We start from the raw sequence: 55,047 nt of genomic DNA on the forward strand, positions 1-55,047 counted from the left end.
CGGCGCCTACGACGGCAACCCGGCCAACCGCCGGGACGTCATCGCCCGCTACCAGCAGCCGCGCGGCGACATCCTGGTCGGCGGGCGGCCGGTCACCGGCTCCCGGGACACCGGGGAGCACCTGCGGTACGAGCGGACGTACCGCGACGGCCCGCTGTACGCCCCGGTGACCGGCTTCGCCTCCCAGGAGTACGGGACGACGCTGCTGGAGCACACGGAGGACGCGCTGCTGTCCGGGGCCTCCCCGGTCCTCGCGCCGCTGCCGCTGTGGAACGAGTTCACGCGCTCCCGCAACGCGGGCGGTCACGTGGTGACGACGATCGATCCGGCGGCGCAGCGGGCGGCGTACGAGGGGCTGCGTTCCCGGAAGGGCGCGGTGGCGGCGGTGGAGCCGTCGACCGGGCGGATCCTGGCGCTGGTGTCGGTCCCGTCGTACGACCCCGCGCTGCTGTCCGGGAACGGCGAGGTGGTGCGGGACGCCTGGGCGCGGCTGAACGCCGATCCGGACCAGCCGATGCTGAACCGGGCGGTGCAGCGGACGTATCCGCCGGGTTCGACGTTCAAGGTGGTCACCGCGGCGGCGGCGCTGGACGCGGGCGTGGTCGAGGACCTGGACGCGCCGACCGTCTCCCCCGACCCGTACACCCTGCCGGGGACGAGGACCCGGCTGACCAACGGGTCCGAGGGCTGCGGGAACGCCTCGGTGCGGGAGGCGTTCGTCCGGTCCTGCAACACGGTGTTCGCCAAGCTGGGGGTGACCACGGGAGTGGAGCGGATGAGGGCGACGGCCGAGGGCTTCGGCTTCAACGACTCCGACGTGCGCGTTCCGTTCCGGGTGGCGCGCAGCACCTTCGACACCACGGTGGACCGGGCGCAGCTCGCGCTGTCGTCGATCGGGCAGTACAACACCCGGGCGACACCGTTGCAGATGGCGATGGTCGCGGCGGCCGTCGCGGGCGGCGGGCAGGTGCGGGAGCCCTACCTGGTGGAGCGCACCACGCGGGCGGGCGGCGGCACGGTGTCGACGGCCGGTTCCCGTCCGGTGCGGCAGGCCATGCATCCGGTGACGGCGGTGCGGCTGCGGGAGCTGATGCGGGGGGTGGTGGAGGACGGCACCGGCACGAAGGCGGCGATCCCCGGCGCGACCGTCGGCGGCAAGACCGGCACCGCCCAGCACGGGCTGGGCAACTCCGGGACGCCGTACGCCTGGTTCATCTCCTGGGCGCAGGGCGGTGCGGACATGGAGGCGAAGGTGGCGGTCGCGGTGGTGGTCGAGGAAGCGGCGGCGAACCGGCGGGAGATCAGCGGCGGCGGGACGGCGGCGCCGATCGCGCGGGCGGTGATGGAGGCGGTGCTGAACTCGCGGGCGTGAGCGCCCACTTGGTGAGACGGGGGTGCCGGAACGACGCGTTCCCGACCTAACGTCCGGTACATGACCGAGACCGCGTACGAACTCGCCCAGGTGAACATCGCCCGCCTCAAGGCCCCGCTGGACTCCCCGCGGCTGAAGGACTTCGTCGACGGTCTCGACCCGGTGAACGCGGACGCGGAGGCCGCGGACGGCTTCGTCTGGCGTCTGAAGGGCGAGGGGAATGACGCGACGGACATCGCCGCCTTCGGTGACTCCTGGCTGATCCTCAACCTGTCCGTGTGGCGGGACACCGACGCGCTGACGGCGTTCATGTACCAGGGCCGCCACCGGGAGATGCTGGCGCGGCGGCGGGAGTGGTTCGAGCGCGTCGAGGAGGCGATGGTCGCGCTGTGGTGGGTCCCGGCGGGCCACCGTCCGACGGTCGCGGAGGCGGAATCCCGCCTCCTCCACCTCCGTGCCAACGGCCCGACCCCGTACGCGTTCACCCTGCGGACGTCGTTCCCGCCGGGGTCGTCGGCACCGGTGACGGGCGAGGTGCCGGAGGGGCTGGGCTGCTCGGTCTAGGGGCGGCGGCGGTCGACGGCCGTCAGGTCGATGTCGACGGGGAAGGGGACGGTGAGCTTGAGCCGGTCGCGGAAGATGCCGACCGGCCCGTAGGCCTGAGTCGCGGGGTCGCGTTCGTAGACGTGGACCACGGGAAGCCACTCGTTCGCCTCCACGCGCCAGTAGTGCGGAATCCCCGCCTTCGCGTACTTCCGGGGTTTCACCTCACGGTCCCGTTCCTCCGAGTCCTCGGAGACGACCTCGACGGCCAGGAAGACGTCCTGGGGCAGGAGCCTTGTCCCTTTCGGCCCTTCGTCGGCACCGGCACGGGCCACCAGGACGTCGGGCTCCGGACGGTTCCGCCTGTCGAGGGTCACCGTGAACGAGGAGTAGACGGCGCATTCCTCCGGCGCCTGCTCGTCGAGGGCGCGATCCAGCAGGCTGACCGTGCGTGCGTGGAATCGGGTCTGCGGACTCGCGAGGACGAGGATCCCGTCGAGCAGTTCCGTACGCCGGGGCAGGTTGGGGAGCTCGTCCAGGTCGTCCGCCACCCAGCCGCCCTCCGGCGGACGAGGCCACTCGTAAGCGTCGTCCGGCCCGAAGTCACGTGTGGCTCTCATGGTCGCTCCTGTGCACGGAAGTCCGCTCGGTGGCCAGCAGCGTATCCAGCGGGACAGGACGGACAGGATTCATCGACGACAAGTCCCGCCCGAGGGATTGACGACCTTGCTGACAGGCAGTCTCATAAGGGGGTGACCCGCCGGTAACCCCAGACGCCCCGAGGTGGAACCGTCATGACGACCCTGCCCGAAGCCGACGCGCTCGATGGTCTGCGGGACGCGCTCGGGACGCTCAAGGACCGCGAACAGGTGGCCCTGAGACTGCTCGAGTCCTCCGCCAAGCACTCCTTCGACCCGGACAGGGAGCTCGACTGGGAGGCCCCCTTCGAGGAGGGCAAGTGGTTCTGGCCGCCGGAGCTGGTGTCGCTGTACGGCACCCCGATGTGGAAGCGGATGAGCGAGGAGCAGCGCCTCCTGCTCTCCCGGCACGAGGCGGCGGCGCTGGCCTCGCTCGGCATCTGGTTCGAGCTGATCCTGATGCAGCTGCTGGTCCGGCACGTCTACGACAAGTCCGCCACCAGCGCGCACGTGCGCTACGCGCTCACCGAGATCGAGGACGAGTGCCGGCACTCCAAGATGTTCGCCCGGCTGATCACCCGCGTCGGCACCCCCTGGTACCCGGTGAGCCGCGTCCACCAGAACCTCGGCCGGCTCTTCAAGACAATCTCCACCACCCCCGGCTCCTTCACCGCGACCCTGCTCGGCGAGGAGGTCCTGGACTGGATGCAGCGGCTGACCTTCCCGGACGAGCGGGTCCAGCCGCTGGTCCGGGGCGTCACGCGCATCCACGTCGTCGAGGAGGCGCGGCACGTGCGGTACGCCCGTGAGGAGCTGCGGCGCCAGATGGTGACCGCGCCGAGGTGGTCGCGGGAGTTCACCCGGGTCACCTCCGGGGAGTTCGCCCGGGTGTTCTCCGTGGCCTTCGTGAACCCCGAGGTGTACACGAACGTCGGTCTGGACCGGCGCGCGGCCGTCGCCCAGGTCAGGGCGAGCGGTCACCGGCGGGAGGTGATGCGGCAGGGGGCGAGGAAACTGACGGACTTCCTGGACGACATCGGCGTACTGCGCGGAGCCGGACGGAAGCTGTGGCGGTCGTCGGGGCTGCTCGCGTAACCGGCCGGGTGCCCGCACCCCGCCCGGTTCGCGGCCACATGACAGAGCCGCACACCGGGCACGGCCGGGGCCGCATCGGCCCACCGCGCGGGGCCGGACGGTGACCGCGGCGGTCGTCGGAACCGCTCGCGCGGGCAGGCGGGCGGATACCCTGCGGGCATGACCCCGCAGGCCCCCACCCCCGCCTACCGGCGGCTCAGCGTCGAGGAACGCCGCGGCCAGTTGCTCGAGGCGGCGCTCTCCCTCTTCGCCCACCGCGCCCCGGAGGACGTCTCCCTGGACGACGTGGCGGAGGCGGCCGGCGTGTCACGCCCCCTGGTGTACCGGTACTTCCCCGGCGGCAAGCAGCAGCTCTACGAGGCCGCCCTCCACTCCGCCGCCGACGAGCTGCGGCACTGCTTCGACGAACCGCGCGAGGGCCCGCTGCTGTCCCGGCTGTCCCGCGCCCTCGACCGCTACCTCGCCTTCGTCGACCGGCACGACACCGGGTTCAGCGCACTGCTCCAGGGCGGGAGCGTCGTGGAGACCTCCCGTACGACCGCCATCGTGGACGGCGTGCGGCGGGCCGCCGCCGAGCACATCCTCAGCCACCTCGGGGTCGCCGAGCCCGGACCGCGGTTGCGGATGACGATCCGGATGTGGATCACCGCCGTGGAGGCGGCCTCGCTGATCTGGCTCGACGAGGACAAACAGCCGCCCGTGGACGAACTGCGGGACTGGCTCGTGGAGCAGTTCGTGGCGGTGCTGGCCGTGACCGCGCGGCGCGACGCGCAGGCCGACGCGCTGGTGCGGGAGCTGGCCGCGGACCTCTGACGGTCCGCGCGGCGCGCGACACTGGGGGCGTGAAGAGCGAAGACACCCCGTTCGAGGGCGGGCCCATGGACGGGCGCGTGCTGCCCGTGCTGCTGGGCATCACCGGGCACCCGCCGAAGACGTACCGCATCCCCGTCCCGGCGCCGGACGGCGGCCCGCCCACCGTGCTGGTCTACCGGCGGGTGCCCCGGGCGCGGAGCGCGCGGACCGGGCTGACCCGGGGGTGGAAGTACCTGTACGACCCCACGGGGCGGGCCGGCGACCGCCCGCGGTGGCCGTGGTCGAAGGCCGCGCCCGGTCCGGGCGCCACGCCGGAGGGCAAGCCGGACGACACCGACGGGTGACCGGGTTGCGCCGAACCGCGCACGCTCGGCGAGCGGGCCGCGGACACCGGTCCGATGCTCGCGGTGCGGAGCGGACGAGCCGCCCCGCGCCGGAGGTGATGGAGTGTCAGGAAGGCTTCTGTGTCTGGTGTGCGCGACGGCGCTGGCGGCCGGGGCCGTTCTCGCACCCGCGCCCGCGACGGCCGTCCCGGAACCGGACGGCGGCACCGGCGGGCGTTCCGTCGCCGAGTTGCTGACGGAACTTCAGACCCTGTACCGGGAGGCCGAGAAGGCCACCGAGACCTACAACGCCACCGAGGAGCGGCTGAAGAGGCAGCGCGCCGAGACCGCGCGACTGGAGCGCGCCCTCGCCCGCACCCGGCTCTCCCTGCGCGACAGCCGGGGCGCCGCCGGACGGCTGGCCCGCCAGCAGTACCAGAGCGTCACCGGCCTCTCCCCCTACCTGCGGCTGCTGCTGGCGCGCGATCCGCAGCGCGCGCTCGACCAGGGGCACGTGATCGGGCGGCTGGCGCGGGAGCGGGCCCGGACGGTGGGCCGGCTGACCGGCGACGAGCAGGAGGCCGGCGCCCTGGCCCGCCGGGCCCGCCGGGCCCTCGACGTCCGGCTCGCCCTCACCGAGCGGCGCGAGAAGGAGCGGGACGAGGTCCTCGCACGGCTCCGCGCGGTCGAGGAACTCCTCGCCTCGCTCACCGCCGAGCAGCTCGCCGCACTGGCCGAGCTGGAGCGGGACGACGTGGCCGAGGCGCAGGAGGAGCTGGTGGCCTCCGGTGCGCTGGGCAGCGGCGGCGCCCTGCCCTCCGCGGCGGGCGAACGGGCCGTGCGGTACGCCGTGGAGCAGCTGGGGAAGCCGTACGAGTGGGGCGCGGAGGGGCCCGTCGCGTACGACTGCTCGGGGCTGACGTCCGAGGCGTGGGGCGCCGCCGGGACGCCGATCCCCCGGACCAGCCAGGAGCAGTGGGCACGGCTGGAGCGGGTGCCGCTGGCGGAGCTGAGGCCGGGGGACCTCGTCGTGTACTTCCCGGAGGCCACGCACGTCGCCCTCTACCTCGGCGACGGCATGGTGGTGCAGGCGCCCCGCCCGGGCGCGCGGGTCAAGGTCTCCCCGATCGCGGCCAACCCGGTGCTGGGCGCCGTACGCCCCGACCCGGACGGGGAGCCCGTACGGCGGTACGTGCCGCCGGAGCTCCCCGCGGGGGCGACGGAGGGGTCCGACGCGGGGTACGACTCACCTCACGCGCCGGACGCGCCGGAGACCTCCATGAGGTAGCCCTCGGTCTTCTTCGGGTCGTAGAAGAAGTTCTCGAAGTCGGCCGGGTCGTCGAAGCCGTTGGCGAAGCGGTCCGCGACCGGCTGGAGCTGTCCGGCGGCGCCGATCAGGTTCAGGACGTGCTCCGGCGGCGGGGCGAGCATGGCGTTCGTCCACTTGGTGACGTGCCGGGCCACCTCCCAGTAGCGGTCGAAGGTGGCCTGCATCCAGGTCTCGTCGAACTCCTTCTCGCCGTGCTCCAGGATCGAGGCGAGGTAGGAGGCGGCGCACTTGGAGGCGGAGTTGGAGCCCTGGCCGGTGATCGGGTCGTTGGCGACGACCACGTCGGCGACGCCGAGGACGAGTCCGCCGGAGGGCAGCCGGCCGATGGGGTTGCGGACGGTGGGTGCGTAGCGGCCGGCGAGGGTGCCGCCGGCGTCGGTCAGTTCGACCTCGGTGGCCCGCGCGTACTCCCAGGGGAGGAACCGCTCCATGAGTTCCAGGGTCAGGGAGAGGTGTTCCGAGGGGTCCTTGACGTCCTTGAAGGCGTCCAGCGGGCCGCCGGGTATGCCCTCCCAGAACAGGATGTCGGCGCGGCCCGAGGTGGTGAGGGTCGGCATGACGAACATCTCGCCGACGCCGGGGACCAGGTTGCAGCGGACCGCCTCCGTGTCCGGGTGCTCCGGGCGCGGGCCGAGGCCGTGGACGTAGGCGACGGCGAGGGCGCGCTGCGGCGTGCTGTAGGGGGAGCGCTCCGGGTCGCGGGCGAACATCTGCACGAGTTCGCCCTTGCCCGCCGAGACGAGCACCAGGTCGTAGGCGCGGGAGAAGTAGTCGAGGTCGCCGACCGCCGCGCCGTGGATGACGAGCTGGCCGCCGCGCTGGGCGAAGGTCTCCATCCAGCCGGCCATCTTCACCCGCTGGTCCACCGACTGCGCGAACCCGTCGAGCCGGCCCAGCCAGTCGATCGCGCGCTGCGAGGGGCCCGGGTCGAAGGAGCCGGGTGCCGCGACCGAGACGCCGAGTCCTTCGATCTTCGGGGCCTGGGACTCCCAGAAGTTCAGCTGGAGATCGCGCTCGTGCTGCAGGGCGGTGTGGAACATGCACTGCGTCGACATCACCCGTCCGGTGCGGATCTCGTCCGCGGTCCGGTTGGACATCAGGGTGACCTCGTACCCGTGCGACTGGAGGCCGAGGGCCAGCTGGAGACCGGACTGGCCGGCTCCGACGACGAGTATCTTCCGCATACGGGGACGCTCCTAGGAGGGCTGCTCGGGGACTGCTCGGGGCGCCAGGGGCTGCTCGGGGGCTACGGGGCTACTCGGGGGTCTCGTCGAGTGCGTGGCCCACGAGGGACAGGAGGGTCTCGATGACCGAGATCCGGCGGCGCGCATCCATGATCATGACAGGTATGTGCGCGGGGATCGTCAACGCCTCCCGCACGTCCTCGGCGTCGAACCGCTCGCTGCCGTCGAAGTGGTTGACCGCGACGACGTACGGCAGTCCGCAGCTCTCGAAGTAGTCCAGCGCCGGCCAGCAGTCCTTCAGGCGGCGGGTGTCGGCCATGACGACGGCGCCGATCGCGCCGCGCACCAGGTCGTCCCACATGAACCAGAACCGCTGCTGGCCGGGGGTGCCGAAGACGTAGAGCACCAGGTCGTCGTCGAGCGTGATGCGGCCGAAGTCCATGGCCACGGTGGTGGTGAGCTTGTCCGGCGTGGCGGTGAGGTCGTCGTGCTCCGCGCTCGCCTCGGTCATCAGCGCCTCGGTCTGCAGGGGCGTGATCTCCGAGACCGTGGTGACCAGCGTGGTCTTGCCGACGCCGAAGCCTCCCGCCACCACTATCTTCGTGGCGACGGGTGCCCGGGTGCGGTCCGTCTGCCAGGGCAGCAGGGGCTCGTCGTCCTCGACGAGCGGGGAGACGCCGTGAGCGGCATCAGAGACGGCGGAGTCCACTCAGCACCCTTTCCAGCAACGCGCGGTCCGGGCGGCCCGTGCCGTGGCCGGTTCCCGTTCCGTAGACACGGATCTTTCCCTGGTCCGCGAGGTCGCTCAGGAGCACGCGGACCACGCCGAGCGGCATCCTCAGCAGCGCGGCGATCTCGGCCACCGTTCGTATGCGGCGGCACAGTTCGACGATGGCCCGCATCTCCGGCATCACGCGGGAGGTGAGGCTGCCTCCCCCACTGCTTAACGCGTGGGAGGTACCCCCAGTCAGTTCCCTGCGCTCCTCGGCGGCCTCGAGCGCGGCGGTGGCGCCGACGAACGTCTCGACGAGCAGGACGTGGCCGAAGCGGGTGCGGCCGCCGGTGAGCGAGTAGGGGCGGACCCGGGCGGGTTTGCGGTCGCCGCCGCGGACCGGGAGTTCCTTCCTGGGCTTGCTCATCGGCGACTCCCGGTGGACTCGCCCTCCAGGGACTGGCGCAGCTCGCTGCGGAGCTCCGGCGTCAGGACGTGGCCGGCGCGGCCGACGAACAGGGCCATGTGGTACGCCACCACGCTCATGTCGCAGTCCGCGGAGCCGTGCACGCCGAGCAGGGAGCCGTCGCTGATGGACATCACGAACAGGCTGCCCTCGTCCATCGCCACCATCGTGTGCCTGACCGGACCGTAGTCCATCAGTTTCGAGGCGCCGACGGTGAGGCTGCCTATGCCGGAGACGACGGTGGCCAGGTCGGCGGCGGAGCCGCGGGGGCCGGTGCGCTTCGCGCCCTGCGTCTCGCGGGCGGCGGTGTTGCGGGAGTCGTCGGAGGAGAGCAGGAGCAGGCCGTCGGAGGAGACCACCGCGACGGAGAGGATGCCGGGCACCTCCTCGACGAGATTGCTCAACAGCCAGTGCAGGTTGCGGGCCTCACTGCTCAGTCCGACAGTACCGGTCGCGGTCAACTGCTTGCCTCCTCGACTGTGCCCCCCGTGGTCTCTTCGGATGTGGCGGCCGGGTCGGACGGCGCCCGGTGGCCACCGGTCCGTTCGGCGAGTTCCGCCTCGACGTCCCGGCGCCCGGCGTCCGCCCCCTGGCGGAAACCGCCGAGCCGGCGGCGCAGGGCCTCGGCGTCCAGGGCCCCGGTACGCGGGCGCGGGGCCGCGGTGGGCGCGGTGACCCTCGGCGTGCGCTTGGGCAGCCCCTTGGCCGTGACCGGCTCCCCGTCCCCGTCCTCGTCCCCGTCGGCGACGCGCGCGTGCTCCTCGGCTTCGGCGTCCGTTCCGGTGTGCTCCCCGGATCCGGCGCCCGGCCGTCGCGGAAGCCCCGCCGGGTTCCCGGCATCGGCCACGGGACCACCCCCGGAAGCGGCGTCCGCCACGGACCGGCCCTCGGCCTTGGCATCCGCTCCGGCGTGCTCCCCGGCTTCGGTGTCCGTTCCGGGTGCGTTCCTGTGGGCCGTGGTCGGGCGGGCGGCGTCCTCCGTGTCCTCGTCGGACGGCCGGCGCGCGGCGTCGGACGGGGTCTCCTCGTCTCCGGCCGCGTGACCGGCGCCCGGACGGACGGCGTCGTCCGCGTCCGCGCCGAACGGCTGCGGAGCGGCGTCCGGGGCATCGGCCGAAGCATCGTTTCCGCCCGCGTGACCCGCCCCCGGGCGGACGTTCCCGCCCTCCGGCTGGGCCGGGATCAGCAGCTCCATCGTGACCTCGGCCGACGCGTCGGCGCCCTCCGCGTCCTCGTGCCCCGCACGGTCGGATACGGCCTCGTCCCCGCCGTCCGGCGCGGAGTCCTCCGCCGCCTCGGCGGAAGCCTCCGTCTCCGCCGGCCCGTCGGCATCCCCGGCAGGGGCGGCCTCCGCGGGGGCCGGTGCGGACTCGTCCGTGTCGTCCGCCGCCGGTTCGCCCGGTGCCTCCCCGTCGGGCGAACCCTGGTGGCGTACCGCCTTCTCCGCCAGGGCGACCAGCGGGTCGTCCGACTCCGTGCGGCCGTGCAGGACGTTGGAGTTGGCCTCGGCGTCGGCGCCCGGGAGGGAGTACGCGGGGGTGCCGCCGGCGACGGAGGCGGGGACCGCGCCGGGGGTGGCGGGCGCCAGCAGGGGGTCGGGGAGGACCACGACCGCGGCGATGCCGCCCTGCTTCCGCTCGCGCAGCTCGACCCGCACCCCGTGCCGGTGGGCGAGCCGGGCCACGACGTACAGGCCGAGGCCGAGCCCCTCCTCGGTCTCCGCGTCGTACGTGGCCTCCGGGTCGAAGTCGGACAGCCGGGAGTTGAGCCGTTCCAGCCGCTCCCCGGTCATGCCGATGCCCTCGTCCTGGACGGAGAGCATGACCTCGCCGTTCTCCAGCAGCCAGCCGGAGACCTCGACGGGCAGGTCGGGCGGGGAGAAGGAGGTGGCGTTCTCCAGGAGCTCGGCCAGCAGGTGGGACAGGTCGTCCGCGGCGAACCCGGCGATGTGCGCGTGCGGCGGCAGCGCGGCGATACGGACCCGCTCGTACCGCTCGATCTCGCTGACCGCGGCCCGTACGACGTCCACCAGCGGAACCGGACCCGCCGTGTGCTGGACGTGCTCGGTGCCGGCGAGGACCAGGAGGTTCTCGCTGTGCCGGCGCATCACCGTGGCGAAGTGGTCGAGCTTGAACAGGGTGGCCAGCCGGTCCGGGTCGTCCTCCCGCTCCTCCAGCCCCTCGATGACGCCGAGCTGGCGCTCGACCAGTCCGAGGGTGCGCAGCGCGAGGTTGACGAACGTACCGCCGATGCCGGCGCGCACCCGCTCCAGGCGGGCGGTGGACTCGGCGAGTTCGGCGCGCAGTTCCTCGCGGGCGTCGGCCATCTTCTGCCGCTGGCCCACGAGGTGCTTGCGGTCGGTCTCCAGCGTGGCGATCCGCTCGGCGAGGGCGGCGGCGCGCGCGTGCAGGGCGTTGACGGAGCGGACGACCTGGGCGAACTCGTCGTTGCGGCCGGTGAAGGCGACCGGCTCCTGGCCGGTGGGGTCCTCCGCCTCGGCGAGGCGGGCGGAGCCCCGGCGCAGCACCGACAGCGGGCGCGTCAGGGTACGGGCCATCGCCGTGGCGATGCCGATCGTGAGCAGCATCAGGGCGCCGAGGACGGCGATCCGGATCTCCAGCGCGGTGACGTCGTCGTCGCGCAGCTGGGCGAGGTCCTTGGTGCGCTTGTCGAAGAGGGCGGACTCCACCCCGCGCATCGTCTCGACCCGCGCGGTGAGCGCGGCCCGCAGCTTCTCGGCATTGGTGGCGAGGTCGTCGTCGGAGAACGTCGGCTCGTCGGCGAGGCGGGCGAGGTACTTCTCGGCGGACTCGACCTCGGGGCCGGTGACCGTGGAGTCGTAGGAGGCGCGGGCGTCCTCGGGCGCGGTCTCGCGGAAGTCGGCGAGGGCCGCGTCGGAGCGCAGCCGGGCCTGGAGCGCGGCGGCGGTCAGCTCGTCGCGCCGCTCGCCGTCGGCGTCCGAGGTGTCGCTGGTGGTGGACGGCAGGCCGGTGATCGGGTCGATCACGGTCCGGGTGGTGCTCGGCACGTTCAGCGCGGCGAGCAGCAGTCCGCGGGTGGCGGCGGCCTGCTGGACGGCGGAGTCCAGCTCGGCGAGCGCGTAGGCGCCCGCGCCGGCGCGGGGCGGGGTCTGCTCCGCGAGCTGTTCGGCGAGCCGGTGCAGTCGCGTGATGGCGGTGGAGTACTCCTGGTGCGCCTCGAGAGGGCTGCTCTTGCCGGTGAGCGCCGCGCGGCGCACGGCGGCGACGGCGTCGAGGCCGTCGTGCAGTTCCCGGGGGAGGTCCGTGTCGGCGCGCAGTTCCTCGACCTGCCGGTCGACGCGGGCGCTGTGCTCCTCGGAGGGCGCCTCGGACTTGGGGCGGCCGGCCGCGATGTAGGGGACGACCTCGTCGCGCTCGTCGGCGAGGGAGTGCGCCAGGGTGAGGGCGTCCTGGGTCTGCTCGGCGAGCGTCACCAGGTCCTGTGCGTCCTTGAGCTGCCCGGAGGCCGTGAGGACGGAGGGTGCCCCGGCCGCGGCGATCGCGGCGGCGACCACGGCCACGGCCACGATGAGCCGGTTGCGTACATGGGTGGGGCGACCCCTGCCGACGGTGGGCTTCCGCTCAGCGTCCCCCGTGGGGGCCGTCTGCTTGCCTGTGCGACGAGGCCGCGACTTCTGCACCGGTGCTCGCATTCCTGACTCGTGTACCCGTGGGTCCGGGTGACGCTCCGTCAACGGGTGCGGGCGTTCACCCCGAGCTCTCGACCGCGCTCGGACAGCGAGGCGCCCCCATCGCTCCCCGACCCTCCCAGTGACGGTGGACAGTGGATGCGCATCACCTGACCCGCCACTCGAAGGAGTGAACCCCGGAGGTGAGTTGAGGGGCAAGTTCCGCCGCCTCTCGCGGCGGTCCCGGGCGGCACGCCGGTTGGACGTCTGCGGCGGGCGGTGGCAATATTCGCCGCCACGCCTTCCCGGAGTACTGCATTCCCTCCCAAATCAGGCGCCTCACCTGCGCGGCTTCGGTGATCCCATGACCGGCGGAGGCCTTTCGCGGCCCTCGTGGAGGGCTCGTGCAGACTGGCTGGATGCGTACGGAGCTGGTGTCGGAGCCCGGTGATCCCGGCCGCCCCAACGAGGACTTCGCGAGCGTCGGACTTCCGGCCTCCGGACAGGGCGGTTCACTCGTGCTGCTGGACGGGGTGACACCGCCGGGGGACGGCGGCGGGTGTCTGCATTCCGTGCCCTGGTTCACCGCGCGGCTGGGCGGGGCGCTGACCGAACTGACCGTTTCCCTCCCGGATGTGCCGCTGGCCGAGCTGCTGTCCCGGGCCCTCGCGCGTACCGCCGCCGGCCACGCGGCAACCTGTGACCTTTCTCACCCCCGTACGCCGCAGGCGACGGTGGTGCTGGCCCGCTGGTCACCGGCCTCGGTGGACTACCTGGTGCTCTCCGACTCGGCCCTGCTCGTCGAGTCCCCCGACGGGGCGGTCACCCCGTTCCTGGACGACCGGCTGGACCGGCTGCCCCGCTCGGCCCTGGCCTCTCACACCCTGGTGGACACCACGCTGCGCAACAAGGAGGGGGGCTTCTTCACGGCGGCGGCGGATCCCTCGGTGGCCTCCCGCGCGGTCACCGGTTCGCTGCCGCGCGGCGAGGTGCGCGCCCTGGCCGCCCTGACGGACGGCGCGGCACGCTGGGTGGAGAGGTTCCACGAGGGCGACTGGGCGGACTGCCTCGCCCTGGTCCGCGAGGAGGGCGCCCGGTCCCTGGTGGAGCGCGTACGGACCCTGGAACGGGCGGAGGCGGACCGGGTGCCGCCGCTCCGCGGCAAGACGCACGACGACGCGACGGTGGTCTACGCCGAGCTGTCACCCCGTCAGCGGTACTCCGGTACTCCGTACGGGGTCAGCTCTCCATGCCCCGGTTGAGCTGGTTCAGCAGCCGGGCGAGTTCCGTGACCTCGGCGGGGTCCCAGTCGGCGAGCCGGCCGGCGTAGCGGGCGCGGCGGGCCGCGCGGACCCTGCGGACCCGTGCGTGGCCCTCCTCCGTGAGGGTGATCAGCCAGGCCCTGCCGTCGGCGGGGTCCGGCTCGCGGGCGACGAGACCGAGCTCCTCCAGCGCGCGCAGCTGGCGCGACATCGTGGCCTTGCCGACGCCGATGTAGGCGGCCAGCTCGGTGGCCCGCTGCCGGCCGCACTCATCCAGACGGACCAGCAGCCCGTACGCGGACGGCTCCAGGTCGGGGTGGACCGCGCGGGCCATCTCTCCCTGGCTGGCCCGGGCGCGCCGCAGCAGCACCGTCAACTCGCGTTCCAGTGCGAGGAATCCGGGCTGGTCCACACCCGGCGCGGGCTCCGGGGAGGCGGCGCGTTCCTCACCGCGGTGTCCTTGTTCGTGCACGTCTGTCCCTGCTTCGGTTTTCCGGTCCTGGACGTCTTCCGCCAAGTGGCGACGCCGCCGCGGCTCCACCAGTATTTCGCAGGCGTAGACCAACGGCGGCCGGGGGCGCCTCCCACGCCCTTCGGGCGGCGGGGGAGGTCACCCCGCCCCCGCCGTGGTCCACGTGCGCGCTTTCCCCACCAGGCGATTCATGGCATGCCCACTACATGGGACGTGGGTCACATTCCGGGTTCGCCCCACACCGACCTTTCGGAGATGCGTCATGCCTGTGCACAGATCCGGCCTCCCCCGCATACGCGCACTCGCGACCGCCGGCGCGGTCCTGCTCGCGCTGGTCTCCCTCCCCCGTACGGCCGCCGCGGCCGAATCCGCTCCCGGCGCCCCTCCGCGCGGCTCCGCCCGCATGGGCGCGGGCGTGCTCGCCCACGACGGCCGCGGCGGACTCCCCTCCGTCCGCGCCGCCCGGACGGAGGGCGTGGACGTCTCCAGTCACCAGGGCGACGTCGCCTGGACGACCCTGTGGAACAGCGGCGTCCGCTGGGCCTACACCAAGGCCACGGAGGGGACGTACTACACCAACCCGTACCACTCCCAGCAGTACGGCGGTTCCTACGACGTCGGCATGGTCCGCGGCTCCTACCACTTCGGCACGCCCGACACGGCGAGCGGCTCCGCCCAGGCCGACTACTTCGTCGACCGCGGCGGCGGCTGGTCCGCGGACGGCCGGACCCTGCCGGGCGTGCTCGACATCGAGTGGAACCCGTACGGCGACGCCTGCTACGGCAAGTCGCCGAGCGCGATGGTGAGCTGGATCCGCGACTTCCTGGACCAGTACCGGTACCGCACCGGCCGCAACGCCGTCCTCTACACGGCCACCAGCTGGTGGAGGCAGTGCACCGGCGACTACGCCGGCTTCGCCGCCACCACCCCGCTGTGGATCGCCCGGTACGCCTCCACCGTGGGCGAGCTGCCCGCCGGCTGGGACACGTACACGATGTGGCAGTACACCTCGACCGGGCCGACCGTCGGGGACCACAACCTCTTCAACGGCACCCCGGACGGGGTACGGGCCTTCGCGCTGGGCTGACCGGCCGGCCCCGGACGCGGACGCGGTGAGGGCCCGGGCCTCCCTCACGGGACCCGGGCCCTCCCTCATCCGGCCGTCTCCGTCACGCGGCGACCGGAACCTCGGGCGCCGCCCCGTTCGTCGCCGGCGACAGCGCCAGTTCCAGGACCTGGCGGACGTCGGTGACGGCGTGGACGTCGAGCTTGTCCAGCACCTCCGCCGGAACGTCGTCCAGGTCGGGCTCGTTGCGCTTGGGGATGATCACGGTGGTGATCCCCGCGCGGTGCGCGGCGAGCAGCTTCTGCTTCACCCCGCCGATCGGCAGCACCCGCCCGGTCAGCGAGACCTCACCGGTCATCGCCACGTCGGTGCGGACCAGCCGGCCGGAGAGCAGCGAGGCCAGGGCGGTGGTCATGGTGACGCCCGCGCTCGGGCCGTCCTTGGGCACCGCGCCCGCCGGGAAGTGGATGTGCACGCCCCGGTCCTTCAGGTCGCCCACCGGGAGCTCCAGCTCGGCGCCGTGGCTGCGCAGGAAGCTCAGCGCGATCTGCGCGGACTCCTTCATCACGTCACCCAGCTGGCCGGTCAGGGTCAGTCCCGCGGCGCCCGTCTCCGGGTCGGCCAGGGAGGCCTCCACGTAGAGGACGTCCCCGCCGGCGCCGGTCACCGCGAGGCCGGTGGCGACACCGGGGACGGCGGTGCGGCGCTCGGCCGGGTCCTGGGCGGACTCGGGCACGTGGTGCGGCCGGCCGATCAGGTCCCGCAGGTCGCCGTCGGTCACGGTGAAGGGCAGCTCCCGCTCGCCCAGTTCGTGCTGGGCGGCGATCTTGCGCAGCAGCCGCGCGACGGACCGTTCCAGGGTGCGCACGCCCGCCTCGCGCGTGTACTCGCCGGCCAGCTTGCGCAGCGCGCCCTCGTCGATCGTCACCTCGTCCCCGTCCAGTCCGGCGCGCTCCAGCTGGCGCGGGAGCAGGTGGTCGCGGGCGATGACGACCTTCTCGTCCTCGGTGTAGCCGTCGAGGCGGACCAGCTCCATGCGGTCGAGCAGGGCCTCCGGGATGGCCTCCAGGACGTTGGCCGTCGCGAGGAACACCACGTCGGACAGGTCGAGCTCGACCTCCAGGTAGTGGTCCCGGAAGGTGTGGTTCTGCGCCGGGTCGAGGACCTCGAGCAGCGCCGCGGCCGGGTCGCCGCGGAAGTCGGAGCCGACCTTGTCGATCTCGTCGAGGAGGACGACCGGGTTCATCGAGCCGGCCTCCTTGATCGCCCGCACGATCCGGCCGGGCAGCGCGCCGACGTACGTACGGCGGTGGCCGCGGATCTCGGCCTCGTCGCGGACGCCGCCGAGGGCGACGCGGACGAACTTGCGGCCCATCGCGTGGGCGACGGACTCGCCGAGGGAGGTCTTGCCGACGCCGGGCGGGCCGACCAGGGCGAGCACGGCACCGCCGCGCCGGCCGCCGACGACGCCGAGCCCCCGGTCGCTGCGCCGCTTGCGCACCGCCAGGTACTCGGTGATCCGCTCCTTCACGTCCTGCAGGCCCGCGTGCTCGGCGTCCAGTACGGCGCGGGCGCCCTGGATGTCGTAGGCGTCCTCGGTGCGCTCGTTCCACGGCATCTCCAGGACCGTGTCGAGCCAGGTGCGGATCCAGGAGCCCTCGGGCGACTGATCGGAGGCACGCTCCAGCTTGTCGACCTCCTTGAGCGCGGCCTCGCGGACCTTCTCGGGGAGATCGGCCGCCTCCACGCGGGCGCGGTAGTCGTCGGATTCCTCGCCCTCCTTCTCGCCGTTGAGCTCGCGCAGCTCCTTGCGGACCGCTTCGAGCTGGCGGCGCAGCAGGAACTCGCGCTGCTGCTTGTCGACGCCCTCCTGGACGTCCTTGGCGATGGTCTCGGCGACGTCCTGCTCGGCGAGGTGGTCGCGCAGCTGCTGGGTGGCGAGCTTGAGCCGGGCCACCGGGTCGGTGGTCTCCAGCAGGGCGACCTTCTGCTCGGTGGTCAGGAACGGCGAGTAGCCGGAGTTGTCGGCGAGCGCGGAGACGTCGTCGATGGCCTGGACCCGGTCGACGACCTGCCAGGCGCCGCGCTTGCGCAGCCAGGCGGTGGCGAGCGCCTTGTACTCCTTCACCAGCTCGGTCACGTGGCCCGGCAGCGGCTCGGGCACGGTCTCGTCGATGCGCGTGCCCTCCACCCACAGCGCCGCGCCCGGCCCGGTGGTCCCGGCGCCGATCCGCACGCGGCCCCGGCCGCGGATCAGGGCGCCCGGATCGCCGTCGGCCAGCCTGCCGACCTGCTCGATCGTGCCCAGTACGCCGGTACCGGCGTAGGTCCCGTCGACGCGTGGCACCAGGAGCACCCGGGGCTTGCCCGGTTCGTCGCGGGCGGCGGCCTGGGCGGCCTCCACCGCGGCGCGCACCTCGGAGTCACTCAGGTCCAGCGGAACCACCATCCCGGGCAGGACGACCTCGTCGTCGAGCGGCAGCACGGGCAGGGCGAGTGGTGTGGACTCAGCAGCCATGATCTCCCCTTCGGCAGTCAAGTTGAGCTATGCCGACTCAATGCTCGTGAGCCGCCGAATGTTCCCGAAGCCGCGTTCGCTCTGAGCGATCACTTCCCGGGGGTGCGGAAGGGCATGACCGCCGCGTGGAGGGAGCTGCCAGGATGAACGCATGTCCACCCCGTACGACATTCCCGAACCCCCCGAAGTCCTGGACCGCCGCGAGGGTCCGTACGGCGAGGTCGTGCTGCGCCGGCACGGCGGCCTGCTGCAGATCATCGCCAACGGCTGCTTCCTGATGGACACCTCCGACGGCCGTTCGGAGCGGCGCCTCGTCGACGCCGCCCTCGCGGCCCTCGACCCGCGCGCGGCGGCCCCGCACGTCCTGATCGGCGGTCTCGGGGTCGGCTTCTCGCTCGCACACGCCGCCGGACAGCCCCGCTGGGGACGGATCGCCGTGGTGGAACGCGAACCGGCGATCATCGAATGGCACCGCGCGAGGCCGCTGTCCGGGCTCTCCGCCGAGGCCCTCGCCGACCCGCGCACGGAGATCGTCGAGACGGACCTCGTCCGTTACCTCGATGAGACATCGGACACGTTCGACGCGCTCTGCCTCGACATCGACAACGGACCCGACTGGACCGTCACCGAGGGCAACGACGGCCTCTACTCGCCGTCCGGACTGGCTTCCTGCGCAAGGGTGTTGAGGCCGCTCGGGGTGCTCGCCGTGTGGTCGGCCAAGCCCTCCCCGGAGTTCGAGGAAACCTTGCGGAATGCCGGGTTCCAACAGGTGCGTACCGAAGAGATCCCCGTTGCCCGGGGCGTTCCGGACGTCGTGCACATCGGCGTCCGCCCTGGATAGCAAAGGCGCGGTGACTCCCCGTACGCTGCTGCCCTGACGCGGATCACCCAAGCGTCAATCGCAGTGATGCGCAGACGACGGATCACCCCACGGATTCCGGAAAAAGCACACCTCAGGGGCGGGCGATGGAGCAGACACAGACCTCCCACAACGGCACGGCCACGACCACCCCCGGCGCCCAGCGCAGGGTCCTGGTGGTGGAGGACGACGCGACGATCGTGGACGCCATCGCGACGCGCCTGCGCGCCGAGGGATTCCTGGTGCAAACGGCGGGCGACGGTCCGTCCGCGGTCGACACGGCGGAGGCCTGGCAGCCCGACCTGCTGATCCTCGACATCATGCTGCCCGGCTTCGACGGCCTGGAGGTCTGCCGGCGCGTGCAGGCCCAGCGGCCGGTGCCGGTGCTGATGCTCACCGCGCGCGACGACGAGACGGACATGCTGGTCGGACTGGGCGTCGGCGCCGACGACTACATGACCAAGCCCTTCTCCATGCGGGAGCTGGCGGCCCGCGTGCACGTGCTGCTGCGCCGCATGGAGCGGGCGGCCCTCGCGGCGACGACCCCGCGCAGCGGCATCCTGCGCCTGGGCGAGCTGGAGATCGACCACGCGCAGCGCAGGGTGCGGGTGCGCAGCGAGGACGTCCACCTGACCCCCACCGAGTTCGACCTCCTGGTGTGCCTGGCGAACACCCCCCGCGCGGTGCTCTCCCGTGAGCAGCTGCTGGCCGAGGTGTGGGACTGGGCGGACGCCTCCGGCACCCGCACGGTCGACAGCCACATCAAGGCGCTGCGCCGGAAGATCGGCGCCGAGCGCATCCGCACCGTGCACGGCGTGGGGTACGCCCTGGAGACGCCGACGCCATGAGCGACGGACCGGCCGGACGCGGAGGCCCCGGGGCGCGGCAGCCCTGGGGCGGTGTACGCCCGTTCTCGATCCAGACCAAGCTGGGTGCGCTGGTCGTCGTCTCGGTCCTGATCACCACGGGCCTTTCGGTGATCGCCGTGCACACCAAGACGGAGCTGCGCTTCATCACGATCTTCTCGATGATCGCGACGCTGCTCCTCACGCAGTTCGTGGCGCACTCGCTCACCGCTCCGCTGGACGACATGAACGCCGTGGCCCGCTCCATCTCGCACGGCGACTACACCCGCCGGGTGCGCGAGAACCGCCGGGACGAGCTCGGCGACCTGGCCCAGACGATCAACGTCATGGCCGACGAGCTGGAGGCCCAGGACCTCCGGCGCAAGGAACTGGTCGCCAACGTCTCGCACGAACTGCGCACGCCCATCGCGGGCCTGCGCGCGGTGCTGGAGAACATCGTCGACGGTGTCACGCAGGCCGATCCCGAGACGATGCGCACGGCCCTGAAGCAGACCGAGCGCCTCGGACGCCTCGTGGAGACGCTCCTCGACCTGTCCCGCCTGGACAACGGCGTGGTCCCGCTGAAGAAGCGGCGGTTCGAGGTGTGGCCGTACCTGTCCGGCGTGCTGAAGGAGGCCAACATGGTCGCCTCCGCCCGCGCGGGCATGGCCTCCGGGTCGGGCGGCCACACCCGTACGGACGTCCATCTGCACCTCGACGTGTCGCCGCCGGAGCTCGTCGCGCACGCCGATCCCGAACGCATCCACCAGGTCGTCGCCAACCTGATCGACAACGCGGTCAAGCACAGCCCGCCGCACGGCCGGGTGACGGTCCGGGCGCGGCGCGGGGACCGGCCGGAGTCGCTGGAGCTGGAGGTGCTGGACGAGGGGCCCGGCATTCCGCGGGCCGAGTGGCACCGCGTCTTCGAGCGGTTCAACCGGGGCAACGTCAACCGGCCGCACGGTCCGGGCAGCGACGGAGGCACCGGTCTCGGCCTGGCGATCGCCCGCTGGGCCGTCGATCTGCACGGCGGCCGGATCCGCGTGGCCGAATCCGAGCGGGGCTGCCGGATGCTCATCACCCTTCCGGGAGCATCCTCCACACCAAGTTGACGTAAAGTTCGAAGCGGAGCCGCACGATCCGTCCGTGTTCGCGCTGACGGACACGTGTGATCAGGCAGAGGCCCGCGCGAACTGCGCGCCGGGGCCCGCCGGGGCGATCCCTGGCATGGGCCGAAGAATCGAAACCAGGGTTGTTTCCCGCCATTTCCAGCGCCGAAACACCCGCCGTGATGTGACTTACGCGACGATGAACGGGCCCGGCCTGACCTTCTCGCTCTCGGGGGCGTAGCCTTTATTTCCGCTGTCCATCATCTTGCGAAGCGGAAGAGGGCGGTTGACGCCGTGTCGCCACAGTCCCCCAGTAACTCGAGCATCTCGACCGACACCGACCAAGCGGGCAAGAACCCCGCTGCGGCCTTCGGTGCCAACGAATGGCTCGTCGACGAGATCTACCAGCAGTACCTCCAGGACCCGAACTCGGTGGACCGAGCCTGGTGGGACTTCTTCGCCGACTACAAGCCGGGCGCGCCTGCGACCTCGGCTCCGGCGGGTACCGCGGCCGCGGGGGCCGCGGGAACCACCACCACCCCGGTCCAGCCGGCCGCTCCGGCCCGGCCCGCCGCGCCCGCTCCCGCGGCCGCGCAGCCCGCCGCCGCACAGCCGGCCGCCGCACAGCCCGCCGCCCCGGCGCAGGCTCCGGCTCCCGCCCCTGCGAAGGCCGCCGCGCCCGCCGCCAAGCCGGCCGCCGCGAAGCCGAAGGCGGAGCCCGCCGGCGAGGCGAAGACCGGCCCCGAGCAGGTGACCCTGCGCGGCCCGTCCGCCGCCGTGGCGAAGAACATGGACGCCTCCCTGGAGCTGCCCACGGCCACGTCCGTGCGCGCGGTCCCGGTGAAGCTGCTGTTCGACAACCGCATCGTCATCAACAACCACCTCAAGCGGGCCCGGGGCGGGAAGATCTCCTTCACGCACCTCATCGGCTACGCGATGGTGCAGGCCATCAAGGCCATGCCGGCGATGAACCACTCGTTCGCCAAGGTGGACGGCAAGCCGACCCTGGTGAAGCCGGAGCACGTCAACCTCGGTCTGGCCATCGACCTGGTGAAGCCCAACGGCGACCGCCAGCTCGTCGTCGCGGCCATCAAGAAGGCCGAGACGCTGAACTTCTTCGAGTTCTGGCAGGCCTACGAGGACATCGTCCGTCGCGCCCGCGACAACAAGCTGACGATGGACGACTTCACCGGCGTCACGGTCTCCCTGACCAACCCCGGCGGCCTCGGCACCGTCCACTCCGTGCCGCGCCTGATGCCCGGCCAGTCGGTGATCATGGGCGTCGGCTCCATGGACTACCCGGCGGAGTTCCAGGGCACCTCCCAGGACACCCTGAACAAGCTCGGCATCTCCAAGGTCATGACGCTCACGTCGACCTACGACCACCGGGTGATCCAGGGCGCCGCCTCCGGCGAGTTCCTGCGCGCGGTCGCCAACCTCCTGCTCGGCGAGAACGGCTTCTACGACGAGATCTTCGAGGCGCTGCGCATCCCCTACGAGCCGGTCCGCTGGCTCAAGGACATCGACGCCTCCCACGACGACGACGTCACCAAGGCCGCCCGCGTCTTCGAGCTGATCCACTCCTACCGGGTCCGCGGCCACGTCATGGCCGACACCGACCCGCTGGAGTACCGCCAGCGCAAGCACCCCGACCTGGACATCGTCGAGCACGGCCTCACCCTGTGGGACCTGGAGCGCGAGTTCGCCGTCGGCGGCTTCGCCGGCAAGTCCCTGATGAAGCTGCGCGACATCCTCGGCGTGCTGCGCGACTCGTACTGCCGCACCACCGGCGTCGAGTTCATGCACATCCAGGACCCCAAGCAGCGCAAGTGGATCCAGGACCGCATCGAGCGCTCGCACACCAAGCCGGAGCGCGAGGAGCAGCTGCGCATCCTGCGCCGGCTGAACGCGGCGGAGGCCTTCGAGACCTTCCTGCAGACGAAGTACGTCGGCCAGAAGCGCTTCTCCCTGGAGGGCGGCGAGTCCGTCATCCCGCTGCTCGACGCGGTGCTGGACTCGGCCGCCGAGTCCCGCCTGGACGAGGTCGTCATCGGCATGGCCCACCGCGGCCGGCTGAACGTGCTGGCGAACATCGTCGGCAAGTCGTACGCGCAGATCTTCCGCGAGTTCGAGGGCAACCTCGACCCGAAGTCGATGCACGGCTCCGGCGACGTGAAGTACCACCTGGGCGCCGAGGGCACCTTCACCGGCCTGGACGGCGAGCAGATCAAGGTCTCGCTGGTCGCCAACCCCTCGCACCTGGAGGCGGTGGACCCGGTCCTGGAGGGCGTCGCCCGCGCCAAGCAGGACATCATCGGCAAGGGCGGCACGGACTTCACCGTCCTGCCGGTGGCGATCCACGGCGACGCGGCCTTCGCGGGCCAGGGCGTGGTGGCCGAGACCCTGAACATGTCGCAGCTGCGCGGCTACCGCACCGGCGGCACGGTCCACGTCGTCATCAACAACCAGGTCGGCTTCACCGCCGCCCCGGAGTCATCGCGTTCCTCCATGTACGCGACGGACGTGGCCCGCATGATCGAGGCCCCGATCTTCCACGTGAACGGCGACGACCCGGAGGCCGTGGTCCGCGTCGCGCGGCTCGCCTTCGAGTTCCGCCAGGCGTTCAACAAGGACGTGGTGATCGACCTCATCTGCTACCGCCGCCGCGGTCACAACGAGTCGGACAACCCGGCCTTCACCCAGCCGCTGATGTACGACCTGATCGACAAGAAGCGCTCGGTGCGCAAGCTGTACACCGAGTCCCTCATCGGTCGCGGCGACATCACCCTGGAAGAGGCCGAGCAGGCGCTGCAGGACTACCAGGGCCAGCTGGAGAAGGTCTTCACGGAGGTCCGCGAGGCCACCTCGCAGCCGGCCTCGGTCGAGTCCGCGGACCCGCAGGCGGAGTTCCCGGTCGCCGTGAACACCGCGGTGACCACGGAGACCGTCAAGCGGATCGCCGAGTCCCAGGTGAACATCCCCGACCACATCACCGTCCACCCGCGTCTGCTGCCGCAGCTGCAGCGCCGGGCGACGATGGTCGAGGACGGCACGATCGACTGGGGCATGGGCGAGACCCTCGCCTTCGGCTCGCTGCTCCTCGAGGGCGTCCCGGTGCGGCTCGCCGGCCAGGACTCCCAGCGCGGCACCTTCGGCCAGCGCCACGCGGTCATCATCGACCGCAGCACGGGCGAGGAGTACACGCCGCTGCAGTACCTCTCCGAGGACCAGGCACGGCTGAACGTCTACAACTCCCTGCTGTCCGAGTACGCGGCGATGGGCTTCGAGTACGGCTACTCGCTGGCCCGCCCCGACGCGCTCGTGCTGTGGGAGGCGCAGTTCGGCGACTTCGTCAACGGCGCGCAGACGGTCGTGGACGAGTTCATCTCCTCGGCCGAGCAGAAGTGGAACCAGACCTCCGGTGTGGTCCTGCTCCTCCCGCACGGCTACGAGGGCCAGGGCCCGGACCACTCCTCGGCCCGCCCGGAGCGGTTCCTGCAGCTCTGCGCCCAGAACAACATGACGGTCGCGATGCCGACCTCGCCGTCGAACTACTTCCACCTCCTGCGGTGGCAGGTGCACAACCCGCACCACAAGCCGCTGGTCGTCTTCACCCCGAAGTCGATGCTGCGCCTGAAGGCCGCGGCCTCGAAGGCGGAGGAGTTCACCACGGGCCAGTTCCGCCCGGTCATCGGCGACGCCTCGGTCGACCCGGCCGCGGTCAAGAAGGTCGTCTTCACCGCCGGCAAGGTCTACTACGACCTGGAGGCCGAGCGGCAGAAGCGCGGCGCGACGGACACGGCGATCATCCGCATCGAGCGCCTGTACCCGCTGCCGGGTGCGGAGCTCCAGGCGGAGATCAAGAAGTACCCGAACGCCGAGAAGTACCTGTGGGCCCAGGAGGAGCCGGCGAACCAGGGTGCCTGGCCGTTCATCGCGCTCAACCTGATCGACCACCTCGACCTGGCGGTCGGCGCCGACCTCCCGCACGCCGAGCGCCTGCGCCGCATCTCGCGGCCGCACGGCTCGTCCCCGGCGGTCGGCTCCGCGAAGCGCCACCAGGCCGAGCAGGAGCAGCTAGTGCGCGAGGTCTTCGAGGCGTAACCGGCGGCAGTACGCGCACGGGTCGCACCCCTCTCACGGGGGGTGCGGCCCGCCCGTTTTCCCGCACCTATCCTTGTCCCCATGTACTTCACGGACCGTGGCATCGAGGAACTGGAGAAGCGGCGCGGGGAGGAGGAGGTCACCTTCGAGTGGCTGGCCGAGCAGCTGCGCACGTTCGTCGACCTCAACCCCGACTTCGAGGTCCCGGTGGAACGCCTGGCCACCTGGCTGGCCCGCCTGGACGACGAGGACGAGGAGTAACCCCCACGCGGCTGCCCACAGGCAGCCGCGTGCCGCGTTCCCACGACCAACCGCGCACCGCACACTCCCCCGGCCAATCGTGCCGCCCCACCACCCCACGGGCAGCCCCACCACCCCACGGGCAGCCGCGCACCACGTTCCCACGGGCAGTCACGCCACCCCGCCGCTCCCGCGAGCAGTCGTGCCGCCCCCGCCGCTCCCGTGAACAACCGCGCCACCCCCGCCGCTCCCGCGGGCAGTCGTGCCTCCCCCAGTACCTTAAAGGCCTGGGAGGTGCCCCCAGGGCGGCACGGGTGGGCGATGGGGGTACCTCCCGCTCGAGCGAAGCCGCGAGTGGGGGAGGCACCCCGCAAGCGCCGGGCTGCGCAACCCCACCCCCGGCCCACACCCACACGGGGAACCCGTACCGCGCCGGGCCGCGCGCCCCACCCCCACCCAGCACCAGCACCGTGCACCAGCACGCCACCAAGCCGACCGTTCACCAGAACGAGTGCCTTGACTTTCCCCTGCCGCGATATATCGTAAATCGCGTAAGACGCGATATGCCGCGTCGCCATCGAGCGCCGAGCGCCATGCGCCGAGCAGGAGGCCCCACCATGCCCGAGTGGACCGTCGCGCAACCCACGAAGCTCACCTTCGACACCCCCGTCACCGACCTGCACGTCCGCATCGTCAACGGCACGGTGAACATCGTCGGCACCGACGACCCCACCGCCCACCTCCAGGTCTCCGAGATCGAGGGCCCGCCCCTGGTGGTCACCCAGCAGGACGGCACCCTCACGGTCGCCTACGACGACCTCCCCTGGAAGGGCTTCCTCAAATGGCTGGACCGCAAGGGCTGGCGCCGCAGCGCCGTGGTCTCCCTCGCCGTCCCGGCCCGCACCCGGATCGAGGTGGGCGTGGTCGGCGCCGGCGCCGTGGTCTCCGGCGTCCAGGGCTCCGTCTCGGTGAAGGGCGTCGCCGGCGACACCACCCTGGTCGCCCTCTCCGGCCCGGTCCGCGCGGAGACCGTGTCCGGGAACGTGGAGGCCCAGTCCGTCACCGGCGACCTCCGCTTCGCCTCCGTCTCCGGCGACCTCACCGTCGTCGAGGGCTCCGGCCCCTCCGTGCGCGCGGACACGGTCGGCGGATCCATGATCCTGGACCTCGACCCCGGTGGCCCCACCGACGTCAAGCTGACCAGCGTCTCGGGCGAGATAGCCATCCGCCTGCCGGACCCCGCGGACGCGGACGTCGAGGCGAACACGGCGAGCGGCGCCATCTCCAACGCCTTCGACGGCCTCCGGGTCCAGGGCATGTGGGGCGCCCACAAACTCACCGGCCGTCTGGGCACCGGCAGCGGCAGGCTGCGCGCCACCACCGTCTCCGGCTCCATCGCCCTGCTGCGCCGCCCGGCCGGGGAGCACGAGCCCGAACCACCGGCCGCCTCGGGAGACAATGCCGGTACGACCGACAAGAAGGTGCTCTGACATGCCCCCCGTCTTCGCCCACGGACGCCTCCGCCTCTACCTGCTGAAGCTGCTGGACGAGGCCCCGCGCCACGGCTACGAGGTGATCCGCCTGCTGGAGGAGCGCTTCCAGGGGCTGTACGCGCCCTCGGCGGGCACGGTCTACCCGCGCCTGGCCAAGCTGGAGGCGGAGGGCCTGGTCACCCACACCACCGAGGGCGGCCGCAAGGTGTACTCCATCACCGACGCCGGCCGCGCGGAACTGGCCGACCGCAGCGGTGAGCTGGCCGATCTGGAGCTGGAGATCCGGGAGTCGGTCGCCGAGCTGGCCGCCGAGATCCGCGCCGACGTCAGCGGCGCGGCGGGCGATCTGCGCCGCGAGATGCGGGCCGCGGCGGGCAAGGCCCGCCAGAGCCGTACGGGCGGGGCGGGCGCCGGGGAGGAAGGCGCCTTCGGCGACTTCGGGGTCTTCGGCGACAAGGACGCCTGGCAGGCGGCCAAGGAGGAGATGCGCCGCGCCAAGCAGGAGTGGAAGGAACAGGCCCGCCGCGCCAAGGACGAGAGCCGCCGCTCCCGGGAGGAGGCCCAGCGTGCCCGCCGCCAGGCCAAGGAGGCCCAGGACAGGGCGCAGGAGGAGGTGCAGCGCATCGTGCGCCAGGTCCAGGAGCAGGTGCAGGGCCACTTCGCGCGGGGCGACTGGCCGACGGGGCTGCGCGAGGGCCTGGGTGAACTGGCCAAGGAGATGAGCGGGTTCGGCAAGGACTTCGCCTTCGGCCGCACCGGCGCGGGAGCCTCCGGCAAGACCTCGGAGCCGTCGTACTCGGAGACGCCCGAGGACTTCCCCGCCGACTACACCCCGGCCTGGGCGCACGAGGACGCCTCGGACTCCACCGGCGACCCGGCCCGTGACCTGGACCGCCTGCTGGACCGCTTCCGGGACGACATCCGCGACGCGGCCCGCGACCACGGGGTCACCCCGGACCAGCTCCGCGACGCCCGCCGCCACCTGTCCACGGCAGCGGCCCACATCGGGGTGATCCTGCGCGCCCCGAAGCGGTAGGCCTCCTGCCCCAGCCGGACACGACCGGCCCCGCACCGGCCCACCCGGCCCACCGGAACACCTCGGAGACCCGGCGAGACCCGACGGTGGCCGCAAGACCGACCCACCCACCCGAGCCCGACCGAAACCCTCCGGCCCCGGACCAGCACCCGGACTCCGGCACACCCCGACCCAACGGAACACCCCGGGCCCGGCAAGACCCAGCCGCGGCCGCAGGACCAGTGCACCCACCCGAGCCCGACCGAAACCCTCCGGCCTCGCCCACCGGGACGATCCCGGCCCAACGGGGATGCCCGGGCCCGACCGGGCCGGGCCGGGACCACGCCGGCGTCAGCCCGCCTTGGCCTCGCCGCCCCCGTGGAGGACCCGGGTCACGGACTCGTACGTCACGCCGTGGTCGGCGAGGACCTCGGCGGGGACGCCGGGGCGGGTGGTGAGGGCGAGCAGAAGGTGCTCGTCGCCGATGCGGCGGTCGCGCAGGGCGGTGGCGGCGCGCAGGGCGCCCGTGAGGACGTCCTTGGCCGCGCGGTCGAAGGGCCGGTGTCCCGACCTGCGGCCCCCGGCCTTCCGGTCGCCGGACATCGCCCCGGCCCCGTGCACCTCCTCCACCCGGGCCACGATCTCCGGCACGTCGATGCCGAGCCCGGCGAGGGCGTCGGTCTCGGCCTGCGTCAGCCCGGCCCGCCGCCGGGCCTCCCCCAGCGCCGCCCGCACCGACTCCCGCCGCTCACCGGCGCCGAGGGCGGCCAGCACGAACGAGGCCCGGCTCCCTTCCCGGTCGAGCAGGGCCAGCAGCAGATGCTCGGCGCCGACCCGCTCGGCCCCCGTCTCCTCCGCGTGCCCGACCGCCCCCTTCACCACGTCACGGGCGTCCTTCGTGAACCGCTCGAACATCAATGCCTCCCGTACTTCTTGTGCACGGCCTGCCTGCTGACCCCGAGTTCGGTGGCGATCTCCTGCCACGACCAGCCCTGGTTGCGCGCGTTGCGCACCTGCACGGTCTCCAGTTGCTCCAGCAGCCGGCGCAGGGCGGCGACGGCCCGCAGGCCGACCCGTGGGTCGCGATCGCCCGCCCGCTCGGCGAGGTCGGTTGCCTCAGTCATGATGTCAACGTACGTTGACATCCCCTTGCCGTCAACCCTGGTTGACATGCCGACGGCCGGCCCGGAGACCCGGACCGGCCGTCGAAGCGAACCCCGCCCCTCAGGGATTGGTGAGCACGATCTTGCCGAACTGCCCGCCGGACTCCATCCGTTCGAAGCCCTCCCGGGCACGGTCCATGGGCAGCACCTCGTCGATGACGGGACGCACCCCCGTGGCGGCGCAGAAGGAGAGCAGGTCCTCCAGCTCGTCCTTGGTGCCCATGGTCGACCCGACGACCTTGAGCTCCAGGAAGAAGATCCGGGTCAGCTCGGCGTGCGAGGGCCGGTCACCACTGGTGGCACCGGAGATGACCAGCGTGCCGCCGGGCCGCAGCGACTTCACCGAGTGGGACCAGGTGGCCGCCCCCACGGTCTCGATCACCGCGTCGACCCGCTGCGGCAGCCGCGCCCCGGTCTCCACGGCCTCCACGGCCCCGAGCTCCAGCGCCCGCTTGCGCTTGGCCTCGTCCCGGCTGGTGGCGAAGACCCGCAGCCCCGCCGCCTTGCCGAGCACGATCGCGGCGGTGGCGACACCGCCCCCGGCGCCCTGCACCAGTACGGAGTCCCCGGGGCGGACCCCGGCGTTGGTGAACAGCATCCGGTACGCGGTCAGCCAGGCGGTCGGCAGACAGGCGGCCTCCTCGAAGGAGAGCTCCTTCGGCTTGGGCAGGACGTTCCAGGTGGGCACGGCGACCCGCTCGGCGAACGTGCCCTGGTAGCGCTCGGTGAGGATGGACCGGGGCTCGCGGGGACCCACCCCGTGGCCGCTCTGTCCGATCACCGAGTGCAGGACGACCTCGTTGCCGTCCTCGTCGACGCCGGCGGCGTCGCAGCCGAGGATCATCGGCAGCTTGTCCTCGGCGAGGCCCACGCCCCGCAGGGACCAGAGGTCATGATGGTTGAGGGAGGCGGCCTTGACCGTGACGGTGCTCCAGCCGGGCCGGGACTCGGGAGCGGGACGCTCTCCCGCCTCCAGGCCCGCGAGCGGCTGGTCGCGGTCGATTCGGGCGGCGTAGACGGCGAACATGACCTTGACGATAGGTTCCCCGCCCCGCCGAAGGAACCAGGCCCCACTGTGAGACACGCCCTCTTGCCACCCGGCGGGATCCGCCACCCGGGCGGCCCAAGCCCCGGAAGAAGAAACCGGCCCCGTCCACCCGGGGACGGGGCCGGCCGACGATCCGCGCGCCTCAGCGGCGGGCGACACCCTCCGCACGGGCGGCCGCGGCCACCGCCGCCGTCACCGCGGGGGCGACCCGCTCGTCGAACGGGGACGGGATGACGTAGTCGGCGGCGAGATCGTCACCGACCACCGAGGCCAGCGCCTCGGCCGCCGCCAGCTTCATCCCCTCGGTGATCCGGGAGGCCCGCACCTGGAGCGCGCCGGCGAAGATGCCGGGGAACGCCAGCACGTTGTTGATCTGGTTCGGGAAGTCCGACCGCCCGGTGGCCACGACGGCCGCGTACTTGTGCGCGACCTCCGGGTGCACCTCCGGGTCGGGGTTGGCCATGGCGAAGACGAACGCGCCCTCGGCCATCGACGCCACCGCCGCCTCCGGCACCGTGCCGCCGGAGACCCCGATGAAGACGTCGGCGCCGGCCAGCGCCGACTCCAGCGATCCCGAGAGGCCGGCCTTGTTGGTGAACGACGCCAGCTCCGCCTTGACCGGCGTGAGGTCCGCGCGGTCCCGCGACACGATGCCCTTGCGGTCGGCCACGGCGACGTCGCCGACACCGGCCTCGATCAGCATCTTGGCGATCGCGACACCCGCCGCGCCCGCGCCGGAGATCACGGCCCGCAGCTCACCGAGCGTCCGTCCGCTCAGCCGCGCCGCGTTCCGCAGCGCCGCCAGCGACACGACCGCCGTGCCGTGCTGGTCGTCGTGGAAGACCGGGATGTCCAGCCGCTCCTGCAGCCGCTTCTCGATCTCGAAGCAGCGGGGCGCGGAGATGTCCTCCAGGTTCACCCCGCCGAAGGACGGGGCGAGCCGGACCACGGTCTCGACGATCTCGTCCACGTCGGTGCAGTCCAGGGCGATCGGGACCGCGTCCACGCCGCCGAACTGCTTGAAGAGGATGGCCTTGCCCTCCATCACCGGGAGGGAGGCCTCGGGCCCGATGTCACCGAGCCCCAGCACGGCCGTGCCGTCCGTCACGACGGCGACGACCTGCGACTTCCACGTGTAGTCGTGGACGAGGTCCGGCTGCTCGGCGATCGCGCTGCACACCTTCGCGACGCCGGGCGTGTACGCCAGGGACAGATCGTCCTTGTCACGGATCGGCACGGTGGCCCGCACGGCCATCTTGCCGCCGCGGTGCAGCGCGAACGCCGGGTCGAAGGAGTCGAGGGGCTCGGCCCCGTCGCCCTGCTCCGTACGACCGTTCCGGTGTTCGCTGTCGCTGCGAGGATTGACAATCTCCGCTGCCACTTGGTTTTACCCCTTAAGTGTTCATGGTTTGAGGGTTGCCACTCCTGGTGAGGGGTGGGCGGGACCGCGCACGGCCCGGGGGGTTGATGCGTACGGGCCGAACACGACGGGCGCGCCGCACACGCGCCCTGAGCCCCGGATGAGGGGTGTAAAGAACCTTCTTACCGGACGGACGCCACCGGCGACGAGTCCATAACGCGAAGGTCACATGCCACCGCCCCGCATTGTCACCCGATACAAGGACAAGGGCGACGTCAACCGTCGACAAGCCCGTAATCGGAACAAAAACCACGGCGAACGAGTCCACATCCCGGAATGGACCGGAGATCTTCCGGTCGGAACGAAGGATTCCCGCAGACTGTCCGGTCGGATGTCCTGGAGTGATGCGGTTCGAGTGTCGCCCGTTATCTGATTTTGACATCGCGGGCCCCCTGAATGGCTCAGACCGAATGGCAAGATGCCGTAATCGCACGAGGTCGCGACACTCGAAGACGTGTGTTCTTGTCGACCTGCGGCACTGCCGATACCCGTCGGCAGGGCCCGCCCATCGGCATCTCCACCCATCCGCCGGAGGAACCCACCATGACCGCAAGCACCACCCGTCGTACCACCGCCGCGCGTTCCCGTCTTGCAGCGGCCGGCGCGATCGCGGTCGCAGGCGCGCTGATTCTCACCGGCTGCGGTGACCAGACGGACAAGGGCGACGACGCCGGCACCTCCGAGACGTCCACCGCTCCCCTCGCCGACAAGCTCCCGGACGACATCCGCAAGGCGGGCGTCATCAAGGTGGGCTCGGACATCGCGTACGCCCCGGTCGAGTTCAAGGACGGTTCCGGCAAGACCGTCGGCATCGACCCCGACCTCGCGGACGCCATGGGCAAGCAGCTCGGCGTGAAGTTCGAGTTCGAGAACGGCACCTTCGACACGCTGCTCGGCGGCCTGCGCTCGGACCGGTACGACATCGCCATGTCCGCCATGACCGACACCAAGGACCGCCAGGAGGGTGTCGACTCCGACACGGGCAAGAAGGTCGGCGAGGGCGTCGACTTCGTCGACTACTTCACCGCCGGTGTCTCGATCTACACCAAGAAGGGCGACGACCAGGGCATCAAGACCTGGGCGGACCTGTGCGGCAAGAAGCTGGTCGTCCAGCGCGGCACGGTCTCGCACGACCTGGCCAAGGCCGAGGCGGAGAAGTGCCCGGCGGGCAAGACCATCGCCATCGAGTCCTACGACAACGACCAGCAGGCCCAGACCCGCCTGCGCGCGGGCGGCGCCGACGCCGGCTCCTCCGACTTCCCGGTCGCCGCGTACGCCGTGAAGACCTCCGGTGGCGGCAAGGACTTCCAGCTGGTCGGCGAGCAGGTCGACGCCGCCCCGTACGGCATCGCGGTCGCCAAGGGCGACACCGAGCTGCGGGACGCCCTCAAGGCCGCGCTCGACGCGGTCATCGAGAACGGCGAGTACCAGAAGGTCCTGGAGAAGTGGGGCGTCACGGAGGGCGCCGTCGAGGAAGCCACCGTCAACGGCGGCAAGTGACCGCGCACCGGCGGCGCTGAAAGGCAACACCCGTGACCACTGACATCAACAAGACGGACGGGCCGGCGAACACCCCGCCGGCCGGCCCGGAGGCCATCAAGGCCGTCCCGGTCCGGCACTACGGCCGTTACGTCTCAGCCGTGCTCGCCCTGGGCATCTTCTTCGCGCTCGTCTGGGCCTTCGCGAACGGCGACATCAACTGGGGCGCGATCCCCGACTACTTCTTCAACGACCGCATCCTCACCGGCGTCCGCGAGACGCTCTGGCTGACCTTCCTGTCGATGATCATCGGCATCGTCGGCGGCCTCCTGCTGGCCGTGATGCGGTTGTCCAAGAACCCGGTGACCTCGTCGATCGCCTGGTTCTACATCTGGTTCTTCCGCGGCACCCCGGTACTGGTCCAGCTGTTCGTCTGGTTCAACCTGGGCTTCGTCTTCGAGTACGTCAACCTCGGGCCGATCTACAAGGACGAGTGGTCCCAGTTCATGACGCCGTTCCTGACGGCGCTGCTCGGGCTCGGCCTGAACGAGGCCGCGTACATGGCGGAGATCTGCCGCGCCGGTCTGCTGGCCGTCGACGAGGGCCAGACCGAGGCGGCCCACGCGCTCGGCATGAGCCACTCCAAGACGCTGCGCCGGATCGTCGTCCCGCAGGCGATGCGCGTGATCGTGCCGCCCACGGGCAACGAGGTCATCAACATGCTGAAGACCACCTCGCTCGTCGCGGCGGTCCAGTACTACGAGCTCCTGCGCTACGCCCAGGACATCGGCACGACCTCGGGCGCCACGGTCGAGATGCTGTTCCTCGCCGCGGCCTGGTACCTGATCCTCACCTCCCTGCTCAGCGTGGGCCAGTACTACGTCGAGCGGTACTACGCCCGCGGATCGAGCCGCCAGCTGCCGCCCACCCCGTGGCAGAAGGTCCGCGCCCACCTGACGTCCCTCTCCAGCCGCAAGGGGGTCACGGCATGACGAACGCGATGATCAAGGCGGAGGGCGTGCACAAGTCCTTCGGCCACGTCGAGGTCCTCAAGGGCATCGACCTGGAGGTGAGGACCGGCGAGGTGTTCTGCCTCATCGGCCCCTCCGGCTCCGGCAAGTCCACCTTCCTCAGGTGTATCAACCACCTCGAGAAGATCAACGCCGGACGTCTGTACGTCGACGGGGAGCTGGTCGGCTACCGCCAGAAGGGCGACAAGCTGTACGAGCTCAAGGACAGCGAGGTCGCCCTCAAGCGCCGGGACATCGGCATGGTCTTCCAGCGCTTCAACCTGTTCCCGCACATGACGGCCGTCGAGAACGTCATGGAGGCGCCGGTCCAGGTCAAGGGCGTGAGCAAGGCGCAGGCCAGGGAGCGCGCGATGGGGCTCCTGGAGCGCGTGGGCCTCGGCGACAAGGCCCGGAACTACCCCTCGCAGCTCTCCGGCGGCCAGCAGCAGCGGGTGGCGATCGCGCGGGCGCTCGCGATGGACCCCAAGCTGATGCTCTTCGACGAGCCGACCTCGGCGCTCGACCCGGAGCTGGTCGGTGACGTCCTCGACGTCATGCGCGACCTCGCCGAGTCCGGCATGACGATGGTCGTCGTCACCCACGAGATGGGCTTCGCCCGCGAGGTGGGCGACAGCCTGGTCTTCATGGACGGCGGCGTGGTGGTCGAGTCGGGCAACCCGCGCGACGTCCTGACCGACCCGCAGCACGAGCGCACGAAGGCGTTCCTGTCCAAGGTGCTCTGAACGGACGCGCGAGGGGGCGGTACGGACTTCCGTACCGCCCCCTCGCGTTCCCTCCGGCTACCTCAGAGCCAGCAGCAGGGTGTCCGAGGGCGAGCACCACACCGGCCGCGCCTCCCCGAACCCCTTCTCGCGCAGCACGCGCGCGTGCCAGGCGGCCGGCGGCGTGTCGCCCTCGGCGTGCTCGCCGTAGATCTCGAAGCGGCGGGCCGTCGGTCCGGCGAGGACGGGGTCCTGGGCGGCGAGCCGCCACCACTGGGCCCAGTCGAGGGCGCCTTCCGACTTGGCCTGATCCATGCGGGCGTGGCGCAGGGCGCGCTCGGCGGCGTTGATCCGGGGCGTGGTGTCGTCGATCATGTGGTCCGCGTTCATGAAGACACCGCCGTCGCGGACGAGCCCCGCGATGTGTCCGTAGAGATCCGCGAGGGGTTCCCGGTGCAGCCAGTGGAGGGCGGTCGCGGTCAGTACGGCGTCGTAGGAGTCGTACGGCAGCGCGGCCGGCCACTGGGGATCGGTGAGGTCCGCGGTCACGAACGAGACCCGTCCGTCCCCCGCGAAGGTGCCCTCCGCGATGGCGAGGAGCGCCGGGTCGAGGTCGACGCCGGTGCTGGTGGCGTCCGGGAACCGGTCGAGCAGCCGGGCGGTGATGCTGCCCGTGCCGCAGGCGAGGTCGAGCACGCGCGGCGCGGTGCCGACGAGGGCCTCCACCATGTCGAGCATGACCCGGAAGCGTTCCTCGCGGTCCGGCATGTACCACTCCTGCTGCCGGTCCCAGCTCTCCTGCCAGGCCCGCCAGTCCGCGGCGGCCGTGGTGGTGTCCGCGTCCGTCATGGAGCGCCTCCCTCGCATACGTCCCGTAATACCCTGGGGACGGAATCGTCTGTTACAACGATAGATCCTCTGCGTAAGGACTACAAGTGGAACTGGCCTATTACTCGGATTACGCCGTACGTCTCGTCAACACCGAGGAACCGGCCCGGGGCAAGGACACGCTCACCTCCGTCGAGGCCGTCCGCGATCTGTTCGGCGGGAACCAGTCGGCCGCCCGGCGCACCACCGACGCCGACGTGACGCGGTTCCGCTCGGTCCGGGCCAGGCTCCGCTCGGTCTTCGAGGCGGCGGACGGCGGCGACGAGACCCTCGCCGTCGACCTGCTGAACTCCCTGCTGCTGGAGTTCCCGGTCAGCCCGCAGATCTCCGGCCACGACTTCCGCGACGACGACGGCCGCCCGCTGTGGCACATGCACCTGGCCGACCACCCGTCCAACGCCACCGCCGGCTACGCCGCCATCGCCGCGATGGGCCTGGCCTTCCACCTCACCGAGTACGGCGTGGACCGCCTCGGCCTGTGCGAGGCGTCGCCCTGCCGCAACGCCTACCTGGACACCTCCACCAACCGCTCCCGCCGCTACTGCTCCGACCGCTGCGCCACCCGCGCCAACGTGGCCGCCTACCGCGCCCGCAAGCGCCTGGAGGCCGACCGGCCGGAGAGCACGGGCCGGGCCGACGACAGCGCCCAGCCCACCACGGCCAGCGGCGAACGCCGCTCGGAGCCGCGCGGCCGGTAGCGGAACCGGACCCGGCCGAGCACCAGCTCGTCGGGCACCACCCCGTAGTCGGTGCTGTCGCCGCCCGCGAACGCGTTGTCCCCGAGCACCCACCAGCCGCCCTCGCGCCGCTCGGCGGCCCGCTTGACGACGAGCAGGTCCTGCTGGAACGGGTGCCGCAGCACGATCACGTCCCCGCGTTTGACCCGGGCGCCGTAGTGCACCAGGAGCCGGTCCCCGTGGTGCAGCGTGGGCACCATGGACGGCCCGGTCACCTCGGCCACCCCGAAGGGCAGCGGCGCCCTCGCCCGCTCGGCGTCCTGCGACAGCTCCGGCATCTCCCGGCACCTCCCCGGTTCGTCCTCCACCAGTCCCAGTCTCACCCCGGACTTTTGTCCTAAGCCCGCGGGGGCACCCGCGAAAAGCCGTCCGCCACGGAGTAATCTCCCGTATGAGAAGACGATCACGAGGAAGGAAACGCTCCATGCTTTCCCGCCTGTTTGCCCCCAAGGTCAAGGTCAGCGCCCACTGTGACCTGCCCTGCGGCGTGTACGACCCGGCCCAGGCCCGCATCGAGGCGGAGTCGGTGAAGGCCGTCCAGGAGAAGATGGCCGGCAACGACGACCCGCACTTCCAGGCCCGCGCCACGGTCATCAAGGAGCAGCGCGCCGAGCTGGCCAAGCACCACGTCTCCGTGCTGTGGAGCGACTACTTCAAGCCCCCGCACTTCGAGAAGTACCCGGAGCTGCACCAGCTGGTCAACGACACCCTGAAGGCCCTCTCGGCCGCCAAGGCGTCGACGGACCCGGCCACCGGCCAGAAGGCGCTGGACTACATCGCCCAGATCGACAAGATCTTCTGGGAGACCAAGAAGGCCTGACCGGCGGGTGCGTCAGCCGGTACGACCAGCAGGGTTCCGCCCCTGCTCAGGGCACCGACAGGAACAGCCCGACCGATTCGCACGGTCGGGCTGTTCCCGCGTTTCGAGATCGGCTGGGAGGGAGTGGGGAGATGAGGTCAGGAGGACTTCCGCCGCCCTCCCACCGCTGCGGCTCCGTCTCTTCCACGGCCGACCTCTCCCACGCCTCCTGCAGAGCCCGGGCGATCCCCGGCTCCCTCCCTGGGGAGGTGTGGCTGTAGAGGTGCCCTCGACGCCCTGGAGCTTGTGCCCCATGCGCTCCTCCACACCGCCCGCGCTCCGGCCGACCTCGCCGACCGCGTCGGTACCGAGCAACAGCACCGCGATGCCCTGGTGCGCTCGGACCCCGAGAAGTACAAGCGCGTCCACGCCCTCACGCACGCCGGTCTCGGTGACGGCCTCGCCGCCCGGGCTCGCGCCGACGAAGCCGTCGCCGCCTGGTCACAGGCCCTGACCCCGATGGAGGGCATGGCCTCCGACCGCACCCGCAAGGCCATCGCCTCGCTCCGCTCCACCCTCTCCCTCCACCAGCGCCGCAAAGTGCCCGGAACCGCCGAACTCGCCCGCCGCGCACACGAAGCGCCGGCCCAAGCTGCCACCGTCCGGCCGACGAAGGGACACAAGCCGTGGCCCAGCGGACAACCGACGACCGGCCCGAAGCCCTGCCGCCCGCTCTCGATTCCATGACCCTGCTGGTCGCCGCCGTCATCGTCCACGACAGGGTCACCCATCGCGTCGTCCTTCTCCAGCACAGCCGGAATGCCGAGTTCGCCCAGGGCATGTGGGATCTCCCCGTCGGCAAGAGCGAACCCGGCGCACCCGAAAACCGCGAACCACGCAAACACGCACGGGTCCGCTGGGTCGACACCGACGCGATCCCCGAGGAGTTCGTGGACACCACGGCCGGCGCCCTTCGTCACCGCCTGGCTGATGGGCAGCAAGTCACCCTCGATGGTCGGGGCCAGGGTGTCGTCATCCATCCGGGATGCGCCGAAGGCCACGGACCGGTCCATGCTCACAGGTCCCGGCGTCGTACCACGAGCAGCGCGATGGCCACTGCTGCGGTGGCCCACGCACCGTAGACGAGCCACGCCTCGGTGATTGCCAGCGGGTACTTGCCGAGGTCGTGCGCCCGCTCCGGGTTCATCACCAGCCGTTCCCAGGCGCTGAGCGGCATGGCGTTGCCGATCTCCTTGACCCAGCGATAGCGCTCGCCCTGGAACAGCGCCGGTACAAGCAACAGCAGAGCGACGACTCCGACGACGGAGCCTGCGGCGTGCCGGGTGACCACGCCCACTGCCATACCCACGAGTGCACACAGCGGTGCCAGCAAAGCGGCTGCGGCGACGGCGCGCAGTGCGCCCGGGTCGCCCAGTGACAGGCCGCCGTACTCCCTCAGCAGCATTTGCGTGATGCCGAAGGAGGTGCCGGCGACAAATGTGCCGAGCGTCAGCATGACCGCCGACACCACGGAAACTTTGGCGGCGACCACCGCCTGCCGGTTGGGTACGGCGGCGAAGGTCGTACGAACCAGTCCACTGGAGTACTCGCCGAAGACCGCGATCCCTCCCACCGTTGCGGTGATGAGCATGAGTAGCTGCCAGGCGGGATCGACGAACGCCGTGTGCAGCGGATCGAACAACAACTCAGGGCGGGCCGGAACCTCCGGTGGCGGCTCAGACGGCAGTCGCTGATGCGCCAACCGGTCCGCGTTCGACGCGGCGGAGTTCACATTGATGCCGATCACGGTCAGCGCGCCGACACCGAGCACCCAGTAGCTTGAGCGCAGTGACCAGAGTTTGATCCACTCGGCGGCGAGGAGATGACGGAACCGGGCAGGTTCCTGGGCCGGGAGGCGGGCAGGGGCCTTGCCGAGTACGGCGGTCATCGGACGGCTCCTGCGGAGTATTCGACGCCCTCCTGGGTGAGTTCCATGAACGCCTCCTCCAGGGAGGCTGAGCGCGGGCTGAGCTCGTGCAGCCGCACCCTGTGCGTGAAGGCGAGTTCGCCGATGCGGTCCGCGGGCAGACCGGTCACCGTGTACGAGCCGTCGTCCTCCGCTCGGACCGTCGCGCCCTCGCCTGTCAGGAGTGCGGGGAGGACATCTGTGTCGGGGGTACGGACGTTCACCCGCAGCTGTGTGCTGCGGGCCGCGAAGTCGCGCAGGCTCTGTGCCGCGATCAGCCTGCCGCGGCCGATGACGATCAGCTCCTCGGCGGTCTGCTCCATCTCCCGCATCAGATGGCTGGAGACGAGCACGGTGCGGCCTTCGTCCGCCAGCCGCCTGAAGAGGCCGCGCACCCAGCGCACCCCCTCGGGGTCGAGGCCGTTGAGCGGTTCGTCGAAGAGCAATACGGGCGGATCACCGAGCAGGGCGGCGGCTATGCCAAGCCGTTGTTTCATCCCCAGCGAGAATCCGTCGATCCTGCGGCCGGCCGCGTCTGCCATGCCCACCTCTGCCAGGACCTCCGCGACCCGCCTGCGTGGCAGGCCGTTGCTGACCGCCAGCGCCGTCAGATGCGCGCGGGCCGTGCGGCCGCCATGTACGTCGTGGGCGTCGAGCAGGGCGCCGACATGTCGTAGGCCACGGGGACGGTCGCCGAACGGCTGCCCGCCGACGGTGACGGTGCCGCCCGTGGGCTGGTTCAGTCCGATGACCATGCGCAGGGTGGTGGTCTTCCCGGCGCCGTTCGGACCCAGGAACCCGGTGACCACGCCCGGGCTCACAGTGAAGGACAGCCGGTCGACGGCGACGATCCTGCCATAGCACTTGGTGAGTTCGATTGCTTCGATCACGGTGTCCACGCTGCCGGGGCGGATCCCGATCGGGCATCGGACCACAGGCCGCAATCGGGACGCCCCGAGTAGCCCACGGGAGTACGCCCGTGGGCCGATACCGGGGTGCGGGCCGCCTGCCTATGATCGGCGCATGAAAGCCCCGCAGGACACTCCGCGGTCGCTCTTGGCCGAGGTCCTGGCCTGGTGCTCAGGCATCGCATACGTCGTCATGCTCTACGTCGTCGTACTGAACACCGGCCGGGAACTGACCGGCGTACGCCTGCTGCCGGCCGCGCTGCTCGCTCTGCTGCTGCTGCCCTTGGTGCCGCGTCGGCCGCTGCCCGCCCTGGCTCTGCTGCTCACCGTCTCCTTCGCGGCGACCGTCCGGGCGGACTCGACAATGGCCGCATGGCCGGGCCCGACGGGCAGCACACCGCCCGCGGAGACGCAGGCGTGGCAGATCGCGTATCTGCAGGCAGTGGTCTCCGACCTGACCGTCGGATGGATCGCCGCCACCCGGTCACGGCTGACGGCGGCCGTCGCCGCTGTGGTGGCGCTCGCTGTACAGACCGGTGGCGCCGGTTACTACCGGGAAGGCACCTCGTCGTTCCTCGCCGCCTCGGCCTTCCTGGCCCTGATGATGGTCACCGCATGGACGGTCGGCCACTCGGTCCGCGAACGCCGCAGGCACACAGCCGACCTGCGGGCCAGGGCCGCGGAGCAGGCCGTCGTCGCGGAGCGGCTGCGGATCGCCCGGGAACTGCATGACATGGTGGCGCACAGCATCGGTGTCATCGCCATCCAGGCCGGGGTGGGCCGACGCGTCATCGACACCCAGCCGTCGGAGGCCCGCAACGCCCTCGCCGCCATCGAGGACACCAGCCGGGACACCTTGGCGGGCCTGCGCCGAATGCTCGGTGCGCTACGGCAGGTGGACCCGGAGGACGGTGCGCCGCTCAGGCCGACACCGGTGTTCGCTGATCTCGACGGGCTGGTGGAGCGAACCCGGGACGCGGGCGTGCGGGTGGACATCGAGTGGCTTGGTGAGCGGCGGGCGCTGCCGGCGGAGATCGAGCTGTCCGGATACCGCATCATCCAGGAAGCGATCACCAACGTGGTCCGCCACTCGGGTGCCCCCTCTTGCCGGGTGACCATCGACTGCCAGGAGGACGATCTGTTCATCGAGATCGCTGACGAGGGCCGCGGCTCGTCCGGCCTGCCCTGCGCGGCCGGCTACGGGCTGACGGGCATGCGGGAACGGGCGGCGCTGCTGCACGGCGAGTTCACGGCCGGACCGCGCTCCGAGGGCGGCTTCCGTGTTGCGACACGGCTCCCGCTGCCGGTGGCAGCCACATGACCCGCGTGCTGCTCACCGACGACCAGCCGCTGGTCCGGCACGGACTGCGGGTGCTGATCGCCGACCGTCCCGGGCTGGAGGTGGCCGGCGAGGCGGCGAACGGCGAGGAGGCGGTGCGGCTCGCGGAGCAGATGGCGCCGGATGTGGTGGTGATGGACATCCGGATGCCCGGCATGGACGGCATCGAAGCCACTCGGCGGATCACCGCGGCCTGTGGCACACCACCGAAAGTCCTCATCCTCACCACGTTCGACGACGACGAGTACGTCTACGGTGCGCTGCGTGCAGGGGCGAGCGGCTTCCTCGTCAAGGACATGGACATGGACCAGATCCTCACCGCGATCGAGGTCGTCGCCGCGGGCGACGCCCTCCTCGCACCGGGGGTGACCCGCCGTCTGATCTCCGAGTTCGCGGCCCGCCCCGACACCGTCACGACGCCCCCGCGACCGGTGGAAGGCATCACCGTCCGCGAACGGGAAGTGCTCACCCTGGTCGGCCGCGGACTTTCCAACGCGGAGATCGCCACGCAGCTGCACATCAGCATGGCCACGGCCAAGGCCCATGTGGGCAGGCTGCTGACGAAGCTGGCCGCGCGCGACCGAGTGCAGTTGGTCATCATGGCGTACGAGCTGGGGCTCGTGACGCCCACGCGGGGATAGAGCACCTGCCCGGACGACTTCACTCGACTCGCCAGGGCACGCCGGGCCACCGACTGGGAACCGGTGCAAGGAGGAAGGCCAACGCCGAGCTCAGCGGCCCGACCGGGCAGCCCGTTCGCCCACACACCGCCACTCGACCAGCGCCTGCTCACCCGGCTCGTGGAACTCGTTGTCCCCACCGAGGCCACAGGCGCGGATCCCGCCTGCCGCCCCCGCGTCGCGGTGGCCCGCCACAGCTCCTACCGGCAATGCCCACACCGACCCGCGCGAACGTGCCCCGCGCCCGATCCCGGCGGCCCAGGGCCCACCCGGCAGCCCGCACCCCCAGTCCGCACACAGTCCGCAAGACACCCGCTCAAGACCATCGCGCCCCATCGCCACCCATCACCAAAAGGCCGGGGCAGCGCCCCGCAGGAAAGATTCCCGCAGGTCACCGACCCGCCCCGTTATCAGGAGACCAAGAAGGCCCGACCCGGCCCGGCCCGCGCGACGGCCGGCGATCGGTGCACCATCGCGGGTCCGCGGACATCTCCGAGGGGTCCCGTGCCGCTTCCGTGCGGCCGGGGCCCTTCGGCGTATGCGGGACGGCTGTCCGCGGGCCGTGGGATGCTGGGCGGATGGAGCTGGAGGATCTGGTGCGGCTGCGGCGGGCACGGGACCGGATGGACCGGGAGTACGCCGAACCGCTCGACGTCACGGAGCTGGCGCGGACCGCGCTGATGTCGGCCGGGCACTTCCAGCGCAGTTTCCGCGCGGCGTACGGGCAGACGCCGTACGCCTACCTCATGACCCGGCGCATCGAGCGGGCCAAGGCGCTGCTGCGGCGGGGCGACCTCACGGTGACGGAGGTGTGCCTGGCGGTCGGCTGCACCTCGCTCGGGTCGTTCAGCTCGCGGTTCACCGAGCTGGTCGGGGAGACGCCGAGCGCGTACCGGGCCCGGTCGCACGGGGAGAGCGCGGTCATCCCGCCGTGCGTGGCGCGGATGTACACCCGGCCGGTCCGGGGCCGGGCGAGGGTCGATCCGAGCGAAACCTTCTAGCGTGGGTCCATGGACACAGGAAACGACGTACGACTCGCCCAGTGCTTCATCGCCGTCGACGACCACGACAAGGCGCTGGCCTTCTACCGCGACGTGCTGGGTCTCGAGGTCCGCAACGACGTGGGGTTCGAGGGGATGCGCTGGGTGACGGTCGCCTCGCCGGAACAGCCGGACGTGGAGATCGTGCTGGAGCCGCCCGCCGCGAACCCGGACGCCTCCCCCGGTGACAAGCAGGCGATGGCCGAGCTGCTGGCCAAGGGCATGCTGCGCGGGGTCAACTTCACCACCGCCGACTGCGACGCCCTCTTCGAGCGCGTCCGCGCCGCCGGTGTGGACGTGCTCCAGGAGCCGGTGGACCAGCCGTACGGGGTGCGTGACTGCGCGTTCCGCGACCCGGCGGGGAACATGCTGCGGTTCATGGAACGGCCCAGGACCAGGTAGGGGCGCAGCGCTCGCTCTACGATCGGGCGATGAGCATCCGCTGGACGTACGCCTTCATCGACCGCCCCGCCCCTCAGGCCGGCCCGGCCGCCGGGTTCTGGACGGCGGTCACGGGCACCCGGTTGTCCGAAGCCCGCGGGGACGACGGGGAGTTCGTGACCCTGCTGGCGGACGGCGCCGACGCCTGCGTCAAGCTTCAGGGGGTCGCCTCGGGCGGGGGTGGCGCCCATCTCGACTTCTCCGTGGAGGACGTGCCGGAGTTCGTGGCGCACGCGGCGCGGCTGGGCGCGGAGACGGTCGGCGAGCACGAGGGGTGGGCCGTACTGCGGTCGCCCGCGGGGCAGTTGTTCTGCGCGGTGCCCTGGCGCGGGGAGTCGGTGCGGCCGCCCGTCGTGCGCGGCAGCCGTCTGGACCAGGTGTGCCTCGATCTACCGCCGTCCGGCTACGACGCGGAAGTCGCCTTCTGGAGCGGGCTGCTGCCCGACTGGGACTCGGCGCCCGGCTCGCTCCCGGAGTTCCATGTGGTCAGGCCGCCGGCCGGGCTGCCCGTGCGCATCCTGCTCCAGCGACTGGAGGAGGAACGGCCGGCCTCCGCCCATCCGGACCTCGCCTGCGCCGACATCGGGGCGGTCCGGGCGCTCCACGAGGAGCTGGGCGCGGTGTGCGTGGCCGTGTTCGACAACTGGACGGTGATGCGGCACCCGGCGGGTGGTACGTACTGCCTGACCGGCCGTGATCCGGAGACGGGCGGACTGGCCCGCCGGTCGGGCTAGTCGGCGATGAGGAGGCAGGCGGTGACCACCGAGCCGTCCTCGACGCCGGGCGGCGGCTCGGGAGGCGGGCACTCCGGGAGGTGGGGGATCGCGCTCGGGTCCGTCTCTTCCCAGCCGACCGGGGGCGGCGGTTCGGTCTCCTCCCGCAGCCACAGGGTCAGTCCGCCTCCGACGATCACGACGGCCGTCCAGATGCCCACGCCCCATCGCCACACCACACCCATGGCGCCACGCTAGCGCTTGGTGGGTGCCCGGTTCACGGCTTCCTCTGCTTCCGCTTCCGCTTCGTGGGATTCCCGGCACCTCGGGTTGCGGCACGGGCCGCGCGTCCACACCGGGACCCACGCGCCCAGCGTCTTGTGGCGCCGGACCACCGTCTCCACCGGCTGTCCGCAGACGGGACAGACGGGTTGTTCGCTGTCCATGCCCCCAGGGTAGGCCCGGAGCGGGTTCAGCGCTTCCTGCTGTACGTCCGCACCAGCACACCGTTGTCGAACGAGCGCACCGACTCCAGCGCGAACTGCGTGATCGCGAAACCGGAGCCGAACATCGGCATGCCGGAGCCCTGCACGAAGGGGTACGTCTTGATGACCAGCTCGTCGATCTCGTCGACCAGCGCGCCGGCGAGCCCGGACCCGCCGCACAGGTAGATGTCGTACGCGCTGTCCTCCGCCTTCAGCGCGCGCACCCGGCCGGTCAGGTCGTCCGCGATGATCTCGACATTGGAGTCGGGAGACTCCCCCAGCGTGCGGGAGGCCACGTATTCACGCAGGTGGGCGTAGGGGCTGGTGACGCCCTCCTTCAGGGCGATGTCGTAGCTGCCCCGGCCCTGGACGATCGTGTCGAACCGCTTGTTCGGCAGGTCGTCGATGTTCATCTGCCGACGGCCGGGGGTCCAGATGGTCTCCGGGTACTCCGCCACGAGGAAGGCGAGGAACTCCTCGTCGACGAAGGCGTACATCGCCGACGCGTCGCCCTGCGGGTCCCCGATGAAGCCGTCGATGGAGCAGGCGATGTAGTACGTGAGCTTTCGCAACGCGGCCTCTTTCCGTGGACTGCCTTCGCTCGAACAACTCCAGTTGTAGTACTTCAGTTGTAGTGGTGCAAGGAGGTTTGCGGGATCAGACGCAAGTGGGTGAAGGGATTCCGCATAGGGGCGGTCCGGACGCCTAGGACCTGGGGTGTCCGCGGCCCGCCGTCGTGCGGCGGACCATACGGGTGTGCCGTACGGCGATCACCAGGAAGAGGCCCACGACCAGGGCCGGGACCGTGACGAACACGCCGAGGACGACGGTGGCCGCCGCTCCCGCGACCGGACCGGCGACGGCCAGGGCGGCGACCGTGCCACGGGAGGGGTGGGCGTCGGCGGGCAGCGGGGCGTGCGGCAACTGTGCCCACTGCCGGGCCGCCTCCCGCTGCTCACCGGCGCACCGCACGGCGGCATCGGTCCACAGGGCGGCGGCGGCCGTACCGCCCACGACCGCCACCCCCACCGGCACCCACCACGCCGTGGCCACGAGCAGCACCAGGGCGACCGCCCCGAGGGTGCCCCAGGCGGTCAGGCAGGCGAGCGCCGCCGTACGGCGGGACAGCGGCCGGTCGTCCCCGGCGCGCAGGTCGGTGAGGGCCGGCAGGTACCAGACCGATCCGGCTGCCGCCACCACCGCGCACCCCAGGGCCAGTACGGGCTGCGACACGGCTCACCTCGCCGAATCGAGCGCGGCGATCTCGGGGTGGTGCAGGTCGAACGCCGGGGACTCGCTGCGGATCTTGGGCAGGGTGGTGAAGTTGTGGCGCGGGGGCGGGCAGGAGGTCGCCCATTCCAGGGAGCGGCTGTAGCCCCACGGGTCGTCGACGCCGACCGGCTCGGCGTACTTGGCCGTCTTCCAGATGTTGTAGAAGAACGGCAGGATCGACAGGCCGAGCAGGAACGACCCGATGGAGGAGAGGGTGTTCAGGGCGGTGAAGCCGTCGGCCGCGAGGTAGTCCGCGTAGCGGCGGGGCATGCCCTCGACCCCCAGCCAGTGCTGGACCAGGAAGGTCAGGTGGAAGCCGGCCGTGAGGGTCCAGAAGGTGATCTTGCCGAGGCGTTCGTCGAGCATCTTGCCGGTGAACTTCGGCCACCAGAAGTGGAATCCGGCGAACATCGCGTACACGACCGTGCCGAAGACGGTGTAGTGGAAGTGCGCCACGACGAAGTAGGTGTCGGAGACGTGGAAGTCCAGCGGGGGTGAGGCCAGGATGACGCCGGTCAGGCCGCCGAAGAGGAAGGTGACCAGGAAGCCCAGCGTCCACAGCATCGGGGTCTCGAAGCTCAGCGAGCCCTTCCACATGGTGCCGATCCAGTTGAAGAACTTCACGCCCGTGGGCACCGCGATCAGCATCGTCATGAAGGCGAAGAACGGCAGCAGCACACCGCCGGTGACGTACATGTGGTGCGCCCACACCGTCACCGACAAGCCCGCGATGGCGATGGTCGCGCCGATCAGGCCCATGTAGCCGAACATCGGCTTGCGGGAGAAGACCGGGATCACCTCGGAGATGATGCCGAAGAACGGCAGCGCCAGGATGTACACCTCGGGATGGCCGAAGAACCAGAACAGGTGCTGCCACAGCAGCGCACCGCCGTTGGCCGAATCGAAGATGTGGCTGCCGAACTTCCGGTCGCACTCCAGCGCGAACAGCGCCGCCGCCAGCACCGGGAACACGATGAGCACCAGCAGCGCCGTCAGCAGCACGTTCCAGGTGAAGATCGGCATGCGGAACATCGTCATGCCGGGCGCGCGCATGCAGATGATCGTGGTGATGAAGTTGACCGCGCCCAGGATCGAGCCGAAGCCGGACAGGGCCACGCCCATGATCCACAGGTCTGCGCCGATGCCCGGTGAGTAGACCGCGTTCGACAGCGGGGCGTACAGGAACCAGCCGAAGTCGGCGGCTCCTCCCGGGGTGAGGAAACCGGCGGCGGCGATCGAGGAGCCGAACAGGAACAGCCAGAAGGCCAGCATGTTCAGCCGGGGGAAGGCCACGTCGGGCGCGCCGATCTGCAGCGGCATGATCCAGTTGGCGAAGCCCGTGAACAGCGGCATCGCGAACATCAGCAGCATGATCGAGCCGTGCATCGTGAACGCCTGGTTGAACTGCTCGTTCGACATGATCTGCAGGCCGGGTCGGGCGAGTTCGGCGCGCATCATCAGCGCCATGACCCCGCCGACGACGAAGAACACGAACGCGCTGACCAGGTACAGCGTGCCGATCTTCTTGTGGTCGGTGGTGGTCAACCAGTCCACCCACGCGGCCCGGCGCACCACGGGTGGCCCGGCGGTCCTTTCGGACGGCGGCACCGGACGGGACCGTCCGTCCTCCGCGGCTTCGACCTTCTCCATGCGTATCTCGTCCACCGGACGTCTTCCTCCCAGGCTGTTCCGCGCGCCCATGATCGACGGCGGGGAGAGGGGTCCACATGGGTCGAAGGGTCCCTGTGCGGGTCTCCGGGAGGGGCCGATGGTCCCTGTTCCCGCCGTCAGCGCTCCCCGCGGAGGGCGGGCAGCGCTTCCCGGGCGGCCCCCGCGGGCCACACGATCTCCACGGGGACGCCCCGGGCGCGGGCGTAGGTCACCAGATGGGCGGTGGCGTCGCGGCCGTTGGAGGGGGATCCGTCCCAGACGGCCAGGAGGAGACGGCTGGAGGCGACGAGCCGTTCGTCCGCGCCGACGCAGGAGTCGCGGTCCCCCGGGTCGTAGGTCAGCAGGCGCACCTCGTCGGCGAGGGTCAGCAGTTCACCGGCCGCCATCCGGTCCCGCCGGGGCGGCAGGGCGGGCACCCCGACGCGCGCGGGGATCACCACGGCCAGCGGGCACCCCGACGCCCGCGCGGCCCGGCCGGACGCCAGGGGCGTTCCCGCGCCGGTGCGCACCATGGCCACGGCCGGGGCGGGCCGTCGCGCCAGCCGGGTCCGCAACGCGGACTCCACCAGCAGGAGCGTGTCCGGGGTCAGGTCGGCGTGCCCCACCACCGCGATGGTCCCGCCCGTCGTACCGTCGTCGCCCGCCGTTGTCATCGTCATGCCCCCGCCGGCCTCGTCGTCCGACGCCCGCCGGCCCCTCGGTACGGCCGACGGGCGCTACCCGCGAGCCAGTGAAGTCCGCACGCGCGCCGACGGCCAGGGCCGAACGTCCCTTTCGGGGTCCCGGACCCGCCGACGGCCGGCTCCCCGGCTGACGGACCGGCCGGTACGTCAGCCGGTGGTGCGGGGCTCGCGCCACATCGGCCACATGTACGGGCCGTCCGGGAGGGCCAGGGGCTCCCCTACTGTCTCGAAGCCGAGGCGCCGGTACAGCAGGGCGCTGCGTTCGCTGCTCGCCTCCAGATACGCCGCCAGTCCCTCCCGGTCGCAGCGGTCGAGGACGGAGCCGATCAGCGCGGTGCCGAGCCCCTCGCCCTGGCGGCCGGGTGTCACGCCGATCATCCACAGGTACTCGTGGGCCCGCCCCGAGGGGTGGATGTCCGCGGTGAGCCGGCCGATCAGCTCCACGCGCTCGTTGTCCGGGTCGACGGCCTGACGCATCCGTGCGAATGCGTCGTCGTCCGGTCGCTCCCCGCCGTGCCCGGGCTCGTCCGCCGGTACGGACATCCACAGGGCGCACGCCGAGCCGTCCTCGGTGAGGTCGACACGTCCCTCGGCGAGCACGACGTCGGTGAAGGCGGCCATGAGCCTGTGGTGCGTCGTACGGCGGTACTCGTCGCCGGGGAAGACCCAGCCACTGACCGGGTCGTCCTGGAACGCCTCGTCCAGGAGCCGGACGATCAGCTCCCGGTCTCCGTCCCCAGCCGTCCGGATCGTCACGCCCATGTCCGTCCCTTCGCCTCAACCGTCCCTGAACGTACGGCCATTGAGCCTAGTGCGGGGCGGGCTCGGGGAGGGCGGGTCCCGCACACCGTGGGGAAGTGCGGGACCCGCCGGACCGGAGCCGGGGTGCGGTGCGGGGTCAGGAGCCGCACGGCACCCGGTGGCTCCGGGGCCGGGGAGACGGCCGGCGGGCCGTCAGGTGGTGCGCCGTGTCACGAACTCGGCCAGGGCCAGCAGCCCGCCCGCCGCCTCCGGGTCGGGCACCGCGCGGGCCACTTCCTGCATCGCCCGGGCCATCCGGTCGGCCGCCTGGGTCTGCGCCCAGTCCCGGCCGCCCGCCCGTTCCACGGCCAGTGCCAGCTCCTCCAGGTCGTCCCCCTCGTGGTGCGGGGTCGCGTACACGGCGGCGAGTTCCGCGGCCTCCGGGGTACCGGAGGTGAGCGCGGCGACCACCGGGAGCGACTTCTTGCGGGCGGCCAGATCCGCGCCGGCCGGCTTGCCGGTGCTGCGCGGATCACCCCATATGCCGATCACGTCGTCGATGAGCTGGAAGGCCAGTCCCGCCTTCCGGCCGAACCCGTCCAGTGCCGCCACGTCCGCGTCCCCGGCGTCCGCGTACAGCGCCCCGATCGCGCAGGCGCAGCCGAGCAGCGCGCCGGTCTTGGACTCGGCCATGGCGAGCGTCTCGTCGAGGGTGACCTCGTCGGGGCCCCGCTGCTCCATGGCCGTGTCCGCGTGCTGTCCCGCGCACAGTTCGACCACGCAGTGCGCGAGCCGGGCCGCCGCCGCCGGGGCCGCCGGATGGGGGTCCTCGGCGAGCAGCCGCAGGGCGAGCGCCTGGAGGGCGTCCCCGGCGAGGATCGCGCCGGCGTCCCCGAACACCGTCCAGGCGGTGGGCCGGTGGCGGCGGGTGGTGTCCCGGTCCATCACGTCGTCGTGCAGCAGCGTGAAGTTGTGGACCAGTTCCACGGCGGCCGCCGCCCGTACGGCAGCCGCCCGGGCCACGGGCCCGCCCAGGGCGGAGGCCGCCGCGAGCACCAGGGCGGGGCGGATCGCCTTGCCCGAACCGCCCCCGGCCGGGGTGCCGTCCGTCTGTTCCCAGCCGAAGTGGTGGAGCGCGATGCGGCGCATCGGGCCGGGCAGCGAGCCGACGGCGGCCTGCAGCACCGGGTCGACCGCGGCCCGCGCCCGCTCCAGCAGCACCGTCGCCTCGTGCCCGTCACCGGGCCGCTGCTCCAGCACGGCCGGTGACGCGGTCGTGCTCTCCGCCGTGAGCCCCGTCTTCGGCTCCGCGATGGACTCCGTCATCGGCTTCCCCCTGGGACCGGCTCGGTGGAGGAGCGGAAGGATGGCGTTTCCGCACCTGTTGAGCGCGTACCTCCGAGGTGTACCCGCCCGGGCGGGCGGGGACACGGTGTGCGGGACGGGAGCCGGCGGCAGGTCACCGCCAGCGGCCGATCTCGACGTTCTCCAGGACGCCGAGCGCGTCCGGTACCAGGACCGCGGCCGAGTAGTAGGCCGTGACCAGGTACTTGATGATGGCTTGTTCGTTGATGCCCATGAACCGCACGGACAGACTCGGCTCGATCTCGTCGGGGATGCCGGCGGCCCGCAGTCCGATGACGCCCTGGTCCTCCTCACCGGTGCGCAGGGCGATGACGGAGGTCGTCCGGGCCTCGGTCACCGGGATCTTGTTGCACGGGAAGATCGGCACCCCCCGCCAGGTGGGGATGCGGTTGCCGCCCATGTCGATAGTCTCCGGGACCAGTCCCCGCTTGTTGAGCTCACGGCCGAACGCGGCGATCGCGCGCGGGTGGGCGAGGAGCAGCCTGGTCCCGCGCCGCCTGCTGAGCAGTTCGTCCATGTCGTCGGGGCTCGGGACGCCGTCGTGGGGCTGGATCCGCTGGTCGTACTCGCAGTTGTGGAGCAGACCGAAGTCGCGGTTGTTGATCAGTTCGTGCTCCTGGCGCTCCTTCAGTGCCTCGACGGTCAGCCGGAGCTGCTGTTCCGTCTGGTTCATGGGCTGGTTGTAGAGGTCGGCCACGCGGGTGTGGATGCGCAGTACGGTCTGGGCGACGCTGAGTTCGTACTCGCGCGGCCTGGCCTCGTAGTCGACGAAGGTGTGCGGGATGTCCGGCTCTCCGCTGTGACCGGCCGCGAGGTCGATCTCCTTCTCGCCGTATTTGTTGGTGCGCTGTCCCGGGACCGTGAGTCGCCGGCGGAGGTGTTCGCGCAGGGTGTCCGACCGCTCGGCGACCTGTTCGACGGCCTCGCGGGGCAGCACGAGCACGGTGCAGGAGGTGAGGGTGCGGGCGGTGTACTCCCAGATGGCGTCCCCGCCCAGCAGCGCCTGTTCGCCGAAGTAGGCGCCGTCGGCGAGGACTCCGAGGGACTCGTCCTCTCCGTAGGGGCCGGTGCCGACCCGCTCCACCCTGCCGTGCGCCAGCAGGTACACCTCGTCGGCCGGGCTGCCGAAGGAGGCGACGACCTGGCCGGCCTCGATCTCCCGCTGCCGGCAGCGGGAGGCCAGCTCGGTCAGCGCCTCGTCGTCCTCGTACCCCCGCAGCACCGGAAGCTCGCCCAGTTCCGCGGGGACGACCTCGACGCGGTCGCCGGTCTTCACGAACGTCATCCGGCCGTCACCCACGGCGTACGTCAGCCGCCGGTTGACGCGGTACGTACCGCCCTGCACATCGACCCAGGGCAGCATGCGCAGCAGCCAGCGCGAGCTGATCTCCTGCATCTGCGGCACGGACTTGGTCGTGGTGGCCAGGTTCCGCGCGGCCGCCGTACCGAGGCTCTGCTGCTGCCTGGCCTGCTCCGAACGGACCTCTTCGCCTACCGACATAGAGAATGCCCTCCCCAATGGTGATCCCGCGCCCGGTCGTGCCAGGCACGGCATTGCGCGATCAAGCCTTCCTGACGGAGCGTGCGCACACCATTACACGATCGAGCGGGATTGGATCTTGGGAGGGCTGGGCACACATGGGGCACCCGTTCGAAGGCGCCGTACCGGAAGGAAATTGTCCGGATCGACTCGCACGGGAGACGCACCAGTAGTTGAACTCGCACCTTTTCGGTATAGGCCCGGTAGCGAGCGGTCGCGAAGGGCGGCCGCCACCCGGCACGAAGGAGGGCGGTCATGGCCCCACCCATGTCCGCGAGCGCGTTCCTGCGCGCGTTGAAGGCCGAAGGGCTCAAGGTCGTCGAGGTCGGTGACTGGCGCGACCACAACCGCAACCACAAGGGCCCGTGGGGCCCGGTCCACGGCGTGATGATCCACCACACCGTGACCAAGGGCAGCGCCCGCACGGTCGACATCTGCCGCAAGGGCTACGAGAGCCTGCCCGGACCCCTGTGCCACGGCGTCATCACCAAGGACGGCCGGGTCCACCTCGTCGGCTACGGCAGGGCCAACCACGCGGGGCTCGGCGACGACGAGGTGCTCCGGGCGGTGATCGCCGAGCGGACGCTGCCGAAGGACAACGAGGCGAACACCGACGGCAACCGGCACTTCTACGGCTTCGAGTGCGAGAACCTCGGCGACGGCGAGGACCCCTGGCCGGCGGCCCAGCTGGAGGCCATCGAGAAGGCCGCGGCCGCCGTGTGCCGTCACCACGGCTGGAACGAGCGGTCGGTGATCGGGCACAAGGAGTGGCAGCCGGGGAAGGTGGACCCGCGCGGGTTCACGATGGGCTCGATGCGGAAACGGATCGGCGACCGGCTGAAGTGACGCGCGGGCGCGACGGCGCACGGCCCGCCTGGCGACAACCCGTCGGAAGCTGTCGCCCGCTCCCCTGGGGTCCGCGGCGGTCCGCTCCTAGCGTGGTGAACCGTCCCCGACGGTCCCAGGAAAAGGCCTCACCATGCAGTACGTCGCCCCGGTCGGCATCGGTGTCCTCTACGCCCTGCTGATGTCCCTCGTCCGCGAACCGCACCGGCGGCGCCTGAACGCCCTCATGGTCGCCGGTGCGGGCGCCGCCTACCTCAGCGGCGGCGGGCTGGGCGGCTGGGAGTTCGCCTTCACGGCGCTGGTCACCTGTGTCGCGTTCCGCGGTCTGGACTCCTGGACGTTCATCGGCGTCGGCTGGCTGCTGCACACCGCGTGGGACGTCGTCCACCACATCAAGGGCAACCCCATCGTCCCGTTCGCCCACACGTCCTCCCTGGGCTGCGCGATCTGCGACCCGGTGATCGCGCTGTGGTGCCTGCGGGGCGGCCCCTCCCTGATCGACGTGTTCCGCGGCCGCGGCCGCGAGGAGCCGCGGGCGACAATGGTCCCGTGACCGGCTCCGACACCCCCGTCCCCCACGACGCCCTCGCGGGCCTGCGCCCCCGGCTGCCCTCCCCGCTGCGGGAGGTCGCGGACGGGCGGTTCGAGCGGCACGGGGTGCGGCTGCTGCTGAAGCGGGACGATCTGATCCACCCCGAACTGGTCGGCAACAAGTGGCGCAAGCTCGCGCCGAACCTCGCCGAGGCGGCCGGGCGGACCGTGCTCACCTTCGGGGGCGCGTACTCCAACCACCTGCGGGCCACGGCCGCCGCCGGCCGGCTGCTCGGCCTGCGCACCGTCGGCGTGGTGCGCGGACAGGAACTCGCCGACCGCCCGCTCAATCCCTCGCTGGCCCGCTGCGCGGCCGACGGGATGCGGCTGCACTTCGTCGACCGGTCGACGTACCGCCGCAAGGCCGACCCGGAGACCCTGGCGGCCGTGCTCCGCGCGGCGGACGCCGAGGACGCGTACGTCGTGCCCGAGGGCGGCAGCAACCCCGCCGCCGCGCGCGGCTGCCGGGCGCTCGGGGAGGAGCTGGCCGGCCGGGCGGACGTGGTGGCGGTGGCCTGCGGCACCGGCGGCACGCTGGCCGGACTGGCCGCCGGGCTCGGCGGCGGGACGCGCGCGCTGGGTATACCCGTGCTCAAGGGCGGCTTCCTGGCCGATGACATACAGGCCCTGCAGGGCGCGGCGTTCGGCGGCCCGCGCGGCGACTGGAGCCTCGACGACCGCTTCCACTTCGGCGGCTACGCCCGCACCACCCCGGAACTCGAAGCGTTCGCCGAGGACTTCGAGCACCGCCACGGCCTCCCGGTCGAGCGTCTCTATGTCGCCAAGTTGCTCTACGCCCTTGTCACCCTGGCGGAGGAGAACGCGTTCCCGCGCGGGAGCGAGGTCGCCGCGGTGATCACCGGGCGGCCCTTCCCGTGAGGGGTCAGGTCGCCTCCCGGAACGCCGCCGCCTCCTCCAGGTCCAGCCGGCGCAGCAGCGTGCGCAGCATCTCGTCGTCGATGTACCGGCCGTCGCGCAGTCGGACGAACACCTCGCGTTCCGCGCTGATCATCTCCCGTGACAGCCGCCGGTAGGTGTCGTCCACCGACTCCCCGGTGACCGGGTTGACCTGCCCGAGCCGTTCCCAGACGGCGTTGCGGCGGCGCTCCAGGACGGCGCGCAGGCGTTCGGCGAGCGGTCCGGGCAGGGTGTTGCGCCCGTCGGCGAGGAGCTCGTCCAGACGCTGCTCGGCGACCCGGGAGGCCTGCGCCTGGGCGTTGGCCTCGGCCAGGGTCTCGGCCCGCACGTCGCGTCCGGGGAGCTTGAGCACCCGGATCAGCGGGGGCAGTGTCAGGCCCTGCACGACCAGGGTGCCGATGACGGTGGTGAAGGTCAGGAAGAGCAGCAGGTTGCGCTGCGGGAAGTCCTCGCCCCCGGCGGTGACCGGGATCGAGAAGGCGATGGCCAGCGAGACCACGCCGCGCATTCCGGCCCACGCGATGACGAACGGCGCCTTCCAGCCGGGTCTCCCCTCGCGTTCCCTGATCCTCGCCGACAGCATCGGCGGCAGCCAGGTCGCCGGGTACACCCAGACGAACCGCATGACGACGACCACCGCGAAGACGGCGACCGCGTACCAGGCGGCGTCGACGCCCTCGTACTCGCCGAGCCCCCTCAGGACGACGGGCAGTTGCAGTCCGATCAGCGCGAACACCGCGGACTCCAGGACGAACGCGACCATCTTCCACACCGCGTCCTCCTGGAGGCGGGTGGCGAAGTCGACCTCCCACGCGCGGTGCCCCAGGTAGAGGGCGACGACCACCACGGCGATGACGCCGGAGGCGTGCACCTGCTCGGCGACGGCGTACGCGACGAACGGGATCAGCAGGGAGAGCGTGTTCTGCAGCAGCGCCTCCTTCACGTGGGTGCGCAGCCAGTGCAGCGGTGCCATCAGCACCAGGCCGACCACCAGGCCGCCGACCGCCGCGAGCAGGAACTCGCCGATCCCCCCGGCCCAGGTCGCGCCCTCGCCGACCGCGGCCGCCACGGCCACCCGGAACGCGGTGATCGCGGTGGCGTCGTTCAGCAGGGACTCGCCCTGGAGGATGGTGGTGATCCGGGAGGGCAGTCCCACCCTGCGCGCCACCGCCGTCGCCGCGACCGCGTCCGGCGGGGCCACCACGGCGCCGAACACCAGCGCCGCGGTCAGCGGCAGGCCCGGCACGATCAGGTACAGGACCCAGCCGACGGCGAACGTCGCGAACAGCACGTACCCCACCGACAGCAGCGCCACCGGCCGCAGTTGCGCCCGCAGGTCGAGGTAGGAGCTGTCGGTGGCCGCCGTGTGCAGCAACGGGGGCAGGACGAGCGGCAGGAAGACGTGCGGATCGAGCGTGTACGCGGGCACCCCGGGGAGGTAGCTGACCACCAGCCCGGCGGCGACCAGCAGCAG

At 71.8% G+C, this 55,047-nt stretch carries 54 protein-coding genes and 2 pseudogenes (2 of these 56 only partly in view); 30 read left to right on the plus strand and 26 right to left on the minus strand.

Going from position 1 to position 55,047, the window contains the following annotated elements; all coding sequences use genetic code 11:
• Both ACH5AO_RS12470 and ACH5AO_RS12475 read left to right on the plus strand, forming a co-directional pair.
• A protein-coding gene (locus ACH5AO_RS12470) for a penicillin-binding transpeptidase domain-containing protein (RefSeq protein WP_398924206.1) crosses the window boundary here: on the plus strand, positions 1-1,372 show its 3' portion. It extends 92 nt beyond the left edge of the window; the window shows 1,372 of its 1,464 coding nt (coding positions 93-1,464); its start codon lies beyond the left edge, outside the window; the stop codon is at positions 1,370-1,372.
• A gap of 60 nt (positions 1,373-1,432) precedes the next feature.
• Positions 1,433-1,936, plus strand: a complete 504-nt coding sequence (locus tag ACH5AO_RS12475; protein WP_398924207.1) for a DUF3291 domain-containing protein — start codon at positions 1,433-1,435, stop codon at positions 1,934-1,936.
• Here ACH5AO_RS12475 and ACH5AO_RS12480 read toward each other — a convergent pair.
• Positions 1,933-2,535 (minus strand): Uma2 family endonuclease, encoded by a 603-nt coding sequence (locus tag ACH5AO_RS12480; RefSeq protein WP_398924208.1) that lies wholly within the window; start codon positions 2,533-2,535, stop codon positions 1,933-1,935. The two genes, ACH5AO_RS12475 and ACH5AO_RS12480, sit on opposite strands and share 4 nt — an antisense overlap.
• A gap of 174 nt (positions 2,536-2,709) precedes the next feature.
• On the opposite strand from ACH5AO_RS12480, the gene ACH5AO_RS12485 reads away from it, so the two are divergent.
• The 4 genes from ACH5AO_RS12485 (at position 2,710) to ACH5AO_RS12500 (ending at position 6,072) form a co-directional block, all read left to right on the plus strand.
• Complete coding sequence (locus tag ACH5AO_RS12485) at positions 2,710-3,648, plus strand: diiron oxygenase (protein ID WP_398924209.1); 939 nt, start codon at positions 2,710-2,712, stop codon at positions 3,646-3,648.
• Positions 3,649-3,807: 159 nt separating this feature from the next.
• Positions 3,808-4,461 carry a TetR/AcrR family transcriptional regulator gene (locus ACH5AO_RS12490; protein WP_398924210.1) on the plus strand — a complete coding sequence of 218 codons (654 nt, stop codon included), beginning with the start codon at positions 3,808-3,810 and terminating at the stop codon, positions 4,459-4,461.
• Positions 4,462-4,490: 29 nt separating this feature from the next.
• Positions 4,491-4,805: a hypothetical protein gene (locus ACH5AO_RS12495; protein WP_398924211.1), complete on the plus strand. Its 315-nt coding sequence runs from the start codon at positions 4,491-4,493 to the stop codon at positions 4,803-4,805.
• 103 nt (positions 4,806-4,908) lie between these two features.
• Positions 4,909-6,072 carry an NlpC/P60 family protein gene (locus ACH5AO_RS12500; RefSeq protein ID WP_398924212.1) on the plus strand — a complete coding sequence of 388 codons (1,164 nt, stop codon included), beginning with the start codon at positions 4,909-4,911 and terminating at the stop codon, positions 6,070-6,072.
• Here the strand turns inward: ACH5AO_RS12500 and ACH5AO_RS12505 are convergent.
• The 5 genes from ACH5AO_RS12505 to ACH5AO_RS12525 all read right to left on the minus strand — a co-directional run bounded on the left by ACH5AO_RS12505 (position 6,036) and on the right by ACH5AO_RS12525 (position 12,149).
• Entirely contained in the window at positions 6,036-7,298 is a 1,263-nt protein-coding gene (locus ACH5AO_RS12505; RefSeq protein WP_398924213.1) for a styrene monooxygenase/indole monooxygenase family protein, read from the minus strand. The two genes, ACH5AO_RS12500 and ACH5AO_RS12505, sit on opposite strands and share 37 nt — an antisense overlap.
• 70 nt (positions 7,299-7,368) lie before the next feature.
• Positions 7,369-8,007 (minus strand): GTP-binding protein, encoded by a 639-nt coding sequence (locus tag ACH5AO_RS12510; protein WP_398924214.1) that lies wholly within the window; start codon positions 8,005-8,007, stop codon positions 7,369-7,371.
• Entirely contained in the window at positions 7,988-8,437 is a 450-nt protein-coding gene (locus ACH5AO_RS12515; protein ID WP_398924215.1) for a DUF742 domain-containing protein, read from the minus strand. The genes ACH5AO_RS12510 and ACH5AO_RS12515 overlap by 20 nt, the downstream gene beginning before the upstream one ends.
• A complete protein-coding gene (locus ACH5AO_RS12520) occupies positions 8,434-8,937 on the minus strand; it encodes a roadblock/LC7 domain-containing protein (RefSeq protein ID WP_398924216.1) in 504 nt (167 codons plus the stop codon). Before ACH5AO_RS12520 ends, ACH5AO_RS12515 begins: the two co-directional genes overlap by 4 nt.
• Positions 8,934-12,149, minus strand: a complete 3,216-nt coding sequence (locus ACH5AO_RS12525) for a nitrate- and nitrite sensing domain-containing protein (protein WP_398924217.1) — start codon at positions 12,147-12,149, stop codon at positions 8,934-8,936. Before ACH5AO_RS12525 ends, ACH5AO_RS12520 begins: the two co-directional genes overlap by 4 nt.
• Positions 12,150-12,544: 395 nt before the next feature.
• Between ACH5AO_RS12525 and ACH5AO_RS12530 the strand changes: the two genes are divergently transcribed.
• A complete protein-coding gene (locus ACH5AO_RS12530; protein WP_398924412.1) occupies positions 12,545-13,387 on the plus strand; it encodes a protein phosphatase 2C domain-containing protein in 843 nt (280 codons plus the stop codon).
• Here ACH5AO_RS12530 and ACH5AO_RS12535 read toward each other — a convergent pair.
• A complete protein-coding gene (locus tag ACH5AO_RS12535; protein WP_398924218.1) occupies positions 13,365-13,859 on the minus strand; it encodes a MarR family winged helix-turn-helix transcriptional regulator in 495 nt (164 codons plus the stop codon). The two genes, ACH5AO_RS12530 and ACH5AO_RS12535, sit on opposite strands and share 23 nt — an antisense overlap.
• Positions 13,860-14,121: 262 nt before the next feature.
• Between ACH5AO_RS12535 and ACH5AO_RS12540 the strand changes: the two genes are divergently transcribed.
• Complete coding sequence (locus ACH5AO_RS12540) at positions 14,122-14,946, plus strand: lysozyme (RefSeq protein ID WP_398924219.1); 825 nt, start codon at positions 14,122-14,124, stop codon at positions 14,944-14,946.
• 82 nt (positions 14,947-15,028) lie between these two features.
• Here the strand turns inward: ACH5AO_RS12540 and lon are convergent, their stop codons facing one another.
• Positions 15,029-17,443 carry an endopeptidase La gene (gene lon / locus ACH5AO_RS12545; protein ID WP_398924220.1) on the minus strand — a complete coding sequence of 805 codons (2,415 nt, stop codon included), beginning with the start codon at positions 17,441-17,443 and terminating at the stop codon, positions 15,029-15,031.
• Positions 17,444-17,594: 151 nt separating this feature from the next.
• On the opposite strand from lon, the gene ACH5AO_RS12550 reads away from it, so the two are divergent.
• The 7 genes from ACH5AO_RS12550 (at position 17,595) to ACH5AO_RS12580 (ending at position 27,129) form a co-directional block, all read left to right on the plus strand.
• On the plus strand, positions 17,595-18,284 hold the full coding sequence (locus ACH5AO_RS12550) for a spermidine synthase (protein ID WP_398924221.1): 690 nt from the start codon (positions 17,595-17,597) through the stop codon (positions 18,282-18,284).
• Positions 18,285-18,409: 125 nt separating this feature from the next.
• Complete coding sequence (locus ACH5AO_RS12555; protein ID WP_028959305.1) at positions 18,410-19,150, plus strand: response regulator transcription factor; 741 nt, start codon at positions 18,410-18,412, stop codon at positions 19,148-19,150.
• Positions 19,147-20,259, plus strand: a complete 1,113-nt coding sequence (locus tag ACH5AO_RS12560) for an ATP-binding protein (protein ID WP_398924222.1) — start codon at positions 19,147-19,149, stop codon at positions 20,257-20,259. The genes ACH5AO_RS12555 and ACH5AO_RS12560 overlap by 4 nt, the downstream gene beginning before the upstream one ends.
• A gap of 291 nt (positions 20,260-20,550) precedes the next feature.
• A complete protein-coding gene (locus ACH5AO_RS12565) occupies positions 20,551-24,360 on the plus strand; it encodes a multifunctional oxoglutarate decarboxylase/oxoglutarate dehydrogenase thiamine pyrophosphate-binding subunit/dihydrolipoyllysine-residue succinyltransferase subunit (protein ID WP_398924223.1) in 3,810 nt (1,269 codons plus the stop codon).
• 81 nt (positions 24,361-24,441) lie between these two features.
• Positions 24,442-24,621, plus strand: a complete 180-nt coding sequence (locus ACH5AO_RS12570) for a DUF6104 family protein (RefSeq protein ID WP_023586593.1) — start codon at positions 24,442-24,444, stop codon at positions 24,619-24,621.
• A gap of 596 nt (positions 24,622-25,217) precedes the next feature.
• Positions 25,218-26,090 (plus strand): DUF4097 family beta strand repeat-containing protein, encoded by an 873-nt coding sequence (locus tag ACH5AO_RS12575; protein WP_398924224.1) that lies wholly within the window; start codon positions 25,218-25,220, stop codon positions 26,088-26,090.
• Position 26,091: 1 nt separating this feature from the next.
• Positions 26,092-27,129, plus strand: coding sequence for a helix-turn-helix transcriptional regulator (locus ACH5AO_RS12580; RefSeq protein ID WP_398924225.1), 1,038 nt, complete (start codon positions 26,092-26,094; stop codon positions 27,127-27,129).
• Positions 27,130-27,459: 330 nt separating this feature from the next.
• Here the strand turns inward: ACH5AO_RS12580 and ACH5AO_RS12585 are convergent, their stop codons facing one another.
• The 4 genes from ACH5AO_RS12585 to ACH5AO_RS12600 form a co-directional block, all read right to left on the minus strand.
• Positions 27,460-28,023 carry a Clp protease N-terminal domain-containing protein gene (locus ACH5AO_RS12585; protein WP_398924226.1) on the minus strand — a complete coding sequence of 188 codons (564 nt, stop codon included), beginning with the start codon at positions 28,021-28,023 and terminating at the stop codon, positions 27,460-27,462.
• Positions 28,023-28,232 carry an HTH domain-containing protein gene (locus ACH5AO_RS12590; protein ID WP_030860301.1) on the minus strand — a complete coding sequence of 70 codons (210 nt, stop codon included), beginning with the start codon at positions 28,230-28,232 and terminating at the stop codon, positions 28,023-28,025. Before ACH5AO_RS12590 ends, ACH5AO_RS12585 begins: the two co-directional genes overlap by 1 nt.
• A 100-nt stretch (positions 28,233-28,332) precedes the next feature.
• Positions 28,333-29,298: a zinc-binding dehydrogenase gene (locus tag ACH5AO_RS12595; protein ID WP_398924227.1), complete on the minus strand. Its 966-nt coding sequence runs from the start codon at positions 29,296-29,298 to the stop codon at positions 28,333-28,335.
• A 163-nt stretch (positions 29,299-29,461) separates the two neighbouring features.
• Positions 29,462-30,700 (minus strand): NADP-dependent malic enzyme, encoded by a 1,239-nt coding sequence (locus tag ACH5AO_RS12600; RefSeq protein WP_398924228.1) that lies wholly within the window; start codon positions 30,698-30,700, stop codon positions 29,462-29,464.
• A 582-nt stretch (positions 30,701-31,282) separates the two neighbouring features.
• On the opposite strand from ACH5AO_RS12600, the gene ACH5AO_RS12605 reads away from it, so the two are divergent.
• Genes ACH5AO_RS12605 through ACH5AO_RS12615 form a run of 3 tightly spaced genes read left to right on the plus strand, consistent with a single transcriptional unit; the run spans position 31,283 to position 33,971 of the window.
• Entirely contained in the window at positions 31,283-32,239 is a 957-nt protein-coding gene (locus tag ACH5AO_RS12605; RefSeq protein ID WP_398924229.1) for an ABC transporter substrate-binding protein, read from the plus strand.
• A gap of 32 nt (positions 32,240-32,271) precedes the next feature.
• Positions 32,272-33,210 (plus strand): amino acid ABC transporter permease, encoded by a 939-nt coding sequence (locus tag ACH5AO_RS12610; protein ID WP_398924230.1) that lies wholly within the window; start codon positions 32,272-32,274, stop codon positions 33,208-33,210.
• On the plus strand, positions 33,207-33,971 hold the full coding sequence (locus ACH5AO_RS12615) for an amino acid ABC transporter ATP-binding protein (RefSeq protein ID WP_398924231.1): 765 nt from the start codon (positions 33,207-33,209) through the stop codon (positions 33,969-33,971). The genes ACH5AO_RS12610 and ACH5AO_RS12615 overlap by 4 nt, the downstream gene beginning before the upstream one ends.
• Before the next feature lie 57 nt (positions 33,972-34,028).
• Here ACH5AO_RS12615 and ACH5AO_RS12620 read toward each other — a convergent pair whose 3' ends face one another.
• Complete coding sequence (locus ACH5AO_RS12620) at positions 34,029-34,799, minus strand: class I SAM-dependent methyltransferase (protein ID WP_398924232.1); 771 nt, start codon at positions 34,797-34,799, stop codon at positions 34,029-34,031.
• Positions 34,800-34,885: 86 nt separating this feature from the next.
• Between ACH5AO_RS12620 and ACH5AO_RS12625 the strand changes: the two genes are divergently transcribed.
• A complete protein-coding gene (locus tag ACH5AO_RS12625; protein ID WP_398924233.1) occupies positions 34,886-35,536 on the plus strand; it encodes a CGNR zinc finger domain-containing protein in 651 nt (216 codons plus the stop codon).
• Here ACH5AO_RS12625 and sodX read toward each other — a convergent pair.
• On the minus strand, positions 35,419-35,853 hold the full coding sequence (gene sodX / locus ACH5AO_RS12630; RefSeq protein ID WP_217129586.1) for a nickel-type superoxide dismutase maturation protease: 435 nt from the start codon (positions 35,851-35,853) through the stop codon (positions 35,419-35,421). The genes ACH5AO_RS12625 and sodX overlap by 118 nt on opposite strands.
• Positions 35,854-35,999: 146 nt before the next feature.
• On the opposite strand from sodX, the gene sodN reads away from it, so the two are divergent.
• The 3 genes and pseudogenes from sodN to ACH5AO_RS12645 all read left to right on the plus strand — a co-directional run.
• The gene (gene sodN / locus ACH5AO_RS12635; RefSeq protein WP_004983535.1) at positions 36,000-36,395 is read left to right on the plus strand and encodes a superoxide dismutase, Ni; all 396 of its coding nucleotides are present in this window, start codon (positions 36,000-36,002) and stop codon (positions 36,393-36,395) included.
• 303 nt (positions 36,396-36,698) lie between these two features.
• Positions 36,699-37,022, plus strand: a pseudogene (locus tag ACH5AO_RS12640) (tetratricopeptide repeat protein); the annotation flags it as partial.
• Between the two features lie 38 nt (positions 37,023-37,060).
• Positions 37,061-37,390: pseudogene (locus ACH5AO_RS12645) on the plus strand (DNA mismatch repair protein MutT); the annotation flags it as partial.
• Between the two features lie 59 nt (positions 37,391-37,449).
• On the opposite strand, the gene ACH5AO_RS12650 reads toward ACH5AO_RS12645, so the two are convergent.
• Together ACH5AO_RS12650 and ACH5AO_RS12655 are read right to left on the minus strand one after the other, a co-directional pair.
• A complete protein-coding gene (locus ACH5AO_RS12650; protein WP_398924234.1) occupies positions 37,450-38,322 on the minus strand; it encodes an ABC transporter permease in 873 nt (290 codons plus the stop codon).
• Positions 38,319-39,230, minus strand: a complete 912-nt coding sequence (locus ACH5AO_RS12655; RefSeq protein ID WP_398924235.1) for an ABC transporter ATP-binding protein — start codon at positions 39,228-39,230, stop codon at positions 38,319-38,321. Before ACH5AO_RS12655 ends, ACH5AO_RS12650 begins: the two co-directional genes overlap by 4 nt.
• A gap of 133 nt (positions 39,231-39,363) precedes the next feature.
• Between ACH5AO_RS12655 and ACH5AO_RS12660 the strand changes: the two genes are divergently transcribed.
• The 5 genes from ACH5AO_RS12660 (at position 39,364) to ACH5AO_RS12680 (ending at position 43,482) form a co-directional block, all read left to right on the plus strand.
• Positions 39,364-40,569 carry a sensor histidine kinase gene (locus tag ACH5AO_RS12660; protein WP_398924237.1) on the plus strand — a complete coding sequence of 402 codons (1,206 nt, stop codon included), beginning with the start codon at positions 39,364-39,366 and terminating at the stop codon, positions 40,567-40,569.
• Positions 40,566-41,228 (plus strand): response regulator, encoded by a 663-nt coding sequence (locus ACH5AO_RS12665; protein ID WP_398924238.1) that lies wholly within the window; start codon positions 40,566-40,568, stop codon positions 41,226-41,228. The genes ACH5AO_RS12660 and ACH5AO_RS12665 overlap by 4 nt, the downstream gene beginning before the upstream one ends.
• Before the next feature lie 617 nt (positions 41,229-41,845).
• Positions 41,846-42,268: a helix-turn-helix transcriptional regulator gene (locus tag ACH5AO_RS12670; protein ID WP_398924239.1), complete on the plus strand. Its 423-nt coding sequence runs from the start codon at positions 41,846-41,848 to the stop codon at positions 42,266-42,268.
• Between the two features lie 9 nt (positions 42,269-42,277).
• Positions 42,278-42,709, plus strand: coding sequence for a VOC family protein (locus ACH5AO_RS12675; RefSeq protein WP_398924240.1), 432 nt, complete (start codon positions 42,278-42,280; stop codon positions 42,707-42,709).
• 29 nt (positions 42,710-42,738) lie between these two features.
• Positions 42,739-43,482: a VOC family protein gene (locus ACH5AO_RS12680; protein ID WP_398924241.1), complete on the plus strand. Its 744-nt coding sequence runs from the start codon at positions 42,739-42,741 to the stop codon at positions 43,480-43,482.
• Here ACH5AO_RS12680 and ACH5AO_RS12685 read toward each other — a convergent pair.
• The 9 genes from ACH5AO_RS12685 to ACH5AO_RS12725 form a co-directional block, all read right to left on the minus strand.
• On the minus strand, positions 43,479-43,706 hold the full coding sequence (locus ACH5AO_RS12685; protein ID WP_398924242.1) for a hypothetical protein: 228 nt from the start codon (positions 43,704-43,706) through the stop codon (positions 43,479-43,481). The genes ACH5AO_RS12680 and ACH5AO_RS12685 overlap by 4 nt on opposite strands.
• A gap of 9 nt (positions 43,707-43,715) precedes the next feature.
• Positions 43,716-43,907 carry a hypothetical protein gene (locus tag ACH5AO_RS12690; protein WP_398924243.1) on the minus strand — a complete coding sequence of 64 codons (192 nt, stop codon included), beginning with the start codon at positions 43,905-43,907 and terminating at the stop codon, positions 43,716-43,718.
• Between the two features lie 26 nt (positions 43,908-43,933).
• On the minus strand, positions 43,934-44,518 hold the full coding sequence (locus ACH5AO_RS12695) for a dihydrofolate reductase family protein (RefSeq protein ID WP_398924244.1): 585 nt from the start codon (positions 44,516-44,518) through the stop codon (positions 43,934-43,936).
• A gap of 133 nt (positions 44,519-44,651) precedes the next feature.
• The gene (locus ACH5AO_RS12700) at positions 44,652-45,179 is read right to left on the minus strand and encodes a hypothetical protein (protein ID WP_398924245.1); all 528 of its coding nucleotides are present in this window, start codon (positions 45,177-45,179) and stop codon (positions 44,652-44,654) included.
• A 3-nt stretch (positions 45,180-45,182) separates the two neighbouring features.
• Complete coding sequence (ctaD, locus tag ACH5AO_RS12705; RefSeq protein WP_398924246.1) at positions 45,183-46,883, minus strand: cytochrome c oxidase subunit I; 1,701 nt, start codon at positions 46,881-46,883, stop codon at positions 45,183-45,185.
• Positions 46,884-47,005: 122 nt separating this feature from the next.
• Positions 47,006-47,548: a hypothetical protein gene (locus ACH5AO_RS12710; RefSeq protein ID WP_398924247.1), complete on the minus strand. Its 543-nt coding sequence runs from the start codon at positions 47,546-47,548 to the stop codon at positions 47,006-47,008.
• 171 nt (positions 47,549-47,719) lie between these two features.
• On the minus strand, positions 47,720-48,334 hold the full coding sequence (locus tag ACH5AO_RS12715; RefSeq protein WP_398924248.1) for a GNAT family N-acetyltransferase: 615 nt from the start codon (positions 48,332-48,334) through the stop codon (positions 47,720-47,722).
• 192 nt (positions 48,335-48,526) lie between these two features.
• Positions 48,527-49,639 carry a family 2 encapsulin nanocompartment cargo protein polyprenyl transferase gene (locus ACH5AO_RS12720; RefSeq protein ID WP_398924249.1) on the minus strand — a complete coding sequence of 371 codons (1,113 nt, stop codon included), beginning with the start codon at positions 49,637-49,639 and terminating at the stop codon, positions 48,527-48,529.
• Between the two features lie 133 nt (positions 49,640-49,772).
• Positions 49,773-51,179, minus strand: coding sequence for a family 2B encapsulin nanocompartment shell protein (locus ACH5AO_RS12725; RefSeq protein ID WP_398924250.1), 1,407 nt, complete (start codon positions 51,177-51,179; stop codon positions 49,773-49,775).
• A gap of 294 nt (positions 51,180-51,473) precedes the next feature.
• Between ACH5AO_RS12725 and ACH5AO_RS12730 the strand changes: the two genes are divergently transcribed.
• From ACH5AO_RS12730 to ACH5AO_RS12740, 3 genes are all read left to right on the plus strand, one after another.
• Positions 51,474-52,064: an N-acetylmuramoyl-L-alanine amidase gene (locus tag ACH5AO_RS12730; RefSeq protein ID WP_398924251.1), complete on the plus strand. Its 591-nt coding sequence runs from the start codon at positions 51,474-51,476 to the stop codon at positions 52,062-52,064.
• Between the two features lie 133 nt (positions 52,065-52,197).
• A complete protein-coding gene (locus tag ACH5AO_RS12735; RefSeq protein ID WP_398924252.1) occupies positions 52,198-52,617 on the plus strand; it encodes a DUF6010 family protein in 420 nt (139 codons plus the stop codon).
• On the plus strand, positions 52,614-53,534 hold the full coding sequence (locus ACH5AO_RS12740) for a 1-aminocyclopropane-1-carboxylate deaminase/D-cysteine desulfhydrase (RefSeq protein WP_398924253.1): 921 nt from the start codon (positions 52,614-52,616) through the stop codon (positions 53,532-53,534). The genes ACH5AO_RS12735 and ACH5AO_RS12740 overlap by 4 nt, the downstream gene beginning before the upstream one ends.
• A gap of 4 nt (positions 53,535-53,538) precedes the next feature.
• Here ACH5AO_RS12740 and ACH5AO_RS12745 read toward each other — a convergent pair whose 3' ends face one another.
• Positions 53,539-55,047, minus strand: partial view of a Na+/H+ antiporter gene (locus ACH5AO_RS12745; RefSeq protein WP_398924254.1) — the 3' portion only. The gene runs 84 nt beyond the window's last position; 1,509 of the gene's 1,593 nt are visible here — the last part of the coding sequence; its start codon lies off the right edge, out of view; the stop codon is at positions 53,539-53,541.

The sequence above is a fragment of the Streptomyces sp. NPDC018964 genome, assembly GCF_044390325.1.
Lineage (GTDB): Bacteria > Actinomycetota > Actinomycetes > Streptomycetales > Streptomycetaceae > Streptomyces.

Excerpts from the sequence above, each read along its gene's own strand:
- ACH5AO_RS12475 (WP_398924207.1), top strand. The coding sequence starts at position 1,433 with ATGACCGAGACCGCGTACGAACTCGCCCAGGTGAACATCGCCCGCCTC.
- ACH5AO_RS12480 (WP_398924208.1), bottom strand. The coding sequence starts at position 2,535 with ATGAGAGCCACACGTGACTTCGGGCCGGACGACGCTTACGAGTGGCCT.
- ACH5AO_RS12485 (WP_398924209.1), top strand. The coding sequence starts at position 2,710 with ATGACGACCCTGCCCGAAGCCGACGCGCTCGATGGTCTGCGGGACGCG.
- ACH5AO_RS12490 (WP_398924210.1), top strand. The coding sequence starts at position 3,808 with ATGACCCCGCAGGCCCCCACCCCCGCCTACCGGCGGCTCAGCGTCGAG.
- ACH5AO_RS12505 (WP_398924213.1), bottom strand. The coding sequence starts at position 7,298 with ATGCGGAAGATACTCGTCGTCGGAGCCGGCCAGTCCGGTCTCCAGCTG.
- ACH5AO_RS12515 (WP_398924215.1), bottom strand. The coding sequence starts at position 8,437 with ATGAGCAAGCCCAGGAAGGAACTCCCGGTCCGCGGCGGCGACCGCAAA.
- ACH5AO_RS12525 (WP_398924217.1), bottom strand. The coding sequence starts at position 12,149 with ATGCGAGCACCGGTGCAGAAGTCGCGGCCTCGTCGCACAGGCAAGCAG.
- ACH5AO_RS12530 (WP_398924412.1), top strand. The coding sequence starts at position 12,545 with ATGCGTACGGAGCTGGTGTCGGAGCCCGGTGATCCCGGCCGCCCCAAC.
- ACH5AO_RS12540 (WP_398924219.1), top strand. The coding sequence starts at position 14,122 with ATGCCTGTGCACAGATCCGGCCTCCCCCGCATACGCGCACTCGCGACC.
- lon (WP_398924220.1), bottom strand. The coding sequence starts at position 17,443 with ATGGCTGCTGAGTCCACACCACTCGCCCTGCCCGTGCTGCCGCTCGAC.
- ACH5AO_RS12550 (WP_398924221.1), top strand. The coding sequence starts at position 17,595 with ATGTCCACCCCGTACGACATTCCCGAACCCCCCGAAGTCCTGGACCGC.
- ACH5AO_RS12555 (WP_028959305.1), top strand. The coding sequence starts at position 18,410 with ATGGAGCAGACACAGACCTCCCACAACGGCACGGCCACGACCACCCCC.
- ACH5AO_RS12560 (WP_398924222.1), top strand. The coding sequence starts at position 19,147 with ATGAGCGACGGACCGGCCGGACGCGGAGGCCCCGGGGCGCGGCAGCCC.
- ACH5AO_RS12570 (WP_023586593.1), top strand. The coding sequence starts at position 24,442 with ATGTACTTCACGGACCGTGGCATCGAGGAACTGGAGAAGCGGCGCGGG.
- ACH5AO_RS12575 (WP_398924224.1), top strand. The coding sequence starts at position 25,218 with ATGCCCGAGTGGACCGTCGCGCAACCCACGAAGCTCACCTTCGACACC.
- ACH5AO_RS12580 (WP_398924225.1), top strand. The coding sequence starts at position 26,092 with ATGCCCCCCGTCTTCGCCCACGGACGCCTCCGCCTCTACCTGCTGAAG.
- ACH5AO_RS12585 (WP_398924226.1), bottom strand. The coding sequence starts at position 28,023 with ATGTTCGAGCGGTTCACGAAGGACGCCCGTGACGTGGTGAAGGGGGCG.
- ACH5AO_RS12590 (WP_030860301.1), bottom strand. The coding sequence starts at position 28,232 with ATGACTGAGGCAACCGACCTCGCCGAGCGGGCGGGCGATCGCGACCCA.
- ACH5AO_RS12595 (WP_398924227.1), bottom strand. The coding sequence starts at position 29,298 with ATGTTCGCCGTCTACGCCGCCCGAATCGACCGCGACCAGCCGCTCGCG.
- ACH5AO_RS12605 (WP_398924229.1), top strand. The coding sequence starts at position 31,283 with ATGACCGCAAGCACCACCCGTCGTACCACCGCCGCGCGTTCCCGTCTT.
- ACH5AO_RS12615 (WP_398924231.1), top strand. The coding sequence starts at position 33,207 with ATGACGAACGCGATGATCAAGGCGGAGGGCGTGCACAAGTCCTTCGGC.
- ACH5AO_RS12620 (WP_398924232.1), bottom strand. The coding sequence starts at position 34,799 with ATGACGGACGCGGACACCACCACGGCCGCCGCGGACTGGCGGGCCTGG.
- sodX (WP_217129586.1), bottom strand. The coding sequence starts at position 35,853 with ATGCCGGAGCTGTCGCAGGACGCCGAGCGGGCGAGGGCGCCGCTGCCC.
- sodN (WP_004983535.1), top strand. The coding sequence starts at position 36,000 with ATGCTTTCCCGCCTGTTTGCCCCCAAGGTCAAGGTCAGCGCCCACTGT.
- ACH5AO_RS12650 (WP_398924234.1), bottom strand. The coding sequence starts at position 38,322 with ATGACCGCCGTACTCGGCAAGGCCCCTGCCCGCCTCCCGGCCCAGGAA.
- ACH5AO_RS12660 (WP_398924237.1), top strand. The coding sequence starts at position 39,364 with ATGAAAGCCCCGCAGGACACTCCGCGGTCGCTCTTGGCCGAGGTCCTG.
- ACH5AO_RS12665 (WP_398924238.1), top strand. The coding sequence starts at position 40,566 with ATGACCCGCGTGCTGCTCACCGACGACCAGCCGCTGGTCCGGCACGGA.
- ACH5AO_RS12670 (WP_398924239.1), top strand. The coding sequence starts at position 41,846 with ATGGAGCTGGAGGATCTGGTGCGGCTGCGGCGGGCACGGGACCGGATG.
- ACH5AO_RS12675 (WP_398924240.1), top strand. The coding sequence starts at position 42,278 with ATGGACACAGGAAACGACGTACGACTCGCCCAGTGCTTCATCGCCGTC.
- ACH5AO_RS12680 (WP_398924241.1), top strand. The coding sequence starts at position 42,739 with ATGAGCATCCGCTGGACGTACGCCTTCATCGACCGCCCCGCCCCTCAG.
- ACH5AO_RS12685 (WP_398924242.1), bottom strand. The coding sequence starts at position 43,706 with ATGGGTGTGGTGTGGCGATGGGGCGTGGGCATCTGGACGGCCGTCGTG.
- ACH5AO_RS12690 (WP_398924243.1), bottom strand. The coding sequence starts at position 43,907 with ATGGACAGCGAACAACCCGTCTGTCCCGTCTGCGGACAGCCGGTGGAG.
- ACH5AO_RS12710 (WP_398924247.1), bottom strand. The coding sequence starts at position 47,548 with ATGACGATGACAACGGCGGGCGACGACGGTACGACGGGCGGGACCATC.
- ACH5AO_RS12715 (WP_398924248.1), bottom strand. The coding sequence starts at position 48,334 with ATGGGCGTGACGATCCGGACGGCTGGGGACGGAGACCGGGAGCTGATC.
- ACH5AO_RS12720 (WP_398924249.1), bottom strand. The coding sequence starts at position 49,639 with ATGACGGAGTCCATCGCGGAGCCGAAGACGGGGCTCACGGCGGAGAGC.
- ACH5AO_RS12725 (WP_398924250.1), bottom strand. The coding sequence starts at position 51,179 with ATGTCGGTAGGCGAAGAGGTCCGTTCGGAGCAGGCCAGGCAGCAGCAG.
- ACH5AO_RS12730 (WP_398924251.1), top strand. The coding sequence starts at position 51,474 with ATGGCCCCACCCATGTCCGCGAGCGCGTTCCTGCGCGCGTTGAAGGCC.
- ACH5AO_RS12735 (WP_398924252.1), top strand. The coding sequence starts at position 52,198 with ATGCAGTACGTCGCCCCGGTCGGCATCGGTGTCCTCTACGCCCTGCTG.